At 59.8% G+C, this 57,671-nt stretch carries 43 protein-coding genes and 1 pseudogene (2 of these 44 running past the window's edge); 20 read left to right on the top strand and 24 right to left on the bottom strand.

All coding sequences use genetic code 11. The features are described 5' to 3' along the window. The 5 genes from AB1Z34_RS02035 to trmB form a co-directional block, all read right to left on the bottom strand. On the bottom strand, positions 1–1,370 hold the 5' portion of the coding sequence (locus AB1Z34_RS02035; RefSeq protein WP_016421637.1) for a peptide MFS transporter. It extends 157 nt beyond the left edge of the window; 1,370 of the gene's 1,527 nt are visible here — the first part of the coding sequence; its start codon is at positions 1,368–1,370; the stop codon falls past the left edge of the window. An 87-nt stretch (positions 1,371–1,457) separates the two neighbouring features. Further along, on the bottom strand, positions 1,458–1,829 hold the full coding sequence (locus AB1Z34_RS02030) for a DUF3054 domain-containing protein (RefSeq protein ID WP_016421636.1): 372 nt from the start codon (positions 1,827–1,829) through the stop codon (positions 1,458–1,460). A gap of 62 nt (positions 1,830–1,891) precedes the next feature. Beyond that, positions 1,892–2,872, bottom strand: coding sequence for a YbhN family protein (locus AB1Z34_RS02025; RefSeq protein ID WP_239272132.1), 981 nt, complete (start codon positions 2,870–2,872; stop codon positions 1,892–1,894). 122 nt (positions 2,873–2,994) lie between these two features. Continuing rightward, a complete protein-coding gene (locus tag AB1Z34_RS02020; RefSeq protein ID WP_005510460.1) occupies positions 2,995–3,678 on the bottom strand; it encodes an NYN domain-containing protein in 684 nt (227 codons plus the stop codon). 4 nt (positions 3,679–3,682) lie between these two features. Then, positions 3,683–4,531: a tRNA (guanosine(46)-N7)-methyltransferase TrmB gene (gene trmB / locus AB1Z34_RS02015; protein ID WP_224784268.1), complete on the bottom strand. Its 849-nt coding sequence runs from the start codon at positions 4,529–4,531 to the stop codon at positions 3,683–3,685. Positions 4,532–4,855: 324 nt separating this feature from the next. On the opposite strand from trmB, the gene AB1Z34_RS02010 reads away from it, so the two are divergent. The 6 genes from AB1Z34_RS02010 to AB1Z34_RS01985 all read left to right on the top strand — a co-directional run bounded on the left by AB1Z34_RS02010 (position 4,856) and on the right by AB1Z34_RS01985 (position 10,987). Continuing rightward, positions 4,856–5,398: a hypothetical protein gene (locus tag AB1Z34_RS02010; protein ID WP_049171808.1), complete on the top strand. Its 543-nt coding sequence runs from the start codon at positions 4,856–4,858 to the stop codon at positions 5,396–5,398. Further along, a complete protein-coding gene (locus AB1Z34_RS02005; protein ID WP_187400685.1) occupies positions 5,380–6,408 on the top strand; it encodes a hypothetical protein in 1,029 nt (342 codons plus the stop codon). Before AB1Z34_RS02010 ends, AB1Z34_RS02005 begins: the two co-directional genes overlap by 19 nt. Before the next feature lie 34 nt (positions 6,409–6,442). After that, the gene (locus AB1Z34_RS02000) at positions 6,443–6,868 is read left to right on the top strand and encodes a DUF6802 family protein (protein WP_187400686.1); all 426 of its coding nucleotides are present in this window, start codon (positions 6,443–6,445) and stop codon (positions 6,866–6,868) included. 299 nt (positions 6,869–7,167) lie between these two features. Then, positions 7,168–9,003 carry a phosphoenolpyruvate carboxykinase (GTP) gene (locus AB1Z34_RS01995; protein WP_049171801.1) on the top strand — a complete coding sequence of 612 codons (1,836 nt, stop codon included), beginning with the start codon at positions 7,168–7,170 and terminating at the stop codon, positions 9,001–9,003. Between the two features lie 112 nt (positions 9,004–9,115). Next, positions 9,116–9,589 carry an Rrf2 family transcriptional regulator gene (locus tag AB1Z34_RS01990; RefSeq protein ID WP_101688138.1) on the top strand — a complete coding sequence of 158 codons (474 nt, stop codon included), beginning with the start codon at positions 9,116–9,118 and terminating at the stop codon, positions 9,587–9,589. 201 nt (positions 9,590–9,790) lie between these two features. Continuing rightward, complete coding sequence (locus AB1Z34_RS01985; RefSeq protein ID WP_070652722.1) at positions 9,791–10,987, top strand: globin domain-containing protein; 1,197 nt, start codon at positions 9,791–9,793, stop codon at positions 10,985–10,987. Positions 10,988–11,102: 115 nt separating this feature from the next. Here the strand turns inward: AB1Z34_RS01985 and AB1Z34_RS01980 are convergent, their stop codons facing one another. Both AB1Z34_RS01980 and betA read right to left on the bottom strand, forming a co-directional pair. Continuing rightward, positions 11,103–12,209, bottom strand: coding sequence for an NAD(P)H-dependent flavin oxidoreductase (locus AB1Z34_RS01980; RefSeq protein ID WP_367157817.1), 1,107 nt, complete (start codon positions 12,207–12,209; stop codon positions 11,103–11,105). A gap of 110 nt (positions 12,210–12,319) precedes the next feature. Next, a complete protein-coding gene (gene betA, locus AB1Z34_RS01975; RefSeq protein ID WP_069359373.1) occupies positions 12,320–14,059 on the bottom strand; it encodes a choline dehydrogenase in 1,740 nt (579 codons plus the stop codon). Positions 14,060–14,406: 347 nt separating this feature from the next. On the opposite strand from betA, the gene betT reads away from it, so the two are divergent. The 3 genes from betT (at position 14,407) to AB1Z34_RS01960 (ending at position 19,117) form a co-directional block, all read left to right on the top strand. Beyond that, on the top strand, positions 14,407–16,587 hold the full coding sequence (gene betT / locus AB1Z34_RS01970; protein ID WP_049190998.1) for a choline BCCT transporter BetT: 2,181 nt from the start codon (positions 14,407–14,409) through the stop codon (positions 16,585–16,587). Beyond that, positions 16,588–18,156, top strand: a complete 1,569-nt coding sequence (locus tag AB1Z34_RS01965; RefSeq protein ID WP_284797394.1) for an aldehyde dehydrogenase family protein — start codon at positions 16,588–16,590, stop codon at positions 18,154–18,156. Positions 18,157–18,298: 142 nt separating this feature from the next. Further along, the gene (locus AB1Z34_RS01960) at positions 18,299–19,117 is read left to right on the top strand and encodes a phosphatidylcholine/phosphatidylserine synthase (RefSeq protein ID WP_367157816.1); all 819 of its coding nucleotides are present in this window, start codon (positions 18,299–18,301) and stop codon (positions 19,115–19,117) included. Here the strand turns inward: AB1Z34_RS01960 and AB1Z34_RS01955 are convergent. Next, positions 19,114–20,133 (bottom strand): hypothetical protein, encoded by a 1,020-nt coding sequence (locus tag AB1Z34_RS01955; RefSeq protein ID WP_070549958.1) that lies wholly within the window; start codon positions 20,131–20,133, stop codon positions 19,114–19,116. The two genes, AB1Z34_RS01960 and AB1Z34_RS01955, sit on opposite strands and share 4 nt — an antisense overlap. 204 nt (positions 20,134–20,337) lie before the next feature. On the opposite strand from AB1Z34_RS01955, the gene AB1Z34_RS01950 reads away from it, so the two are divergent. From AB1Z34_RS01950 to AB1Z34_RS01915, 8 genes are all read left to right on the top strand, one after another. Continuing rightward, positions 20,338–21,822, top strand: coding sequence for a YeeE/YedE thiosulfate transporter family protein (locus tag AB1Z34_RS01950; protein ID WP_367157815.1), 1,485 nt, complete (start codon positions 20,338–20,340; stop codon positions 21,820–21,822). A gap of 76 nt (positions 21,823–21,898) precedes the next feature. After that, positions 21,899–22,570 carry a YdhK family protein gene (locus AB1Z34_RS01945; RefSeq protein ID WP_210384691.1) on the top strand — a complete coding sequence of 224 codons (672 nt, stop codon included), beginning with the start codon at positions 21,899–21,901 and terminating at the stop codon, positions 22,568–22,570. A gap of 660 nt (positions 22,571–23,230) precedes the next feature. Next, entirely contained in the window at positions 23,231–23,323 is a 93-nt protein-coding gene (locus AB1Z34_RS01940) for a potassium-transporting ATPase subunit F (RefSeq protein WP_016421618.1), read from the top strand. Between the two features lie 11 nt (positions 23,324–23,334). Further along, positions 23,335–24,972, top strand: coding sequence for a potassium-transporting ATPase subunit KdpA (kdpA, locus tag AB1Z34_RS01935; protein ID WP_367157833.1), 1,638 nt, complete (start codon positions 23,335–23,337; stop codon positions 24,970–24,972). Further along, positions 24,969–27,077 carry a potassium-transporting ATPase subunit KdpB gene (kdpB, locus tag AB1Z34_RS01930; RefSeq protein WP_049181801.1) on the top strand — a complete coding sequence of 703 codons (2,109 nt, stop codon included), beginning with the start codon at positions 24,969–24,971 and terminating at the stop codon, positions 27,075–27,077. The genes kdpA and kdpB overlap by 4 nt, the downstream gene beginning before the upstream one ends. 81 nt (positions 27,078–27,158) lie before the next feature. Then, positions 27,159–27,749: a K(+)-transporting ATPase subunit C gene (gene kdpC, locus AB1Z34_RS01925; protein ID WP_048734312.1), complete on the top strand. Its 591-nt coding sequence runs from the start codon at positions 27,159–27,161 to the stop codon at positions 27,747–27,749. Positions 27,750–27,795: 46 nt separating this feature from the next. Then, positions 27,796–30,399: an ATP-binding protein gene (locus AB1Z34_RS01920; protein ID WP_038626891.1), complete on the top strand. Its 2,604-nt coding sequence runs from the start codon at positions 27,796–27,798 to the stop codon at positions 30,397–30,399. A 6-nt stretch (positions 30,400–30,405) separates the two neighbouring features. Beyond that, positions 30,406–31,149 carry a response regulator transcription factor gene (locus AB1Z34_RS01915; protein ID WP_049181799.1) on the top strand — a complete coding sequence of 248 codons (744 nt, stop codon included), beginning with the start codon at positions 30,406–30,408 and terminating at the stop codon, positions 31,147–31,149. Positions 31,150–31,363: 214 nt separating this feature from the next. On the opposite strand, the gene AB1Z34_RS01910 is transcribed toward AB1Z34_RS01915, so the two are convergent. The 7 genes from AB1Z34_RS01910 to AB1Z34_RS01880 form a co-directional block, all read right to left on the bottom strand. Then, positions 31,364–33,046 (bottom strand): dipeptide ABC transporter ATP-binding protein, encoded by a 1,683-nt coding sequence (locus AB1Z34_RS01910; RefSeq protein ID WP_367157814.1) that lies wholly within the window; start codon positions 33,044–33,046, stop codon positions 31,364–31,366. Then, a complete protein-coding gene (locus tag AB1Z34_RS01905; protein ID WP_256886890.1) occupies positions 33,043–34,041 on the bottom strand; it encodes an ABC transporter permease in 999 nt (332 codons plus the stop codon). Before AB1Z34_RS01905 ends, AB1Z34_RS01910 begins: the two co-directional genes overlap by 4 nt. After that, positions 34,034–34,960, bottom strand: coding sequence for an ABC transporter permease (locus AB1Z34_RS01900; protein ID WP_367157813.1), 927 nt, complete (start codon positions 34,958–34,960; stop codon positions 34,034–34,036). The genes AB1Z34_RS01905 and AB1Z34_RS01900 overlap by 8 nt, the downstream gene beginning before the upstream one ends. A gap of 4 nt (positions 34,961–34,964) precedes the next feature. After that, entirely contained in the window at positions 34,965–36,710 is a 1,746-nt protein-coding gene (locus AB1Z34_RS01895; protein WP_367157812.1) for an ABC transporter substrate-binding protein, read from the bottom strand. Positions 36,711–37,165: 455 nt separating this feature from the next. After that, positions 37,166–38,794, bottom strand: coding sequence for a protein adenylyltransferase SelO family protein (locus AB1Z34_RS01890; protein WP_367157811.1), 1,629 nt, complete (start codon positions 38,792–38,794; stop codon positions 37,166–37,168). A 141-nt stretch (positions 38,795–38,935) separates the two neighbouring features. After that, positions 38,936–41,167 (bottom strand): 3-hydroxyacyl-CoA dehydrogenase NAD-binding domain-containing protein, encoded by a 2,232-nt coding sequence (locus tag AB1Z34_RS01885; protein ID WP_367157810.1) that lies wholly within the window; start codon positions 41,165–41,167, stop codon positions 38,936–38,938. 74 nt (positions 41,168–41,241) lie between these two features. Next, on the bottom strand, positions 41,242–42,477 hold the full coding sequence (locus AB1Z34_RS01880; protein ID WP_048760224.1) for an acetyl-CoA C-acetyltransferase: 1,236 nt from the start codon (positions 42,475–42,477) through the stop codon (positions 41,242–41,244). A 205-nt stretch (positions 42,478–42,682) separates the two neighbouring features. Here AB1Z34_RS01880 and AB1Z34_RS01875 point away from each other — a divergent pair, with 205 nt between their 5' ends. Continuing rightward, positions 42,683–43,036: a VOC family protein gene (locus AB1Z34_RS01875; RefSeq protein ID WP_070595687.1), complete on the top strand. Its 354-nt coding sequence runs from the start codon at positions 42,683–42,685 to the stop codon at positions 43,034–43,036. Positions 43,037–43,078: 42 nt separating this feature from the next. On the opposite strand, the gene AB1Z34_RS01870 is transcribed toward AB1Z34_RS01875, so the two are convergent. The 6 genes and pseudogenes from AB1Z34_RS01870 to AB1Z34_RS01845 all read right to left on the bottom strand — a co-directional run bounded on the left by AB1Z34_RS01870 (position 43,079) and on the right by AB1Z34_RS01845 (position 49,152). Beyond that, positions 43,079–44,077: a siderophore-interacting protein gene (locus AB1Z34_RS01870; RefSeq protein ID WP_367157809.1), complete on the bottom strand. Its 999-nt coding sequence runs from the start codon at positions 44,075–44,077 to the stop codon at positions 43,079–43,081. A gap of 40 nt (positions 44,078–44,117) precedes the next feature. Further along, the gene (locus AB1Z34_RS01865) at positions 44,118–44,924 is read right to left on the bottom strand and encodes an ABC transporter ATP-binding protein (RefSeq protein ID WP_147766164.1); all 807 of its coding nucleotides are present in this window, start codon (positions 44,922–44,924) and stop codon (positions 44,118–44,120) included. A 36-nt stretch (positions 44,925–44,960) separates the two neighbouring features. Next, positions 44,961–46,016 carry an iron chelate uptake ABC transporter family permease subunit gene (locus AB1Z34_RS01860; RefSeq protein WP_049171768.1) on the bottom strand — a complete coding sequence of 352 codons (1,056 nt, stop codon included), beginning with the start codon at positions 46,014–46,016 and terminating at the stop codon, positions 44,961–44,963. Next, positions 46,013–46,933, bottom strand: a complete 921-nt coding sequence (locus AB1Z34_RS01855) for a FecCD family ABC transporter permease (RefSeq protein WP_367157832.1) — start codon at positions 46,931–46,933, stop codon at positions 46,013–46,015. Before AB1Z34_RS01855 ends, AB1Z34_RS01860 begins: the two co-directional genes overlap by 4 nt. A 122-nt stretch (positions 46,934–47,055) precedes the next feature. After that, a pseudogene (locus AB1Z34_RS01850) lies at positions 47,056–48,125 on the bottom strand (iron-siderophore ABC transporter substrate-binding protein). A 172-nt stretch (positions 48,126–48,297) separates the two neighbouring features. Further along, a complete protein-coding gene (locus tag AB1Z34_RS01845; protein WP_367157808.1) occupies positions 48,298–49,152 on the bottom strand; it encodes a class I SAM-dependent methyltransferase in 855 nt (284 codons plus the stop codon). A 93-nt stretch (positions 49,153–49,245) separates the two neighbouring features. Between AB1Z34_RS01845 and AB1Z34_RS01840 the strand changes: the two genes are divergently transcribed. Next, positions 49,246–50,424, top strand: coding sequence for a glycosyltransferase family 4 protein (locus AB1Z34_RS01840; protein WP_367157807.1), 1,179 nt, complete (start codon positions 49,246–49,248; stop codon positions 50,422–50,424). Here the strand turns inward: AB1Z34_RS01840 and AB1Z34_RS01835 are convergent. Continuing rightward, a complete protein-coding gene (locus AB1Z34_RS01835) occupies positions 50,404–52,236 on the bottom strand; it encodes a hypothetical protein (protein WP_367157806.1) in 1,833 nt (610 codons plus the stop codon). The genes AB1Z34_RS01840 and AB1Z34_RS01835 overlap by 21 nt on opposite strands. Before the next feature lie 81 nt (positions 52,237–52,317). After that, the gene (locus AB1Z34_RS01830; RefSeq protein ID WP_048734381.1) at positions 52,318–53,478 is read right to left on the bottom strand and encodes a DUF3068 domain-containing protein; all 1,161 of its coding nucleotides are present in this window, start codon (positions 53,476–53,478) and stop codon (positions 52,318–52,320) included. A 196-nt stretch (positions 53,479–53,674) separates the two neighbouring features. Here AB1Z34_RS01830 and AB1Z34_RS01825 point away from each other — a divergent pair, with 196 nt between their 5' ends. Next, positions 53,675–54,955, top strand: coding sequence for an acyltransferase (locus tag AB1Z34_RS01825; RefSeq protein WP_048734384.1), 1,281 nt, complete (start codon positions 53,675–53,677; stop codon positions 54,953–54,955). 6 nt (positions 54,956–54,961) lie between these two features. Here AB1Z34_RS01825 and AB1Z34_RS01820 read toward each other — a convergent pair whose 3' ends face one another. Continuing rightward, on the bottom strand, positions 54,962–57,671 hold the 3' portion of the coding sequence (locus tag AB1Z34_RS01820; RefSeq protein ID WP_367157805.1) for an alpha-(1->3)-arabinofuranosyltransferase family protein. Its footprint extends 902 nt past the window's final position; the window shows 2,710 of its 3,612 coding nt (coding positions 903–3,612); its start codon lies off the right edge, out of view; it ends in the stop codon at positions 54,962–54,964.

The raw sequence follows: 57,671 nt of genomic DNA, 5'->3' as shown, positions 1-57,671 counted from the left end.
GTACCCATAGCGACTGCCATCAGCCAGACGGCCATCATGCGCGACGGGAATGCTGCCGGAGCGACCTTGGTAGCAAGGGCGTTGCCGACCGGGCTCAGCATGAGCTCACCCATGGTGAACAGGAAGAGAATCCAGATAATCGCATACAGCGGAGTGGAGTTCTCACCGCCACCGGAGAATGGGATGAAGAAGAACAGCGAGATACCGATGATGATGTTGGCGACACCGAACTTCACTGGGGTGGACCACTGGCGGTCACCAAGCTTGGACCAGGCGGCTGCAAAGACCATCGAGAAGGCGATGATGAAGATCGGGTTGATCGAGTTAATCCAGGCCGGGGACATTTCCCAACCGAAGATCTCGCGGTCGAGGCGGATGTCCGAGTAGATGGCCAGCACCGTGAACTGCTGCTGGAAGATACCGAAGAACAGCACGCCTGAGACGAACATCGGGATGAAGCCGACCAGGCGAGTCTTCTCCGATTTCGTCGTAAGTGGCGAGGAGTACATCTGCCACCACAGCACCACAGCGGCGATCAGTGCAATCACTGTGACCACAGTGGAAAGAGTCGTGACCGGAACAATTCCGGTGGAAACCAGCGTAACCGAGACAACAGTGATGACCACTGCGATGCCAATCCATACCGGGTACTGCTTCTTCGGCAGCGGGTTCGGAATCTCATGGCCAGCCTCGGCGATGGTGGACTTGCGCATCAGGATGTACTGAATCAGACCGGCAGCCATACCGATAGCGGCCAGGCCGAAGCCCCAGTGGAAGCCCTTCATTCCCCAGATCCAGCCGGTGAGCAGTGGGCCGAACAGGGCACCGATATTGACGCCCATGTAGAAGATGGAGAAGCCGGCGTCACGACGCGGGTCGTCCTTTGCGTAGAGCTGACCCAGCACGACCTGTGCGTTGGTCTTCACGCCGCCGGAGCCGATTGCGATGGAGACAAGGCCAATAGCCAGGCCAATCACGCCGGGGATGAATGCCAAGGAGATGTGGCCAAACATGACCAGGATGGCGGAGTAGAACAGTGTCCGCTCCGAGCCAAGGATACGGTCAGCAACCAGAGAGGCAACGAGTGCGGCCATGTAGACAAGACCGCCGTAAGCACCGACGATAGAGGTAGCAGCACCCTTGTCCAGGCCGAGACCGCCCTGAGTGGTCTCGTAGTACATGTAGAAAGCCAGGATGGCCTGCATGCCGTAGAAGCTGAAGCGCTCCCACATTTCGATGCCGAAGAGATTGGCGAGACCCCACGGTTGGCCCATGAAGGTGCGGTCTTCGCTGGACCCTGCGGGGTTATGAGTTCGTTGGGTCTCAGCAGTTGGTTGATTGCCGAGAGCCTCGTCTGAAGATTTGTCCATTCTTCAATTATCGAGGCGGAGTGCAAAAATTAAAAACCAGATTTAGTCAGTGAACTAAATCGAAGGGTTAGGAACGGGGCCAAAGGCTTAGTCCAGAGACTTACGAGCAACCGCATTCGACGCTGCTCGCCAACCCAGCAGCAGCAAGGCGCTCATGACTGAGGCAACCAGAATGAAGGACCAGTGCGGGACTGCCGAATTGCGGGTGGCCCACACAGCTAGGCCGACGACGACAGTGCCGAGCCACACAATTGCGCCTGAACTCACTGCACGCGGGTTCGGCTCGTTCTTAATCAGCGCGGTGCCCAGGAGGACACCGAATGCGAACGGCCACCAGGTATCGAGGATATTGATGAAGGTAAAAGGATCCTCGGGAGTGTTGTGAGCCAGACGTGCCAACACGGCGAAAATAAAGATGGCGAGGATGTCAATCAAGAACGTCGATACGCGTGTGTTCATGCTTCTTAGTCTAGCGACCCCTCAGATTGGTGGGTGACCAGCGACCAGCGGCGAGGAAGCCATTAGCGGTCAGCGACTGGCTGATGCTCGGGCTGATCCTTGTGGTCGAAGCCGAGGGCGTAGATAATCCAGCCCACAATTGCCACCAGGACGAAGGAAACGATGCGGTAGACCAGCACCGCTGCAAAGGCCTCGGCGCCGGTGGTGCCGCCTGCGATGAGAGCCGCGGTCAAAGCGGCCTCGACAGTGCCGATGCCGCCCGGTGTGGCCTGGATGAAACCTGCGAGCTTGCCGGTTACGAAAGCCAGCAGCACCTTCGTAGCGGAGATGTCATCGACACCAACGGCACGGATGGCGGCGTAGAGACAGACAATTTCCGCGACCCAGTTGATAAAGGACCAGGTGAAGGAAAGAGCCAAAGTTTGCACGGGCAACTTCACGCTGGTCAGCTGTTTGACGGACTCTTCAAGTCGGTCGACATCGGTGTCCGCGGGCTTCTTTCGAATCTTGTTAAAGACACGCAGACACCACGCGCCTGTCTTGTTGAGAAAAGCCGGGTTCTGCGAAATCCGCCACAGCAAAATGGTGGCTAGTAAAACCGCAATTGCCATAGCGATGAGCACCGCGGTCGTGCCACCCTGTCCGACGAAGAAGAGGCTGCCAAGCCCCAGAAATGCCAGACCTAAAAACGACAACGCGCCCGAAAAAAGCACGAACCAGCTGACAAGGACCGCGGATGCGCCCCACTGCATCATGCGCTTAATCTGTAGCGCCGTGGAGAATGCAGCACCACCGGGAACGGTGACCGCCCACGCGTTGGATGCGAGGGTTAGCGCATTGGTGCTACGGCGAGTGGCTGCTTTTACGCCTCCAGCTCGCAACAGCAGACGCATCACTTCCGCCATCGCGTAGAGCGAAAAAGCCACGGAAAAAATAGCGATGAACAGCCACTTAGCGTCGACATCCGCAAGGATTTGGAGCCCCTGGACGACGCTGTCCCAGTTTCTTACCGTCAGGACGACACCGGCAATCACGAGGGCCACGAGGATTATCGATCGTAGCCAGCTCGAATTGCCGGTTTTGAGGACTTTTTTAAGTCGTGACATAAATAAGAAGCCTGTTCGTCTTCCTGTTCGTCTCCCTAGACGTCGCCGCAGTGGTCTCCCTAGTCGTCGTTCTTGCCGTCGCGCTCCTTGAGCAACGAAGTGAGCGGACGGAACGGCTGCAGCCACGCACCGCCATCAGGCAGGCGGTCGAGATCGATACGCGGTAGCGGCTCGCGGAAGACGCCCTTGATTTCCTCCAGGTCAACGAAGCGAATCGCATCGGAGGCCAGCGCCCAGGAAGCGTGCTCGTGAAAACCGATGACGGTTACCCGAATCCCCTCGGATGCGAGCTTTTCCAGCAGCTCCTGGAAATTCTGGCCATCGGCGGACGCAACGACGACACTGCGCAACACGCCCTCGTCGTAACGCCGTTGGATGTGCGCAATCATGTCCGGGTCAACGTCGGTGTCCTCTTCGATCTTCGGCTTTGCGAAGACCGCGAAACCGACATTGCGCAGAGCCTCGACCCAGGGGCGGACAATCTCCGCTGAGCCCGGGTTGACGTTGGTGAACACCGTGGCCTCGGGGAGGACATCGGAACCGATTTTGTGGGATACGCGCTCGGCTTCGTCGATAAGCCATTTGCCCACGGCGTCGAAGCGGGGGCGGTGCGCGGCGGTCGGGCGGGAGCCCAAAATGGCGCCGAGCCCCATGTCCAAGTTCGGGGCATCCCACACGAGCAGTGCGGTGGGGTGCGTCTCGGTGGTGTTGTAGCTGGCAGAGGTGTTTTGGGTAGTGCTCATGTTCCTATGCCTCTTTCTTGCGCCAGATGAACTCGTGGATGTCGTGGTCGAGGTTCAGGCCGCGGGCTTCGAACTTGGTCGTCGGTCGGTCGAGAAGCATGGGGGATTCCGGCCAGGGCCAGGCGATGGGCTCGAGCGTCGGCTCGACCTCGCGGAGCTCCTCGATCCATTCGGCGTAGTCCGCATGGTCGGTGGCGGCGTGGAAAATGCCGCCGGGCTTCAGACGCGAAGAAATCAGGCGCAACGTGCCGGACTGCACAATGCGGCGCTTGTGGTGGCGTGCCTTCGGCCACGGGTCCGGGAAGAACAGGCGTACGCCGGCCAGCGACTCCGGCTCGATCATGCGCTGCAGGACCTCGACGCCGTCGCCGCGGACCATGCGGATGTTCGACACCTCATTGCGCACGGTGGCGGAGAGCAGTTTCGCCAGGCCAGGGCGGTAGAGCTCAACGGCGATGATGTTGTGGTCCGGTTCTTGCGGAGCCATAGCCACGGTGGACGTGCCGGTGCCGCAGCCAATCTCGACGATGGTCGGTCCCTTGCGGCCGAACCATTCCTCCACGTCAATGACTTCGTCGGAGAGGACCTTGCCGTACGTGTCCCAGTTGTCTTCCCAGATCTTTTCCTGGTTGGGAGTCAAAGTGCCGCGGCGGAAGGACAGATTGCCGATGCGCGGGTAGTCAAGACCATCGTCGAATTGGGTCTTTTCCGGACGACCTGCAGGCAATTCGCCCTTCTTCGGCTGGCGTTCATGCGGTTGTTCCGCCTGCTCGTCCGCGCGAGTTGGCAATGGTTCAGATTGCTGCGAAACCGCAGGCTGTTCGATATTTTCAGAAAAATCAGAAGTAGTCACGTTCCCTATTGTCCACGACATCGGCCAACTATCCAATCATTGCCCCTAGGATTTTTGTTGTTGTCCTGGCGGTTTCACGCCGGTTGACGATGCCGCGTCGTCCTGAATAGGCGGCACGGCGGGGCAATTTGTTTTGCCGACTTGCCGAATCCGCGGTCCGCTGTAGGCTGAACGCGAAGCCGCGCTTATTCGTTGGTTGAAGCGGTGCTTGGGGTCTGCCTAGCGCAGCGTTTCAGGGCGCGGAATCTGGCCCACGGGCCGTATGGGGGTTACGCAGGTTTTAACTAAACCACGCAGGGGATTTATGGGAGGGGACTAGGCCGGATGGACCTTATTTCCGCAACTGATGTCACGGAAACAACACAGCCGTCAACGGGATCTACATCGTCGTCGTTGCGCGCTGCCGTGGTGGACTGGCTGTCATCACGGCAGGCCGCGCACTCGGACACCGCTAACACGAGCGGCGCGGAGGTGTGCGTCGCCAAGGCGCTTGAGCGCGAGAAACGGCCACCGATAATCTGCGCGCGATTGCGCAGGGGCGTGCGCGAAACCGCTGTGCGCGAGGCATTTTCGCAATGTCACGCGGAGCTGGCCGACAAGCTGTCCGCCCCTGTCGCGCTGGTCATCGAGCAACAACCGATTCGCCATTCGCTTGCCGACGAGTATTGCGACATCACCACAAACGAGACAGCTGAACACACCTTTTTGTTCAGCTCCGCGTTGCGGAAGATTGCCGAACGCCTCGGTGCGGAAGGCGGATCACGCAATGATGACGGGCTACTCGCAGTGCAGTTGACTGAGATCGCGGCAGCCTTTCCCGCGGCTAGAGACAGCCTGGAGGAGTTGCTATGGCAACACCGGACGTAGTTGAGCCACGCCCGGTCTCGGCGGAGGGGTCTGAGCAGCCACCGCTCCTTGTCACCAAAGCCGGGGACGCGGCGGACCGCGCGGACTTCTCGCAGATCGTTGACACTGCGACGCCGCCACGTCGGCTGGAGTTTGTGGATAAACGCAGCGTCGTCGTGCTCTATGTTGCAGACAGCGAGGTGCAGCCCACGCGGGAGTGCGTCAGCACGGTTGCAGCAATTAGCCAGGCCACCGGTCGCGTTGCAGTTGGCCTGATTGGCAATGGTGAGTATGTCGAGGCCTGGCGTCAGGAAATCGACAGCACAATCCCGATGGGAGCGCTGGACGAGAGGATGGCCAGAACCCTGGTTCTGCTGGCAGAAGGCCCGCCCAGAAACTCGGGGGAAACACTGAGTGCGCGCCGGGCTCGAAATGTGCGAGCTCAGCTGGCGCAGGAGCGATCGCGCGGAGCCGGGGCGGCGGCGCGATTGCAGCGGAAGATGCAGTTGGCAGCTGAGAGTGCAGTGCGGGATGCGCTCCAGGAAGTGGCTGACGGCCCCGCGGGTGACCAAGCGGAACTTCAGGGCCGTGCCGAAATTGCAGCGACGCGGCTGCAGCAGCGGTGTGGCGACGAATTGGGCCTTCATGTGGAAATCCCGGTGCCCGCTCCAGAAAGTCCGGCTCGCCCCAGTTATGCCATGGACGCGCTGGTGGCGGTGGCCTCGCTTGGCGCGGCGGTCGGCGCAGTGCGGATCGTCCACGGGGTGCTGATGTGGGTTGGGGTGCCGACGCTTGTGGCGCAGCTGGTCGCACTTGCAATAGGCCTCGGCGTTGCGGTGGTGGCGGTGGGCGCAACGATTCGTCGTAACGCACGCCAACGCACCGCGCAGTGGCGGGCAAATTACCTCGCCCATCTGCGGCGAAAATGGACACAGTCCGTGGAGACGGCGGTCCGCGAGGCCCTTGGTGCGCGGGGTCCGGGATGGCGGATAGAGCAGCTGGCGGAGTACACCGGAACGCCTGCACGATAGCTGTGACAGCGAAGAGAAATAGGGGGATATCACGATGGATGAGTTTTCTTTACTGCAGTACTTTTCCGATCAACCCGCGTCCGATGGCGGGGCGGAGGCGCGTTCGTCCGCTACGCCGTGTGGTTTGGAGGCGGCGACGCCGATTGATGGGCAGTCGGCGGACGTTGGTGGCGCCGGGCTGGTTGTGGAGGTCGATGGGCAGCTCTACGACCTCGGCGACGACGAGGGGTCAATTACGCTTGCCGACGACTCCGGGTTGTCAATCTATTCGGATCTGGACGGTGACGGCACGGTGGATCACGTTACGACGGTCCGTTTTGACGGCACTTGGGAGTCTTGGAGCAGTGATGATGTGAGGGCTGCTGACGCGATGGGCGGAGCGGCAGCGGAAACGGTATCAGCAGCGGGGAAGTGGGATGCGTACTCATGGGAGCAGTCTGCGCGGGGCAGCTGGGACTGACGACTTTGGGAACCGCTGCGCGCGGGGGTACCCGTGTCTCGGTTGCTTACAAATGGGGGTAACTGCAGCCAAAGGGTTAATGGTTGTAAATTTATGTGGTGAGGCTGGCCTTATTCGCTGGTTATGGCCATAAATGAACAGGTCGCAAGAATGGGGCGAGGAAAATTATTTGTTGTAAAGCCGTGATGTAACGGCTTGCAAATGAGGGAACGAGCCGATTGTCGATGTGGGGCCCGGCAACTTTCGGTATCCCCCGGTAGCCTTAAATTAAGACGCGAATCAATGAGTCAGGAGAACTGATGTCCGCACCTTCTATTCCTGGTCTCGAGGGCCAGGCCCCGACCGAGAACGCCGAACTGCTGCGCTGGATTGCTGAGGTCGTAGAACTGACCCAGCCAGACAAGGTTGTCTTTGCTGATGGCTCGGAAGAAGAGTGGAACCGCCTTACCCAGGACCTGGTTGATAAGGGAACTCTTATCAAGCTGAATGAGGAAAAGCGCCCGAACTCTTTCCTTGCCCGCTCTAACCCGAAGGACGTTGCTCGTGTGGAGTCCCGCACGTTCATCGCTTCTGAAAAGGAAGAGGACGCTGGCCCGACCAACAACTGGGCGGATCCGGTCGAGCTGAAGAAGGAAATGACCGAGCACTACCGCGGTTCCATGAAGGGCCGCACCATGTTCGTCGTTCCGTTCTGCATGGGTCCGATTACCGACCCGGAGCCGAAGCTGGGTGTTCAGCTGACCGACTCGGAGTACGTGGTTCTCTCCATGCGAATCATGACCCGCATGGGTCAGGATGCCCTGGACAAGATTGGTCCGGACGGGGACTTCGTCCACGCTCTGCACTCCGTTGGCGCTCCGCTGGAGGAAGGCCAGGAGGACGTTGCATGGCCGTGCAACGATGAGAAGTACATCACCCAGTTCCCGGAGACCAAGGAGATTTGGTCCTACGGTTCCGGCTACGGCGGAAACGCCATCCTGGCCAAGAAGTGCTACGCACTGCGTATCGCTTCGGTCATGGCCAAGGAAGAGGGCTGGATGGCTGAGCACATGCTCATCCTGAAGCTCACCAACCCAGAGGGCAAGGCCTACCACATCGCCGCTGCATTCCCGTCTGCATGTGGTAAGACCAACCTGGCTATGCTGACTCCGACCATCGAGGGCTGGAAGGCCGAGGTCGTCGGTGACGACATCGCATGGCTGAAGTTCGGTGAGGACGGCCGCCTGTACGCTGTCAACCCGGAGAACGGCTTCTTCGGTGTTGCACCGGGTACCAACTACTCCTCCAACCCGAACGCCATGAAGACTATGGAGGCCGGTAACACCCTGTTCACCAACGTCGCACTGACCGACGATGGCGACGTCTGGTGGGAAGGCATGGAAGGCAAGCCGGAGCACCTCATTGACTGGAAGGGCAATGACTGGACTCCGGATTCCGACGAGCTGTCCTCGCACCCGAACTCCCGTTACTGCACCCCGATTTCGCAGTGCCCGGTCGCTGCACCGGAGTATGACGACCCGCAGGGTGTCCCGATTGACGCCATCCTGTTCGGTGGCCGTCGCCCGGACACTGTGCCGCTGGTGACCCAGGCTCTGTCCTGGAACCACGCAACCTTCATCGGTGCAACCCTGGCTTCCGGTCAGACCGCTGCTTCCGCTGAGGCTAAGGTTGGCTCCCTGCGTCACGACCCGATGGCAATGCTGCCGTTCATTGGCTACAACGTCGGTGACTACCTGCAGCACTGGATTGACATGGGTGTCAAGGGCGGCGACAAGATGCCAGAGGTCTTCCTGGTCAACTGGTTCCGCCGCGGCGAAGACGGTCGCTTCCTGTGGCCGGGCTTCGGCGACAACTCCCGTGTTCTCAAGTGGATCATCGACCGCATTGAGGGCCGTGTTGGCGCCAAGGAGACCGTTGTTGGTCACACCGCTAAGGCAGAGGACCTGGACCTGACTGGCCTGGACATCGACTTCGCCGATGTCAAGGAAGCCCTGAAGGCGCCGGCTGCTAAGTGGCAGGGTGACCTCCCGGACAACGAGGAGTGGCTGAAGTTCCTCGGCGACCGCGTTCCGCAGGAGGTCTGGGACGAGTTCGAGGCTCTGAAGGCTCGTATCGAGAAGAGTCTGCAGGACTAAGATCTTGCTAGCTAGCCTTGCTAAAAGCTAGAACCTAGAACCACCCCCTTGTTGCCCGAAGTGGCTGGCAAGGGGGTGGTTTGTGCAGTACAACGATGAAGGGTGACACGCAATGCAACTAACGCTTTTCTCTGATTTGAGCCTGCGTGTCATCACTTTGATGGCGATGGGGGAGCTGGGGCGCAAATACACCGCTGCCGAGGTAGCGGAGTCTCTCAATGCGTCTCGCGCGCATGTTTCCAAGGTTGTCTCGCGGCTTGTGGAGCTCGGCTTCTTGGAAGCGGTCAAGGGGCGCAATGGTGGCATTTATCTGCGGGATTCGGCTACGGAAAAATCCGTCGGCAAGCTGCTGCGCACTCTGGAAAACAACGAGGTCGTCGATTGTGTCGGCACTGACTGTCCATTGCTGCCGACGTGCCTGTTACGCGGCAAGTTAGCGGCCGCACAGGAGGCGTTCTTCGCCGCGCTGGATCCGGTGTTGATTGCTGATCTCATTCCCGCCAAGTCGGTTGATGGTGCGGATGGTGATACTCCCGAGGGAGGTAGCTTGCCTGAGGGGTCGAGGCTCAATATTCGTCCGGTTTAGGTGGTTTAGGCGTAGAGCTGAAGGCCTAATCTCGATTTGAAAAGAGCTGAGAGTGGTGCTGTCGAAGCTTGTCTGTCAAGACTTTTGGCGGCGCCGTTTCTGCAGCTAAAAGCGGTTGATTCGCAACTGCAAAGACTAGTTTTGGCGTCAACAAACCATATTGCGCAAACAAAATGCGCAATATAGTGATAGTGTGAAGTCATGCCAAACCTGAATGTCAACAAGAACGGCCTGACTCCAGAGCAGGCCGAAGTCGTCACCCAAACCCTGCCCGTCGTCGGTGCCAACATCGAGAAAATCACGCCGAACTTCTACAACCGGATGTTCGCTGCTCACCCCGAACTCATTGCCGATACCTTCAACCGCGGCAACCAGAAGCAGGGGGCTCAGCAGAAGGCGCTGGCGGCATCCGTCGCTACCTTCGCAGCTACCCTGGTCGACCCAGACGCTCCTGCCCCGGAGGAACTGCTTTCCCGCATCGGCCACAAGCACATTTCCGTTGGTATCAAGCCGGAGCAGTACCCAATCGTGCACAAGCACCTCTTCGATGCCATCGAGGAGATTCTTACCTCAGAGGTCTTTCAGGGAGCTGTCCGCGACGCATGGGATGCCGTCTACCTGGAGATGCAGCGTGTTCTCATCGACTTCGAGAAGGGGCTCTATGACGACCTCGGTGTCGAAGCAGGTGATGTTTTCCGCGCCGCTCACGTCGTCTCTCGTGAAGACCGCGGTGATGATGTCGCAGTATTCTCCGTCAAGCTTGACGACGAAACCCCCGTTTCCTACCTCCCGGGACAGTACATCTCCGTGCGTCAGACCATGCCGGACGGCGCCGGCCAGCTACGTCAATACTCTCTGGTCGGTGGCAAGGAAGGTGTGCTGACCTTCGCGGTTCGTCGTGTCGATGCCTCCGAGGACCTGCCGGCTGGCGAAGTTTCCACACAGCTGTGGGAAAAGGTGCAGCCGGGCGATGCCATCGAGATCTCTCTGCCTGCAGGCGACCTGGTGTTGGACACCAAGTCCGATGACCCGGTGGTGCTCATTTCCGCAGGTATTGGCGCAACTCCGATGATCGGCATGCTGGATGCCCTGGTGGCTGCCGATTCCAAGCGTGATGTCGTCGTTCTCCACGCGGACCGCGCAGAAACCGCAGATGCCCTGCGCGCAGAGCGTGACAATGCTGTCGCCGCATTGGCCAATGCTCGCCAGCAGGTGTGGTACGAGCCGGATTTGATGAATCTGGCGGATGCGGAGCTGCCGGAGGGCGCTCAGTACTACCTCTGTGGTGGCAATGGCTTCCTGCAGGCCATTCGCCAGCAGCTCGGCGATCGCGGTGTTGCTCGCGATAACGTTCACTTCGAGCTGTTCAGCCCGAACGATTGGCTGCTAGACGCTTAGCGCCACAACCGCGCCGTCGCCATAAAAGCCGTCGTCACAAATAAAACCGAATGACCAGCCGCGAAATATGTCCGGGGCTGGTCATTGTGCTGTTTGTGGCTTCGGTGACTTCGTATTACTCGGCTGAGCCGGAAAGCTCCGCAACAACATCCGCCGCATATTGATTCTCGCACTGCGCAAACCCAATACCGGCCCATAAGTTGAGATATTCAGGATCACCGGCCTTATTCGCCGCGCCGCGAATCGGTGTGGTCAAGTAGTGCAGTTGCGGGTAAAGCTCCGGCGCGACCCTAGAAAACTCCCGAGTAAACGTGTTCTCGATGGCACGCGCAGGCTTACCGGAAAAGGCGTGAGTCAAAACGGTGGCACGCTCCACCAAATCACGCAGTGCCTGTCGGTGCGTCTCCTTCGTACCCGCCTCCGCGGTGGTGAGGAACCGTGTGCCAACTTGCACAGCCACCGCGCCGGCTTCCATAAGCTTGACGACGTCCTCTCGGTTACCCACCCCACCAGCGGCGATGATAGGTACATCGGTCACTGCGCATGCTTCGGTGACTGCTTGGGCAAGCTCTTCTACAGAGGCGCCAATGCTGTCGGACGAATCCTTCCCCTCCACAAATGCGCGGTGCCCACCCGCAGCTAGTCCTTGCAGGACAATGCGATCAGCGCCAGCCTCCGTCGCCGCCCGTACACCCTCAATTGAGGTCGCATTCAAAATCACTTTGCGGCCTGATTCCTTTACCCGAGCAATGACCTCGTTGTCTGGGTGGCCAAAGGTGAAGGAGACGAACTTCAGGGCATCGGGATTGGGCAGAAAGTCATCAGCGAGAATTGCCTCGACTTTCGCCGAGAAGTAGTCATCTGACCAGGTCGGAGTGTCAGGCAAATCGATGTCGAAGTGGGCAGCGGCCGGCGCCAGACGATTACGAAAAGCGGTCCACTGAGCAAGTTCCTCCTCTGAGGTTCCGACACCGGCGTCAGCTGTGTTGGGGCAGAAGAGGTTGATGCCGAAACCTTTGCCGTCGTCAAGCAGTGTGCACGTCTGCTGTGCCTGTTCAGTGAGCTTTTCGACAGTGAGATATCCGGCGGCAAGGGTGCCAAGCCCGCCAGCATTGGAAACGGCAGCGACGAGTTCGGGCGTGGATGGGCCACCGGCCATCGGTGCGAGAATGATTGATGAGCGTCGGAGGTTTTCGGGTGATTGCGAGGTTGTGCTGCTCATAGGGCGAGAGTAACACTAAGGCCGGATTCCCCCGCGTGGGAGAACCCGGCCGGTGCCGACGAACGGCGTTGTGCAATAGAGGCCGCGCTACCGCCTCAAGAACTCAAGGACTACTTGGTGCTCTCCGGCGGATCCAGCGGCATACCCTGGCCAGCGCGGTAGAACGGAATGTCCTGCGGTGCCAGCGGGGTCTTGCCGGCGATGAGGTCAGCGGCCTTTTCGGCAATCATCATGGTCGGTGCGTAGATATTGCCGTTGGTGATGCCCGGCATGACCGAAGCGTCAACCACGTAGAGGCCCTCGGTGCCGTGAACCTGCATGGTTTCCGGATCGACCACGGCCATCTCGTCGGAGGCCGGCCCCATCTTGCAGGTGCAGGATGGGTGCAGTGCGGTCTCGGCGTCCTTGCGGACCCACTCGAGAATCTCCTCGTCGGTCTGCACATCTGCACCCGGGGAAATCTCGCCGTCGGTGTACTCCTTCATTGCCGGAGTGTCCAGCAGCTTACGGGAGACCTTCACAGCCTCGACCCATTCACGGCGGTCCTGATCAGTGGACAGGTAGTTGAACAGAATCGACGGCTTGACCTTGATGTCCGAGGAGGTGATGTGGACATGGCCACGGGCATCCGAGTACATCGGACCAACGTGGAACTGGAAACCGTGCGGGCTATCGATCTTCGTGCCGTCGTAACGCATGGCCAGCGGCAGGAAGTGGAACATCAGGTTCGGGTAGGGCTCGTTGTCGTTGGAGCGCGCGAAACCGCCACCCTCGAAGTGCGACGTTGCCACCGGGCCCTTGTGGGTGAGCAGCCACCACAGGCCAATGAACGGCCAACGCCACTTCTCCAGGTACGGCTGTGAAGACACCGGCTGGGTGGCGTTGTACTGAATGTAGACCTCCAGGTGGTCCTGCAGGTTTTCGCCGACACCAGGCAGGTGCTTGACGACGTTCACTCCGGCGGCATTCAGAATCTTCTCATCGCCAACGCCGGAGACCTCGAGCAGCTGCGGAGAGTTGAAAGCGCCACCGCAGAGGATGACCTTGTCTGCTCGCACCTGGTGTGTACGACCCTTCCAGGTGTACTCGATGCCGACGGCCTTGGTGCCCTCGAAGAGGATGCGGGTGGCTTCTGCGCGGGTGCGGAGCTCCAGATTTGGACGCTGCAGGGCTGGGTGCAGGTATGCGCGGGCAGCAGAGAGGCGACGGCCCTTGTCGATGTTCGCGTCGAAGGGACCGAAGCCCTCCTGGCGGTAGCCGTTGACGTCCGGGGTGTAGTTGTAGCCGGCCTGCTGGACAGACTTGAAGAAGGCCTTGAACAGCGGAGAATCGGCCGGACCGCGCTTCATGCGCAGTGGGCCGTCGTGGCCACGGCGCGGGTCGTCCTTGTCGGAGCCGAGTGCATTTTCCATGCGCTTGAAGTAAGGCAGAACGTGGTTCCAGCCCCAGTTCTCTAGCCCCTTGGTGTCGCCCCACTTGTCGTAGTCCATGGGGTTACCGCGCTGGTAGATCTGGCCGTTGATGGAGGAGGAGCCGCCGACGACCTTGCCGCGGGCGTGGTAGATGCGGCGACCGTTCATCTCCGGTTCCGGCTCGGATTCGTACTTCCAGTCGTAGTACTTGTTACCGATTGGGAAGGAGAACGCCGAAGGCATGTGAATGTAGAGATCCCAGAGGGAGTCCATGCGGCCGGCCTCGAGCACGAGCACCTGCTGAGTGTGGTCTGCGGACAGCCGGTTAGCCAGCACAGAGCCGGCAGAGCCCGCGCCAACGATGACGACGTCGCGGTGTTCGACTGTAGTGTTGCCATTCTTTTTACCGAAGTTGAAGACAGCCGGGAAAGCTCCCATGTTCTGGTGTACCTCCGTAGGTTGTTTGCCGATGTATATCGGAATAGTTTTCAAGGACTGTGATAAGCCCCGATAAGCCCCAAGTAATATTTAAAGGCGAGCCCTATATATTGATATTGGAATAAGTGGCCGGAGGCGTATCTCAAATCCCCTTCACCTATACAGAATGCCACACAATTGGTATTCAATTCCAGTTGGAATGATTTTAAACGCCTTGAAAACTGGGTAAATATGCAGGTGAAGATGTTGATGTTGGGGTGGCGAATTCTTCTGAATCGATTCTTAAACTTGAGGGATTATTCAAACTAGGTATGCTGAATTAGTTCCCGAATCTGAAGGATTTTCCTATGTCTGATACTCCGCCAACTGAGAAGGTAACGGAGGAAAAATCTGGATCGTCGCAAGGAATGCAGCGATCGCAGTCGGCCCCTCCACAACAAGCGCAAGCGAGTGTGACCTCCGAGCCTGAGGTCAACTGGCCTGTATTTATTATTTCAGGTGTTGGCATTCTTGCCATTGCCCTGTGGGCTATTTTTGCCCCGGACAATGCAGCGGACACCCTAGCTGGCATTGTCGCCTGGGTATCGAAGAACTTCGGCTGGTTCTATATTGTGACCGCGACGGTGGCAGTGCTCTTCATGCTCTACGTCGCTATCTCGCGAACGGGACAGATTAAGCTCGGCCCCGATCACGCCAAGCCTCAGTTTGGTCTGTTCTCCTGGGCCTCTATGCTCTTTGCGGCGGGTATCGGCATTGACCTGCTCTTCTTCTCGGTAGCGGAGCCGGTGGCACAGTTTTATGGCCCGCCGACCGGAGACGCGGAGACCATCGAAGCTGCACGTCAGGCAGTGGTGTTCACGCTCTTCCACTATGGCGTGACCGGTTGGGCACTCTACGCCCTGATGGGTATGGCATTCGGCTACTTCGCGTATCGCCTGAACATGCCGCTGACCATTCGTTCGGCGCTCTATCCGATTATCGGCAAGCGCATCCACGGCCCCGCTGGTGAAGCGGTCGAAATCGCGGCGATGCTGGGTACCGTTTTCGGTGTCGCAACCTCGCTGGGTATCGGCGTCGTCCAGCTGAATTACGGCCTGCGTGTACTGTTCGGGGTGGATGAGAGTACGTCCTGGCAGATCGCTCTAATCGTCGTGGCCGTATCGGTGGCTATCGCCTCCGCAGTTTCCGGTGTCGACAAGGGAATTCGTCGTCTCTCGGAGCTCAACGTTGGCCTGGCCATCTGCTTGATGCTCTACATCCTGGTTACCGGCCGCACCGCGTTCCTGTTTGACGCACTGGTGATGAACGTCGGTGAGTACGTCTCGAAGTTCCCGTCCATGACTATGGATACCTACGCGTTCTCCGGAGCGCAGGAATGGTTGAACTCCTGGACCCTGTTCTTCTGGGCTTGGTGGGTGGCCTGGGCACCGTTCGTCGGTTTGTTCCTGGCTCGCATTTCCCGTGGCCGTAGTCTGCGTCAGTTTGTCGTCGGCACGCTGACCATTCCATTCCTCTTCGTTCTGATGTGGGTATCGGTGTTCGGTAACTCGGCTCTGGACCTGGTTATCGGTGGCGATTCGGAGTTTGGGCAGACTGCATTGGATTACCCGGAGCGCGCCTTCTACCTTCTGCTAGAGCAGTACCCGGCACCGATGTTGGTGGCGGCAGTCGCCTCCCTGATCGGTCTGCTGCTCTACATCACCTCGGCTGACTCGGCAGCACTGGTGATGAGTAACTTCACTTCGAAGATCACCGACACACAGCAGGACGGTAAGAAGTGGACCCGTATTTTCTGGGCTGTCGTGGTCGGTGTGCTGACCATCGCGATGCTCTACGTCGGTGGTATTCCGACACTGCAGTCCGCGACGATTGTGATGGGCCTGCCGTTCGCCTTTGTCATCTATCTGGTGATGTATGGCCTCTTTAAGTCGCTGCGACTGGAGCTGCTGCAACAGGATTCGACACGTCGGGCCCTCCATGGTGCGATGTCGGGCCGCGCCGTAGATGGCGAACAGGGCGACTGGCGTAAGCGACTTGCCCGCTCCATGTCCTTCCCGGGCAAGAAGCCAGTCATGCGCTACCTCGACCGAGTGGTACAGCCCGCGCTTGAACAGGTGGCAGAAGCTATCAGGGACCGTGGCGGCGAAGTGACGCTGCACCGTGAACCAGCAGAAGAAGTTGGCATCGACCAGATTGACCTGCAGGTCGGATTCGGCGAGGAGATGAGCTTCCGCTACCAGGTCTATCCGGTTGAACACTTGACGCCGTCTTTCGCTGGCCTGGTACACCTGGACAGTGATGCTGATATTTACTACTACCGCCTCGAGGTCTTCACGCTTACCGGCTCGCTCGGCTACGACGTCTATGGATACACCCAAGAGCAGCTGATTTCCGACGTCCTCGACCTCTACGAACGGCACTTGGAGTTCCTGCATATGCAGTCTGATCTCCCGGGCACCTCAGATTTGTCCGATAATGCCGAACCTGTCCGCGAATGGTCTGATGACTACGCCAAGGAGGATTCCTAAATGACCTTTAAGCCTTCCACTACTGATAAGGCTCTCGCACCCGAGACCGCCAAATCTCACGAAGGGGCCGCCACGCTGTTTATCAACGGCACCTGGTCCGCTGCAGCCGCTGGCAACACTCGCACCATCGAGTGCCCGGCCGATGGCTCTTTCATCGCCGAGGTCGCGGAAGCAGACGCCACCGACACCGAGCGCGCCATCGCCGCCGCCGACGCTGCTTTCCGACGTACCGGAGAAGGTTCCTGGGCATCCTGGAGCACAGCTGAGCGCAGCAAGTTGGTACTCGATATCGGTACTGCCATCAGGCAGCGCAAGGACGAATTTGCCTGGGCAGAGGCTATGGATACCGGCAAGCGCCTGCCTGAGGCGGCAGCCGATATGGATGACATCATCGCCTGCTTTGAGTACTTCGGGAAGCTCGCGGGCAATGATGCCGGTCGTCTCGTGGATGCGGATGACCCGTCCGTCGTCGCGCGTATTGTGCGTGAGCCCGTCGGTGTCTGTGGTCTGATTACGCCGTGGAACTACCCACTGCTGCAGACCGCATGGAAGGTCGCACCGGCGCTGGCCACGGGCAATACCTTTGTGCTCAAGCCGGCGGAGCTGACTCCGCACACAGCAATTCTGCTCATGCACGTCATCGATGATCTGGGTGTTCCGGCAGGCGTTGCCAACCTCATTACCGGAGCCGGTGCCGAAGCGGGCGCACCGCTGTCCTCGCATCCGAAGGTGGACATGGTCTCCTTCACTGGCGGTCTTGTCACTGGCAAGATTATTGCTGGTGAAGCGGCTAAGTCTGTGAAGAAGGTCGCGCTTGAGCTCGGCGGCAAGAACCCGAACATCATCTTCGCCGACGCCGATTACGAAGCCGCTTTGGACAATGCCCTCAATGCTGCGTTCCTGCACTCCGGTCAGGTGTGCTCGGCGGGCGCTCGCTTGATTGTGGAGGAGTCCATCGCCGAGAAGTTTGTCGACGATCTGGTCGAGCGCGCCGGACACATCCAGCTCGGCGGTCCGCTCGACGAGAAGGCCGAGACCGGTGCGCTGATTTCGAAGCAGCACCTGGATAAGGTCGCGGCATACGTCGATCGAGCTCGTGAGCAGGGCGCACGCGTGCGCGTAGGCGGCGAGATTGCCACGGGCACCACCGCCGATGGTTCCGCCTCGCTTGCCGACGGCTACTTCTACCTCCCAACCGTGATTGACCAGGTCACCCGCGAAATGGACTGCGTTCACGACGAAGCCTTTGGACCGGTGGTGACGGTGGAGACCTTCACCACGGTTGACGAGGCCATCGAGATCGGCAACGACACCGAATACGGCCTGGCCGGTGCGGTGTGGTCATCCAACCGCGAGGTGTCTGAGCGCGTTTCCCGCGAGCTGCGTCACGGTACCGTCTGGATCAACGACTTTGGCCCCTACCTGCCACAGGCCGAGTGGGGTGGCTTTGGTCAGTCCGGTATTGGCCGTGAGCTGGGCCCGACCGGCCTGGAGGAGTACACCGAAGCCAAGCTGGTCTACGAGAACACAGCACCGGCGGTTACCGGTTGGTTCGAGGATCGTCGTTAAATAACTCGGCACAAGCCCGAGCAATAATACGGGAAAACGACCCATCGGCCGTTATACTCACCGATTGAAAAAATCGACTCTGCGCACAACTGCGATAAAGGTTTGCAGTTGTGCGCGTTGTGTTTTCTAAAGGACATCTGCCGTGAACGCTACTACCCGCTCCGACAATGCCAGTTCTAGTACCGCCAGTGGGCCAGATACTGCCTGCGCCGATACTGCCAGCACCGCCGCGACCTTTACCCGCTTCACCCGGCGCCAGCATGTCATCGCCTGGGCTGTGCATGCCTTCACGCTGACCGGTTTGGTGTGGGCAACGCTGGCTGCGGTCGCACTGCTGGAGGGCCGCCCACATTGGATGTGGCTCTGGCTGGGCATTGCCCTCGTCGTCGATGGTGTCGACGGCAATATGGCGCGTAAGCATCACATCAAGGAAGTCGTCCCGTGGTTTAACGGCGCAGTGGTGGACAACATCGTCGACTATCTCACCTGGACCGCCATACCCGCGGCTTTCATGGTTATGTATCTGCCGCTGGGGCCACGGCCGTTGGCGATTGCCCTGATCATTTTGGTTCTGGTGTCGTCGATGTTCTGCTATGCCAACGAAGCCGCCAAGTCTGGCGACTACTACTTCGTTGGTTTCCCCGCCGCGTGGAATATCGTGGCGGTCTTGCTGTGGGTATGGAACGCGCCCATGGCGGTGTGTATCTCTGCCATTTTTATCTTCAGCGCAATGACGTTGGTGCCGCTGCACTACACGCATCCATTCCGCGTGGAACGCGGCCGGATTGCCAACATTGCCGCAACGTTCATCTGGATTGTCTCGACCGGCATGCTTATCGCAGGTGAGACGGCGGTAGCGTCGTTAAGCAAGGCGTCTATCCACGGGCTTGTGGCTGTCAACGTTGCCGCCGGTGCCTGGCTGATTATTGGCGGCGTGCGGCGCTCGCTTAGCGGTCGCTAGCGGCAGTTGGTGGGTGGTTGGCGCAGGATTGCGGAGATGGCGCGGTCGCGCAGCCAGCGGACGTATTCGACGGCGCAGGCTGCAACAATTAACGCAATGACAAAGATGGTGACCCACACCGGATAATCGCGTCCGTTGGCCCAGAAATAGACATAGGGCGAGACGAAAGTCACTACGGTGATCAGGAGCCCCAGCATTCTTCGGCCGAATGAGCGGCCGGTGATCATCTCGACAATTCCCCAGGTGTAGGGGATAGCGGTAATGATGTCGATGCTCCACAGCACCCAGACATTGCCGTGGAATCCGGGGACGAAAACCACAGGTAGCGCGCGGAGCGAAGAGTAGACCATCACCACCAGGTAGGCCAACACTTTCGGGTTGTAGAGCAGGCGCCACACGGGGTTGCGCTCGATGAGTTTGGTCCCGACTTTGCGTAGTGCATGCAGATCCTTTTGCTGCATGACCAGCGTATTTGTTCCCTCCAGCAGGTAAGCGAGCAGTTTTTGCTGCACGCGACTGCCGTGTGCCCAGGCCTGTACCAGCTCGCTTGGCGAGATAGCGATGGGCACCAGTGGTTCTCCGCGCTGCTTCAGTGCAGTTGGAAGCTCGAGGGTACTGTCATCGAGCTTATCGACGGCCAGTTCCGGGCCCACCACATGAACGATGTCGCCGCCGAGGATGTTTTGTACCTTGTCCACATCACTTTCGGGCAGCGAGCTGAACCAGAGTAGCTGCCGGGAGGAAATTGCCATCCGCAAGGCGGTGCCCAGAGCTTCTGCCGCGTCATCGATGGCGTAAAAGTCCTGCGTGTTGGTGTGGGCGAGTGAACGCAAGCTGTCGATTGTCACGACATTTTTGGCATTGAGCTCGCTGAGGCGGGCCACGCCGGAAATATCGATGACCGCCTGAGGGTCAAGGGCGAAAGCATGGGTAAAAGGAAGGTCGAGTATCGAGCGCATCGCAAGGAGCCGCTGGTGTCGCTGGTGTCCAACCAGGGCTGAATTCTGTGCGCTCATAGTGTTTTAGCTTGCCACAACTTGCGCTTCTCACCAGCAACTATACGGTTCGGTCTGTCTATTGGCAGGTGTTCTACCCTGTGAAAACTTCATTAAGTTGGACTTTTTTCGCTGTGTAGAGTAGCTTCTAATCCACTAATAGACAGGTCTGTTCATTATGGCTTTGATGGCGGACTGGCTCATAAATTTAGGAGAAACACTCTCATGCTCATCTCAGGACTAGCGCTGGGCGCCGTGCTCGGCTTTGTTATGCAGCGAGGACGCTTCTGCGTCACCGGCTTCTTGCGCGACATCTTCACTCAGCGCAGCTGGCGCGGCTTCGTCGCCCTGCTGATTGTTATTTCCGTCCACGCCATCGGCCTGGCCGCACTGACCAGCGCCGGCGTGATTACTCCCGAATACAACGAGCTGGCACCACTGGCCGTTATCGTCGGTGGCGTTATCTTCGGACTTGGTATCGTCCTGGCCGGTGGCTGCGCCTCGGGTACCTGGTACCGCTCCGGTGAGGGCCTGATCGGCTCCTGGATCGCACTGGTCTTTTACGCCCTATCCGCTGCTGCCATGAAGACTGGCTTCCTCAATGGCCTGCAGGATTCCCTGAAGGACCGCACCGTCGGCCTGACCAGCATCCACGCCTCTCTGGGCATTAGCATCTGGCCACTGGTGATCGCGCTGAGCGCCGTCACGGCATACTTCGCTGTCCGCTTCCTGCGCGAAGAATTCTCCGGTCCGCGCCCGGCCACTCTGGCGCCACGTAAGTCCGGTCTGGCGCACATTCTGACTGAAAAGGCCTGGCACGTGTACGCCACCGCCGCCATCGTCGGTGTACTTGGCGTTATCGCATGGCCGCTGTCCGCCGCCACCGGCCGCAACGACGGCCTCGGCATCACGACTCCGTCCTCCAACCTCGCCAACTACGTTGTCACTGGTGACACCGAGCGTTTCGACTGGGGCGTCCTCCTCGTCCTCGGCATCCTCGTCGGCTCCTTCATCGCGGCCAAGGCCTCCGGTGAATTCCGCCTCCGCGTCCCGGATGCCACCCAGGGCGCACGCTCGGTCGTCGGCGGCATCTTCATGGGTGTCGGCGCTGCGTGGGCCGGCGGCTGCACCGTCGGTAACGGCATGGTCCAGACCTCGCTGTTCAGCTACCAGGGTTGGCTCGCACTGGCGTCCATCGCCGCAGGTGTCGCTATCGCCGCAAAGCTCTGGCTGAAGCCGTCCGCACCTTCGCTTAACGACGTCCCGAGCACCCCTTCCACCACCAACGACACAGCGGTATCGGCAACTGCTCCGGTCACTTCGACTGCTACTTCGCCTGTGTCCCTGCCGGGTAGCGAAGGTGCCGGTGCCGCTGGCACCGAGGCCTCCCCGCTGGCGGGTGCCTTTACTGTCGCGCCGGTAGCGTTGCTCGACCGGAGCGTCGTCAAGCAGGAAGACGGCAAGCTCACGCCACTGGGCGATGGGCGTTACGAGCTCGACACCGTCGGCGCGGTGTGCCCATTCCCGCTGATCGAGGCCAAGGACGCGATCAACAAGATTGAGGTCGGCGAGGAGCTGGTGATCCCATTCGACTGCACCCAGGCCACGGATGCGATTCCGCGCTGGGCTGCGAAGGATGGCCACAAGGTCACCAACTTTGAGCAGACCGGTGAAGCTGGCTGGACGATTTCCGTCCGCCGCGGGAAGTAAGGCATGGTGACGGCGGGAGAGCGCTGTTAGGGTGAGGGCATAGATTGATTGACATCAACAACAAAGGAGCTCAACCATGGCAAAGAATATTCGACCACTAGATGCTCTCGTAGCCGCGGGTGCCGCCAGCGTCCTTGTGCTGGCCGGTTGCTCCTCCGATGATTCGGCTAGTACTGAGGCAAGCAGCACTGTTAGCGAAACCAGCTCTTCCGTGTCGGCCACCAGCTCTGAGGGGCATGACGACATGGATGATATGGACGATGCCGATGAGCATGGCGGTCATGGTGACCATGGTGATGACGCGATGGCCGGCCATGACCATCCGGCCGATGGTGGTCCGGCTCCAGAGGGAATGATTGCGGCGGACAACGCGAAGTTCCCGGTCGGCAGTGAAGTGCAGGTTCTCGCCGATCATATGCCGGGCATGAAGGGTGCAGAAGGCAAGGTTGTTGGTGTTTTCACCACCACAACCTACTCCGTTTCCTACACCCCGACCGATGGCAGTGAGCCGGTGAAGGACCACCGCTGGGTCGTTCATGAGGAGCTGGAGAACCCAGGCGAAGCACCGCTTGCCGACGGCTCCGAGATCACCATCAACGCCGAGCATATGGCGGGCATGAAGGGGGCCAAGGGCACTGTTGACTACTCCACCCAGGAGCCGGTGTACATGGTCGATATTGACGATGATGGCATGACCATGAAGAACCACAAGTGGGTTACTGAAAGCGAGCTTGCTCCGGAGGACTAACTAGTTAGGCTTAGTCCGCCACTTCTAGGTTGGTTGCTTCGGGCCGGTTGCTTCGGCCTAACTCAATCCATTAAAACCGGGTATCACGCAGGAAGTGTGGTGCCCGGTTTTTTTATGCTTCGCGCCTATGCTCCGTGTCCAAAAACCTTCGGGTAGCGCGTGGTCCGGCTGGGTGCGGAGACGGCGGGGACGGGGCCGGCGAGGGCAGGGGCGGTCGGCCACTTGTCGATGAGCTATTCACCTGTCGATGCGCTATAGCGTGGCCATCAGTGAATAACGCATCGACAAGTGCTCAGGTAGACCCCACAACGTGCGCATAAGTGGCGGAAAACCATCGATAAGACAACGGAAGTCATCGACAGGTCACGGAAAACCATCGATAAGTCGGCAACACCAGTGCGCCTGCTCAGTCCACTCAGCCCCGAAACTGGTATTAATTCGCCGCGTACCTGCATTGGCACTTTCTTAATCAGAAGTGCATTCGCGCATCTCTAAGCGCATAACCCCAGTTCAGTCGGGTGTTAAAAAAGCGTTAATAGGTGCCCGCCGCAGTAGGTATGGGTGTTTTATAACTGTCATGTTTGTAGACATTTTGCTTCTTCTACTCACCATTGCGGCCTTCCTGCTACTGCAGGGCTGCGCAAAGGCGGTGAAGAAACTATGACGTGGGAATTGATCGTCGGCGCCATTTTAGGTTTGGCGGCATTGGGCTATGTCCTGGTCGCCCTGATTGATCCGGAGCGATTCTCGTGAGCAACGTCATTATGGGATTTGTCCCGGTAATCATCGTGATGGCCGCACTGGCCATCCTTTACATCCCGCTCGGCAATTACATGGGGCGGGTATTCACCACTGATAAGCACTTGGGTGTTGAGCGCGGTTTCTACCGCGCCATCGGTGTGCGCCCAGAGGCCAACCAGCACTGGACAAAGTACACCGCCAGTGTGTTGAGCTTCTCCGCTGTCAGCGTCATCTTCGTCTACCTGCTGCAGCGAGTGCAGCAGTGGCTACCGCTCAACCACGGCAAGGGCTCAGTCTCTCCGGACCAGGCGTGGAACACCGCGGTGTCGTTTACCACCAACACCAACTGGCAGTCCTACTCCGGTGAAGAAGCCATGACGGTGCTGACTCAGATGGCTGGCCTGGCAGTTCAGAACTTCGTCTCCGCCGCAGTCGGTATTGCAGTGGCGGTGGCGCTGGTTCGAGGCCTGGCCAACCGTCACGGTGACGGCAACATCGGCAACTTCTGGGTAGATCTGACTCGTACCGTCCTGCGAGTGCTGCTGCCCATCGCCGCTATTGGTGCAATTCTGCTGATTTCGCAGGGTGCCATCCAGAATTTCTCGGCCCCACAGACTATCCAGACTGTCACCGGCGGCAGCCAGACTATCCCGGGCGGTGCCGTGGCATCGCAGGAGGTCATCAAGGAATTGGGCACCAACGGCGGTGGCTACTTCAACGCCAACTCCGCGCATCCATTTGAAAACCCGAATGCGTGGACCAACATGCTGGAAATCTTCCTTATCCTGTTGATTCCGGTCTCGTTGACCAGGGCATTCGGTGTCATCATCGGTGACAAGCGCCAGGGCTGGGCAATTCTGTCCACCATGGCGGTGCTCTACTTCATCTCTCTGGCTGTCGTTATGTCCAGCGAGACTGCGCTGCAGACCTTCCAAGGTGGCGGCATGGAGGGCAAGGAAATGCGCTTTGGCGTGCTGCCGAGTTCCTTCTTTGCGGTGACCACCACCATGACGTCGACAGGCGCGGTGGACAGCTTCCATTCCAGCTACTCACCACTGGCAGGCGGCATGCTCATGCTGAACATGCTGCTGGGCGAGATCAGCCCTGGCGGTGTGGGCTCCGGTCTCTACGGCATGCTCATCATCGCCATCCTGACCGTATTCATCGCCGGCCTGATGGTCGGCCGTACCCCGGAATACCTGGGCAAGCGCATTGGTGTTTCGGAAATCACCAAGGTTTGCCTCTATATCCTGGTCATGCCAGTGCTGGTGCTGGCAGGTGTCGGTATCTCCACCATACTGCCGTCGACGCTGGACTCCGTGTCCGCTGATGGACCGCACGGTTTCTCCGACCTGATTTACGCCTTCACCAGTGCGTCCAACAACAATGGTTCGGCATTCGCGGGCTTCGGTGCCGATACCCCGTGGTTCAACATGAGCCTCGGTTTCGCCATGCTGTTTGGTCGCTTTCTTCCAATTGTCATGGTGCTGGGTCTGGCTGGTGACTTCGCCAAGCAGCGACCAGCCGCCGAGACCGCTGGCACCCTGCCAACTCACCGACCGCAGTTTGTCGGCCTGACCGTTGCCATCGCAATCATCGTCAGCGCCCTGACCTTCCTACCAACCCTCGTCCTTGGCCCGCTGACGGAGGCCCTGTCATGAGCAAGAATTCCAACGCATCTTCCGCATTTTCTCCCAGCGCACTGAAAGCGGCTCTGCCGCTGGCGCTGAGCAAGATGAACCCGCGCCAGCTCATCGCCACCCCTGTGATGTTCCTGGTCGAAGTCGGTGCCGCATTTACGCTGGTCCTGGCCATTGCGCACCCGTCGCTGTTCAGTATTTCCATCACAGTGTGGCTGTGGTTGACGGTACTTTTTGCAACGCTGGCGGAAGCCGTCGCTGAGGGCCGCGGCAAGGCACAGGCGGAATCGCTGCGCGCTTCGCGCACCACCTCTGATGCCTTCAAGCTCAACAACGGCGCCAACGCCGCTGCAGCACTGGAGAACCCAGCCGCGCAGACCACCAAGGTCGCGGCCACGGACCTGGTTCCGGGTGACATCGTCATCGTCTCCGCCGGCGAGCCGATTCCCGCCGATGGCGACGTGATCGTCGGCGCTGCCAGTGTCGATGAGTCCGCCATTACCGGTGAGTCCGCGCCGGTCATCCGCGAGGCCGGCGGTGATCGGTGCGCGGTCACCGGTGGTACACGCGTGCTTTCCGACGCCATCGCCATCGAGGTCACCACCATGCCCGGTGAGAGCTTCATGGATCGCATGATTGGTCTGGTCGAAGGCGCACAGCGCAAGAAGACTCCGAACGAGCTGGCACTTGGTTCCCTGCTGCACGTGTTGACCCTGATCTTCCTCATGGTCGTCATCGCCTTGGCACCAATGGCTGTCTTCAACGGCGCTGAGCAGGACCCATTGGTACTGGTCGCACTGCTGATCTGCCTGATCCCGACCACTATCGGCGCGCTGCTGTCCGCTATTGGTATCGCCGGTATGGACCGCCTGGTTCAGCACAACGTGTTGGCCATGTCGGGCCGTGCGGTTGAGGCCGCTGGTGACGTCGCCACGCTGCTGCTAGACAAGACCGGCACCATCACCTTCGGTAACCGTCAGGCTGCGGAGTTCTCCGAGGTCGGCGACACCACGCACGCTGAATTGGTACACGCCTGCCAGCTTTCTTCGCTTGCCGACGAAACCCCCGAGGGCCGCTCCATTGTCGAGCTCGCGGAAACCGAATCGAATGAACGCATCGACGAATCCGTCTATGCCAATGCGACCTTCATTCCCTTTACCGCTCAGACTCGTATGAGTGGTATCGAGTTCCCCGCTACCGGCGGCGAGAAGAAACGCAAGGTAGTCAAGGGTGCCGCAATGGAGATTGTGAAGCTGATGAAGTGCATCGGTGCCACCGTGCCGCCCGAGGTCGATGGCATTGTCCAGCGCATTTCGGAAGCGGGCGGTACCGCGCTGGTGGTCGCCGAGGTATTTGGCGGCGACGAAGTAACCAGCGGTGAGTCCGGACGAGTGCTGGGTGTTATTTATCTCAAGGACGTCGTTAAGCCTGGCATGCGTGAGCGTTTCGATCAGCTGCGTGAAATGGGCATTCGTACCGTCATGATCACGGGCGACAATGCGGTGACGGCGCATGCGATTGCGAAGGAGGCCGGCGTCGACGATGTGCTCGCTGAGGCCACCCCGGAGCAGAAGCTAGAGTTGATCCGCAAGGAGCAGTCGAAGGGACGCCTGGTCGCCATGACCGGTGACGGCACCAACGATGCACCGGCATTGGCGCAGGCAGATGTGGGCGTGGCAATGAACACTGGTACGTCGGCGGCGAAGGAAGCGGCCAACATGGTGGACCTGGATTCGGATCCGACCAAGCTCATTGACGTGGTGGGAATCGGCAAGCAGTTGCTGATTACCCGCGGTGCGCTGACCACCTTCTCCATTGCCAATGACGTGGCGAAGTACTTCGCCATCATTCCAGCCATGTTCGTCACGGCGCTGCCTGGCCTGGACAAGCTCAACATCATGAACCTGCATTCGCCGGAAAGCGCCATCCTGTCTGCAGTGATCTTCAACGCGCTGGTGATTGTCGCCTTGATTCCGCTGGCTCTCAAGGGCGTGAAGTACCGCGCCGGGTCGGCTGCCTCACTGCTGAGCCGCAACCTGCTCATCTTCGGTGTCGGTGGCATCATCGCACCGTTTGTCGGCATCAAAATTATTGACCTCCTGCTCTCCGGAGTGTTCGGGATGTAAGTGCCTTGGCCTCGCGCCAAACGGCGCAGCCAGCGCACAGCACTTGGCATCTCGCAACATGTGAAAAGAATCGAGAAGGACATGAACAAGAACTTTCGGTTGGTATCCACCACAATCAAGGCATATTTGCTGCTCACCGTGGTTATCGGCCTGCTGTACCCAGCCGCAATCTGGGTAGTGGGGCGAATCTGGTCCGATAACGCTGATGGCTCGATGATGTATGACTCCGCAGGCAAGGCCCAGGGCTCGGAGCTCATTGCCCAAGAAGTGACAAAGCCGGGATTTTTCTACCCGCGCCCGTCTGCTGCGGGGGATAATGGCTACGACGCGATGTCGTCTTCGGCATCGAACGTGTCGCCGTATAGCAAGGAGTTCCAGGCTGAAATCGAACAGCGCCGCACCGATGTCGCTGCCCGCGAGGGCATCGACCCGGCCCAGGTACCGGTGGAGGCAGTCACCGCCTCCGGTTCCGGTCTGGATCCGCATATCTCCGAGAAGTACGCACAGCTGCAAGCACCGCGCGTGGCCAAGGAGCGCAACCTGCCACAGGCAGAGGTTGAGCGGTTGATCTCGGAAAATAGTGAAAACGCAATTACGGAACAGGGCTCGCAGGATGGTGGGCGACTGGTCAACGTCGTAAAGCTGAACGCCGCTCTGACAGACGGACAGTAAGCATCCTGCGATTGGGCAAGGTATGGCAAGTAAAGGTCTGTAAGAAATGGCCAAGCGAGGAAAACTGAAGGTCTACCTGGGGTTCGCCCCGGGCGTGGGTAAGACGTGCGCCATGTTGAGCGAGGGGCACGATCTGTACTCCCGTGGGCACGAGGTAGTCATTGGTCTGGTGGAACACCACGGTCGCGAGCGGACGAAGAAGCTCATCGAAGGCCTGCCAGTGTTGGATTGTCGAAAGGTGTCCTACCGCGGCAACACCTATCGTGAGCTGGATGTTGATGCGATTATCGAGATGCGTCCCGAGGTCGCCCTCGTCGATGAGCTCGCGCACACCGTCGTTACCGATGAGCCGGACAACGAGTTCGTTCAGCAACGCAAGCGCTGGCACGATGTCTACCAGCTTCTCGACGCAGGCATCGACGTCATCTCGACGATGAACATCCAGCACTTGGAATCGCTTAACGACGTCGTTGCGGCCGTCACCGGCGTGCGCCAGATGGAGACGGTACCCGACCGTGTCCTCCGCGATGCGGACGAGATTGAGCTCATCGACTTGAGCCCGGACGCCCTGCGCATCCGCCTGTCTCGCGGCGAAATCTACCGCAAGGAGCAAGCGGAACTAGCGCTGCGCAAGTACTTCCGCCCGGGCAACCTCAGCGCCCTGCGTGAGCTGGCACTTTTGTGGCTGGCTGACAAGGTCGAGGAGGTGCTCGATGCCTACCGCGAAGACGAGGAGATCGACGACCACTGGACCACGCGTGAGCGCGTCGTGGTGGCCGTGCGCGATGATGAGAACGCGGAGTCCATGATTCGCCGCGGTGCTCGTATGACCGGTCGCGTGGCCGGCCGCGAGATGATTGTCGTGCACATTACCGGCGAGGACGACGGCCTTGACCGCGGGTATCTGCGTCGGCTGCGCAAGCTGCAGGATCTCACCGAGTCGCTGGGTGGGCAGTGGCGCACCATCGTGGGCGATGATGTGCCGGGAATTCTGCTGGAGTTCTCCCGCACGGTCAATGCATCGCAGCTGGTCATTGGCTCGGAGCGAGGACTGCGGCGCTATGTGGGCTTAAGTACCTCGCAGCGCATCATCGACCAGGCTGGGCCCATCGATGTGCACATCATCTCCTCAAGCTCAGAGAAGAAAGCCAAGCGGCGCAAGAAACTGCGCTCTCGCTTTTCCAAGGAGCGACGCATCACCGGTTGGCTCCTGGCACTGGTGGGGCCAGTGCTACTGACGTTGCTGCTCTACCAGCTGGACACCGGCCCGGAGTTCCTGGGCGTGCTGCTGCTGACCTATCTAATGCCGATAGTCTTCGCCGCTATGGCGGCAGGGTTGGTGCCAGCGCTGGCGGCAGTGGTGGTCTCCTCAATTCTGGCAAACTGGTACTTCACCGCTCCGGTGAATACCCTGACTATCACCGAGCCGGCCAGCTTGGCTCAAATCCTGCTCTTCGGTGTGATTGCGGCGGCTGTGGCGACGGTGGTGGAGCGTTCCGAGCGCCGCCGCGAGATGGCGGACAGGAGTTTGCATCAGGCAGTCGTAATGTCCGAGTTGGCACACGGTGTCGTCCACGATGGCGACAACATGTCCAACCTGGTCCACAGCTTGGCGGATACGTTCTCGATGGAGCGCGTGGACGTGCAGCGTTACTCCTCAGAGCGCAAGAAGTGGTTGACCATTGTCACCACCGCCGAACACGGCTTGTCCGAACCGTGGCCGACAGAGCTGCCGATGACTAAGGTCAGCTCCGGCGATGACCTGCGCTTTGTGCTCAGTGGCCGTGAACTCACCGCCGCTGAGACTGCCATGATTGCGGCTCACGGTTCCCGCATCCGGGCGCTCATGGACATGGAGGAAATCGCCGCGATGCGCCGCGCCACCGCTGCCCTCGAGGCGGGCAACCGCGTGGGCAGCGCGGTGCTGACCGCCGTTTCACATGACCTGCGCACACCGCTGGCCAGCATCAAGGCTGCGATCTCCAGCATGAACATGGAGGACGTTGAGCTTGACGACGAAACGCGTCTCATCCTCATGGAGACAATCGAGAGTTCCGCTGACCGCCTAGAGGTGGTCATTGGCAACCTACTCGATGCCAGCCGCATCGACTCCAGCACCAAGCGGGTGGAAAGTGTGCCGGTTAGCGTCTCCGATGTTGTGGACGCGGTATGTGCGGAGCTGCCGGAAGCCGCAGGTCACATTGACCGCGATATTGACCATGACGCCTGCATGGTGGAAGGCGATCCTGGGCTGATCCAGCGCATTGTTTCCAACATCGTCATCAACGGCCGTCAGTACGCACCGGAGTCGAGCCTGACCATTCGTACGCGGCCCAGCGAGCGCGGTGTGCGCGGTCCCGCCGACATGCCGGTTATGGGCTCGCTGGGTGCTATCGCTGCGAGCGCATGCATAGACATTTTGATCATTGACCACGGTAAGGGCATCCCGGAGGATAAGTTGGAGGAGATTTTTCAACCGTTCCAACGCCTTGGCGACTACTCGGCACAATCTCAGGGCCTTGGTCTGGGACTTGCCGCCGCCTCGCGTTTTGCCGACGCCATGGGAGGCGCCATCCGCGCCGAACAGACACCCGGCGGCGGTGCTACCTTCGTGCTGACGTTGCCGCGTGCAATGGGCGAGAGAAAGTAGGATTCCATGAATCTCAGTTCAGGACAACCCGCTGGTCAGGCTGGCAACAAACCCGGGCGAAAGATACTCATCGTCGAGGATGATGTCGCCATGGCCCGCACTGTGCTTGTCAGTTTAAAAGCCCGCGGTTACGAGCCACGTGTCGCGCAAACGGCCACGCGGGCGTTAGCCGCGGTCAGCGAGTGGAAGCCCGACGCCGTTCTCCTGGATCTGGGCTTGCCCGATGTCAGTGGCCTGGAAGTTCTGCGTTCTTTGCGCAGGTGGAGCGATATTCCAGTGCTGATTGTCTCCGCACGTCACGACGAGGCGGGGAAAATCAACGCCCTCAATGAAGGGGCCGATGACTACGTCACCAAGCCTTTCTCGATGGGGGAGTTGTTGGCTCGGCTGCGTTCAACCATGCGGCGTGCTAGCAAAGTAGTGGTCGAAGAGGTGCCGAAGGTGACCTCCGCAGATGGTCATCTAATGGTTGACCTGGCCAAACGGCAAGTTCTCGTGGCGGACGAGCTCGTGCATCTGACCCCGCGCGAGTGGGACATCCTGGTCTACCTGGTGCAGCATCGTGGCGAACTGGTGACCAAACTGGAGCTTCTCAAGGCCGTCTGGGGTGACCAGTACGAAAAAGAGACCAACTACCTGCGCGTTTACATCTCCCAGCTGCGCCACAAGATTGAGCCTCAGCAGGCTCACAACAAGTACTTGCGCACTGAGGTGGGGGTCGGTTATCGCATGGTGCTGGACGAGGAGTAGCAGCCGGCTGCTTGCCCGTTCTTGCTTGCCCGCCTGCACGTTCCCGCCTTCCCGCTCGCCTGCCTGCCTCTCCTCGCGACTTCACGACACCTATGTCACCTCATGCCACCTCCACAGCTGGCACGAGGTGACATAGGTGTCGTGAAGTGCGATCTGCCCCAGCCCAGAGGGTGGAGTGAAGTGCTGTGTGTGGGGGGGGGGCGGCACCGCCCAGCTACAGATCCAAATCCAGCGAAGCGCCCGGAATAGCGTCCAGCAGCCGCTGGGTGTATTCCTTCTCCGGGTGGTCGAAGAGATCGTCGGTAGGACGGTGTTCAACCATCTTGCCGTGCTCCATCACGATGACCTCATCAGCCACCTGCCGCACCACAGCGAGGTCATGCGTAATAAAGAGGTAGGCCAAATCCATCTCTTCCTGCAGCTCAGCAAGCAGTTCGAGCACCTGAGCCTGAACCACCACGTCGAGGGCTGACACCGCCTCGTCACAGACCACAACCTCAGGGTTCAGGGCCAGTGCACGCGCAATCGCAACACGTTGACGCTGGCCACCCGACAGCTCACCGGGGAAGCGGCGACCCATCTCCGCGGGCAGCGCGACGCGGTCGAGAAGCTCGAATACGCGCTGCTCACGCTCCTGCTTGGTGCCAATCTTGTGAATTTGCAGCGGCTCCTCGATGGAGGAATGCACCGTGCGCATCGGGTCCAGCGTCGCATACGGGTTCTGGAAAATCGGCTGAATGCGACGCCGCAGCTCCAGCTCCTCTTTACGATTCCGGCCCTGGACGCGTTTGCCGTCGAAAAGCACTTCGCCTTCGGTCGGATCGAGCAGACCCAGCGCCATGTTGGCGACAGTGGACTTGCCCGAACCGGATTCGCCCACGATTCCGATGGTGCGACCGCGACGCAGCGTAAAGCTGATGTCATCGACGGCGCGGAAGGAATCCTTGCGCCACGGACGGTCGCCGCGGATGGCGAAGTCGCGCACCAAGTTCTTCGCGACCAGAATCTCCTTCTGGTCCGCATCCGATGTCGTCGGCGCCGCCACCACGCGATCACCGCGCCGGGCAGCCAGCGACGGAGCCGCCGCGATTAGCTGCTTGGTGTATGGATGCTGCGGGCGGGTGAGAACTTGCAGGGCAGGGCCGGTCTCCACGACACGTCCTGCTTGCATAACGACGAGTCGGTCAGCGCGCTCGGCAGCCAAGCCGAGGTCATGGGTAATAAGCACCACGGACGTGCCGAGTTCGCTAGTGAGCTTGTCGAGGTGGTCGAGGATCTTCTTCGCCACGGTCACGTCGAGAGCGGAAGTGGGCTCATCGGCAATCAGCAGCTTTGGGTGCGCGGCCAAGCCCATCGCGATAAGCGCGCGCTGGCGCATACCACCGGAGAACTCGTGCGGGTACTGGTCGATACGCTTTTTAGCGTTCGGCAGGCCAGCCTGTTCCAGCAGCTCAATCGCCTTTTTGTGGGCCTCGGAGCCAGTGGCGATGTTGTTGGCGCGCAGCGCCTCCTTAATCTGGGAACCGACGGTCCACACTGGATTGAGATTGGTCATCGGATCCTGGGGGACCAGGCCGATGCCGTTGCCGCGGATGCTAACAAACTCGCGGTCGGTCAGGTGTGTGATGTCACGGCCATCGAAGGTGATGGTGCCACCGGTGACTTCACCATCACCGGGCAACAGCCCCAGCGCGGCGTGGACAGTGGTGGACTTACCCGAGCCGGACTCGCCGACAATGGCGACCGTCTCACCGGGGAAAACCTCCAGGTCGACGTCATGCACCACATCGGTCAACGATTTACTGCGGCGGCCGGACGCTGTGGTCGTCGGAAAGCCAATGCAGACATCCTTCAAGGTGAGAATGGGCGCTGCGGAAGTATTGGTGTCGGTGCTCATCGACGACGCTCCTTCGGGTCGAGAGAATCCTTCAAAGCGTCACCCATGAGGATGAAGCCGAGAACGGTAATCGCCAGGGCGAGTGCTGGCCAGAACAGGTTGGACGGGGCCTGGCGGAGCACCTGCTGTGCGACAGAGATGTCGTTGCCCCAGGAAACGGTGGTCGTCGGCAGGCCAATGCCCAGGTAGGACAGCGTGGCCTCGGCGACGATGTAAATACCCAGTGAGGTCGTGGCCATGACGATGACAGGGGCGAGGCAGTTCGGCAGCACATGGCGGAAGAGAATGCCGGTGCTGGACAGACCGAGCGCCTTGGAGGCGGTGACGTATTCCTCGTTCTTCACCGAGATCACCGAGGAACGCACCACGCGCGCCATCTGCGGCCAGCCGAAAGCAGCGAGCACGAAGACCACGGACCAGATGGTGCGTTCGGTAAACAGCTGCATCAGCACGATGCCGGCGAGAATCAGGGGGATGGCAAAGAACATGTCCGTGATGCGGGAGAGCACCGCGTCGACCCAACCGCCGAGATAGCCAGCGATGGCACCGAGGATGATGCCCACCACGGTCACGGCCAGGGTGACGCCGATGCCGACGATGACCGAGGCGCGGGCACCGTAGATGACACGGGCGTAGACGTCGTAGCCCTGCTGAGTGAAGCCCATCGGGTGGCCGTCGCGGGCTGGGGCCAGCGAGTCACGCAGGTTTGCCGCCGTCGGGTCCACAGAGGTGAACAGCGACGGGAATGCGGCCACTGCGATGGAGAGCAAAATAATGAATGCGGAAACCCAGAACAGTGGGCGGTAACGCAGGTTCTGCCAGGCCGAACCCCAGAGCCCCAGCGGCGGGGTATCCGGTAACTGCTTGTGGTCGGGGTTCGTCGCCTGGGCGGCGGGGGCCTGCGCGGTGCCGGACTGTGCGGTGCCGGTATGCGCGGCGTTGGCCTGCTTTTCTGGCTGAGTCGAATCTAACTGCGTCGAATCTGGCTTAGGCATAACGAATCCTCGGATCCAGGACTGAGTAGAGCAAGTCGATGAGCAAGTTGGCGAACATGTAAATAACCACCAGGATGGTCACGATGCTGACCACGGTGGGAGCTTCACCAATCTGGACGGCGTGGAAGATCAGGCCACCGATACCGGGCACGTTGAAGATGCCCTCGGTGACAATTGCGCCGCCCATCAGAGCCGCGAGATCAGCGCCGATGAAGGTCACAACGGGAATCAGCGAGTTACGCAAGATGTGGCGGCGGGTGACTTCAGAGGTTGGCAAGCCCTTGGCGCGGGCAGTGCGCACGAAGTCGGCATGGCGTGCCGACGAGACCTCGGAGCGCGTCAGTCGCAGAACATAAGCAACCGAGACGAGACCCAGCACGAATGCCGGCAGCAGCAGGGAGGTAAAGGAGGCATCGCTACCAACGGTGGGGGAGACAATCTCCCAGCGCACACCGAAGAGGTAGCGGGCCACGAAGCCGAGCACGAAGGTCGGAGTTGCGATAACCAGCAGGGACATCACCAGAACGGTGGAGTCGAAGAAGCCACCCTTGCGCATACCGGCAATAACGCCGAGGCCGATACCGAAAATGGCCTCAATGGCAACGGCCATCAGCGCCAGGCGAATCGTAATAGGGAAGGCCAGCGCGATTTCCTCGCCGACCGAGCGACCGGAGAAGGTCTCGCCCATATCCAGGGTGAACAGGCCCTTGAGGTACTCCCAGTACTGGACGAGGAAAGGCTCATCCAGGTGGTAGTGGGCGCGCAGTGCTGCGACCTGCTCCGGTGGCAGCTGCTTATCGCCAGCCAGTGCGGCAATGGGGTCGCCTGGCATGGCGAAGACCATTGCATAAATCAGCAGTGTGGCACCGAAGAAAACCGGCACCATCTGTAGGAGTCTCTTTCCGATATACCAACCCATGGTGCTAGTCCTTCTCAATCATTGGGTAGTCCAAGATGCCGTCCCACATCACTACGGCATTGCGCAGCTTCGGGTTCCACGCCACCGAAGCATTGGGGTACCACAGCGGAATCGCTGGCAGGTCCTCCATCAGCACAGACTGAGCCTTGACATAAATCGGCTTGGCATCTTCTGCGCTCTTTGCCGAGGCCGCCTCCTGAATCAGCTTGTCGAACTCCGGGTTCGAGTAGTGGTAGTCATTCGAGGAACCGCCAGTGACGAACTGCGGGATCATGTAGTTGGCCACTGACGGGTAGTCCGCTGACCAGCCAGTGCGGTAGCCGCTGGTGATGGTCTCGTTGGAGATTTCATCGCGCAACTGCTTGAAGGTCGGGTAGGCCTTGCCGTGGGAATCGATGCCGAGGGTTTCGCCAATCATGTTGGTCACCGCTTCGACCCACTGCTGGTGTCCGCCGTCGGCGTTGTAGGCGATGTCGAACGAGCCGGTAAACGGTGCAATTTTGTTGGCTTCGGCCCACAGTTGGCGGGCCTTCTTCGGGTTGTATTCCAGCACCTCTTGGCCAGGTACGTTCGGGTCAAGGTCGCCGAGCGTCAACGAGCTGAACTCGCGCGCCGGGGTGCGGGTGTCGAAGAAAATCTTCTCAGTGATCAGTTTCCGGTCAATCGCCATGGAAATCGCTTGACGACGAAGCTTGCCCTCTTCACCCGAAAAACCTGGCAGATTTCGCGGAATTGCGAAGTACTGCGAAGACGAGGTCGGGACGTTTGCGCTGGAGTCGGGGAAGTCCGTTTCGAAGCTGGCCAGGGCTGTTGGTGGAATTGTGCGTGGCAGCGTGTCCAGGCGGCCTGCCTGGAGGTCTGCATATGCGGTGTCCACGTCCGAGTAGAAGCGGTAGACCAGGCCGTTGTTGCGAGCCTTGTGCTCACCGGCGAAGTCATCATTGCGAACCACAGTTAGCTGGTTGTTGTGCAGCCAAGCGCGGCCTTCGGCCATCTTGTACGGGCCATTGCCGATTGGGTGTTCACCGAAAGCCTTCTTGTCTTCGAACGCGGCCTTCGGCAGCGGCATAAACGCGACATAGCCGAGGCTGAGCGGGAAGGAGGAATCTGGGTTGGTCAGATCCACGGTGAACCTCAGGTCATCGACCTTTTTCAGGCCGGAGAGGGTTTTCTCCGTGGCCTTTTCTCCCGAGACTGCATCAAAACCCTGCACGTTGGCGAAGAAGGACTGCTGCTTCTGCAGGTTCGGTCCGTAGGCAGCGTAATTCCAGGCATCGATGTAGCTCTGCGCGGTGACTGGTTCGCCGTTGTGGAAGGTCCAGCCCGGTTTCAGCGTGATGTCGAAATGAGTCGAGTCCTCGTTGGGCTTAATTTCTGCCGCATGATCCAGGATCATCGAGCCGTCGGTGTCGTAGCGCACCAGACCCGAGTAGAGCATGCGGAGGATATCGCCACCACCGGTTTCATTGGTGTCAGTGGTGTACAGCGGCGACTGTGGTTCGGAGTTCTGGACCACAATGAACCCCGCGCCGACCTGTTGCTGGTCAGTGCTGCAGGCAGCGAGCGCGGCTCCTGGCAAGGCGATTATCAGCAAAGCCGCCAGGATCTGGCGGACATGCAGCGTGAACTTTCCTTTTCCGCTGAGCGTTGTTGCGTGCAGTTTTGTGGCACGGGACTTCTCTCGCTGTCGGAGCTTCCGCCGGAGTTTCTGCCGGGTGTGGAAGGGGCCGGAGGCAACGGGTCTATGCATCGCGAGCCTTTCTAGATTCTGCCAGATAGGCGATATGAATTTGGCAATCGGCTCACTCCAAATGACTTAGATACCCACCTCCCACCTGCATAAGCAATGGTGGTGGTGACAACTTGGGTGTGGTGGACTCTAAGGTTTGGATACGACCGTTCAATACAGTCTCTAACCATACAAGTCCAAAAAACGTATGAGTATTAATCAGGCGAACCATCCCATATTTGACGGTGTCTTTCACCCTCGATTGGGGAGTTAATCCTGTGCAGTAGTGAAACGTTGTAACATCCTGGCACCCCCGCAGGGGTTGAGGCTGCTGAATTTCTGGCTGTCCCACTGCTGGGCTCCCGTCCGGACCCCATCCGCGACTTCACGACAGCTATGTCACCTCATGCCACCTCCACAGCTGGCACGAGGTGACACCCGTGTCGTGAAGTGGGCATTGGAGGAAGGACAGCGCATTAAGTCCCGCAGTACGAGCGGAAAGCACCCAACTCCCGCGGTGCAGGCTCCGTGAACCCCGCTGGGACGTCTTGCGTCTCAAAAGGGTTGGTTACCGCCTCCAGCAGGTGCCGATAGTCGGTCAGATCCCCCGCCCCTGCCGCCGCTAACGCTTCCGTGACCAGGTGGTTTCGCGGAATATACAGCGGATTCGTTTCCTCCATAAGTGCCAGGGCCGTCGTCCGGTCGATTCCCAGCTCCTCCCGCGTCTGCTTCCACAACTGCCCCCACTCAGCCGCGGCGGCGGGGAACGCAGGATCAGCGGTCAGCCTGGTCAGCGCAGCCAACGCAGCAACTGTATCCCCATCATCATCGGCCAGAACCTCAATCAGCGCCCGATGAGCATTCGTATGGTCGAGCCCAAACTTCGCCAGCAACGCCTGCCACTGCTGCACCAAGGGGATGGCCAGCGGGTCGTCGTAAAGCGAGGGGAGAATACCCAACTTAGGCAGCCACCTGCGGCTGAGCGCATCGGTGAACTCGTCGGCGAATTCGCTCAGGATGTCGCGGGCGCGTGCGAGGGCTTCCTCCGGGGTGCCTGCGAAATGCGGTAGCAATGTCTCCGCGAGCTTCGACATGTTCCACCCGGCAATCGTCGGCTGCGCGCCGAACGCGTATCGACCGCCTCGATCAATGCTGCTAAACACCGCCCGCGGATCGTGCGCATCCAGAAACGCACACGGCCCAAAGTCGATGGTCTCGCCCGCGATGCTGGCATTGTCGGTGTTCATCACGCCGTGGACAAATCCACAGGCCAGCCACGCCGCAACGAGATTAGCTTGCCGCTTGACGACGTCCCGGAGAACCGACTCCGCCGAACCTTCGTAGCCATGCCGCTGCGCGGCGAACTCGATGAGCCGATCCATGACTCCGGTGTCCGAACCGGAGCGTGCGACCAGCTCGAACGTGCCAACTCGCAGGTGGCTGGATGCTACGCGCACGACGATGCCGCCCGGTTGAAGTTCGGTAGTGGGGTCGGTGTTGTCGAATGGGGTTTGCGAGCCGCGGTAAATCTCTTCGCCAGTTTTGATGACCGCCAGCGCGCGGGTGGTGGGGATGCCGAGTGCATACATGGCTTCGCTGATGAGGTACTCCCGCAGGGCGGAGGTCAGCGTGGCTTTGCCGTCACCGCCACGGGAGAAGGGCGTGGGGCCGGTGCCTTTCGCCTGAATCTCGTAGGCCTGGGTGTTGTCGCTGTGGGTTGTCTCTTTGGGGCAGTCGGGCTGGTTAGGCGGACAGTGCAGCCCAGTCAGCCCCGGTTCAGCCTCAACTGTGGCAAGCAAGAGCGCGCGACCATCACCGAGTAGGCCTGCGAAATTGCCGAACTGGTGGCCGGCATAGGCCGTGGCCATCGGGGTGGTGTATGCGCCGGGTGGGGTATCGGTTTCCTTGCCGACTCCGTGATCGGCGCCGCGGCCAGTGAGGAACTTCAGGCCAGCGTCTGACCGGAGCCACTGTGGGGAGAGACCGAGTTGGGTCGCGAGCTCGTCGTTAAGCATGACCAGCTGCGGTGATGGGGCGGCGAATCCCTCCTGGGAGATAGCGAGTTCAGGCAGTGCGGTGGGAAGATCAGCGACATTTCGAGCCATGTGCGCAGTTTAACGGGTAGGCCGAATTGGGGTTGGCGCGCTGGTGCGTTCAGCGGTGCTACGCGCGTAGAGGTGATCTCGAAGGCGAAAAACCCCGGTTACTGGAACAATTCCAGCAACCGGGGTGCGCTCGGGGTAGCCTTACTTCTTCAGGGACTCCGGAGCGTTGAAGCGCTCACCGTGCTTAGCGGCCAGCTCTTCGGCGCGCTCGACGAAGCCCGCGACGCCGCGGCGCTCCGGGTGAGCTGCGGCCGGGTCGACAACAGTGGCGCCGTCGTAGTTCTTAATGAACTGGCGAGTACCACCGGTCCAGGCCGGGTAGCCGATACCGAAGATGGAGCCGATGTTGCCGTCGGCGTCGTGAAGCAGAACGCCCTCGTCGACGCACTTCTGAGTCTCGATGGCCTCGATGAAGAGCATGCGGTCGACCAGCTCCTGCAGGTCGGTGTCCTCCGGAGCGATCGGGGTGATGTTCAGCTCCTCGCGGAGCTCGTTGAACAGGCCCGGCCAGAGACCGGAGCGCTTGCCGTCGACGTACTCGTAGAAGCCCTTGCCCTCGAGCTTGCCCGGGCGCTCGAACTTGTGCAGCATGGCCTCGACCAGAGCCGGCACGCCGCCCTCGTCCAGGGTCTGGCCTGCAGCCTCGGCGGCAGCGCGGGTCTCGCCAGCGATCTTCTCCATGAGCTTGAGGTTCAGCTCGTCGGCAAGCTGGAGCTGCGGTGCCGGGTAACCGGCCTGGCGACCAGCGGCCTCGATGATGGCCGGGTCGTAGCCCTCAGCGACCATGCGCAGGGCCTCGTTGATGACGGTGCCGATGACGCGGGAGGTGTAGAAACCGCGGGAGTCGGTGACAACAATCGGGATCTTGCGGATTGCAACAGCGAAGTCCAGCGAAGCGGCGAGGATTGCCGGGTCGGTGTTGTCGCCGGAGATGATCTCAATCAGCTGCATCTTGTCCACCGGGGAGAAGAAGTGCAGGCCGATGAAGTCCTTCTCACGCTTGACGTGGGAAGCCAGCTCGGTGATCGGAAGGGTGGAGGTGTTGGAGCCCAGGATGCAGGTCTCCGGAACTGCGGCCTCGATCTCGGCGTGAACCTTGTGCTTGAGGTCGGTGTTCTCGAAGACGGCCTCGATGACCAGATCGACGTCGGAGAGGTCGTCGTAGGACTCAGTCGGCTTGATGCGGTTCAGCAGCGCTGCGGACTTCTCCTCAGTGGTGCGACCGCGCTTGAGAGCCTTGGCCTCCAGACCTTCAGAGTAGGACTTACCGCGCTCGGCGTTTTCCAGGGAAATGTCCTTCAGGACAACTTCCATGCCAGCCTTTGCACACACGTAGGCGATACCTGCGCCCATCATGCCGGCGCCGACAACGGCAACCTTCTTGAACTCGCGCTTCGGGTACGGGGTGCCATCAGCCTGCAGCGGACGGGAGCCGCCGCCCTGAGCGTGGTTGAGGTCGAAGAAGAACGCCTGCATCATGTTCTTCGACTGAGTGCCGGTGACCAGCTCGGTGAAGTAGCGGGACTCGATACGCAGTGCGGTGTCGATGTCGACCTGAGAGCCCTCGATGGCAGCCTGCATAGCAAGGCGGGGAGCCTTCATCGGGGAGCCCTTGAGCTGCTTGGTCAGGTTTGCCGGGAAGGACGGCAGGTTCATTGCGAACTTAGGAGTCTTCGGGTCGCCACCCGGGATCTTGAACCCCTTCTCGTCCCACGGCTGGGTTGCCTTAGCATTCTCGCTGGTCAGCCATGCGCGAGCGGTGTCGATGAGCTGCTCCGGAGCAACAACCTCGTCAACGAGGCCAGCTGCGAGGGCCTTGCCCGGGTTCATCTGAGCGCCGGTCAGAATGACCTTCATCAGCGCGTCCTGAATGCCCAGCATGCGCACGACGCGGGAAACGCCGCCGCCACCCGGCAGCAGGCCGAGGGTGACCTCTGGCAGGCCAATCTTGGAACCGCGGACATCGGCAGCAACGCGGTGGTTAGCAGCCAGCGCGACCTCGAGGCCGCCGCCCAGTGCTGCGCCATTGATGGCAGCAACAATCGGCACCGGGAGCTTCTCCAGGCGACGCAGGGAGGCCTTCATGTCCTCGACCATGCCGAACATGTCAGCTGCATCGTCTTCAGTGGCCTTGGACATCTGCTTGATGTCGCCGCCTGCGAAGAAGGTCTTCTTCGCAGAGGTGATGATGATGCCCTTGATGGAGGTCTCAGAGCCGTCGCCAATTTCGTTTTCCAGGCGCTCCACGGTGGCGCAGATGTCGTCCTGGAAGGTCTTGTTCATGGTGTTGACCGGCGCATTCGGGTCATCCATGGTGAGGGTGACGATTCCGGCGTCGTCCTGATCCCACCGGAACATGTTATCTGTGCTCATAAATCAGTCAGTCCTTTGTGGTTATCGCGGTGTGACCGCGGTAATTGTCGCTGTGAGTTTCGTTCCGGTTTGCTTTAGACGCGCTCGATGATGGTTGCAACACCCATGCCGCCAGCCACGCAGAGCGAGATGAGAGCGTAGCGGCCACCGGTGCGGTGCAGCTCGTCGATTGCGGCGCCGGTGATCATGGCACCGGTTGCACCCAGCGGGTGACCCATGGCCATTGCGCCACCGTTGATGTTGAGCTTGTCGTAGTCGATGCCCAGGTTCTGCTGAGCGTGCTTGACGACGGCGGCAAACGCCTCGTTGATTTCCCAGACGTCGATATCGTCGACGGTCAGGTTGGCCTTGGCCAGTGCCTCGCGGACAGCTGGCTCGATACCGGTCAGCATGATGGTCGGCTCGACACCATTGACGGCGGTGGCGACAACGCGTGCGCGTGGGGTCAGACCCATGTCTGCGCCGGCCTTCTCAGAGCCAACCAGAGTCAGTGCAGCGCCATCGACGATGCCGGAGGAGTTACCTGCATGGTGGACGTGGTTAATGCGCTCAAGCTGCGGGTACTTCTTCAGTGCAACTGCGTCGAAGCCGCCCTGCTCACCCATCATGGTGAAGGCTGCGCGCAGACCGGAGAGGGACTCTGCGGAGACGCCTTCGCGGATGGTCTCATCACGATCGAGGATGGTCAGGCCGTTAGCGTCCTTGACTGGGACGACGGAGCGGTCAAAGCGGCCCTCAGACCAAGCCTTTGCGGCACGAGCGTGGGAGAGTGCTGCCATCTCGTCGAGGGACTCACGGTCAAAGCCGTCGAGCGATGCAATCAGGTCAGCGGAAATACCCTGCGGGACGAAGTCGGTCGCAAACGAGACCTGTGCGTCCATCGCCATTGCACCGCCGTCGGACATCATTGGCACGCGGGACATGGACTCGACGCCACCGGCGAGGACGAGCTCGTCCATGCCGGAGCGGACTTTCTGAGCAGCCAAGTTGATGGCGGAGAGGCCGGAAGCGCAGAAGCGGTTGATCTGGACACCGCCGGTGCGGTACGGCAGACCTGCGGTGAGTGCTGCGGTCCGGGCAATGTCCGCACCCTGGTCGCCGACCGGGCTGACGCAGCCAACGATGAGGTCGCTGATGCGTTCTTCATCCAGGTCCGGGAAGCGGTTGCGAATTTCGTCGATGAGGCCGACGAGAAGTGATACCGGGCGTACCTCGTGGAGGGAGCCGTCCTTCTTGCCCTTGCCGCGCGGGGTGCGAATTGCCTCGTAGATGAAGGCTTCGCCGCCCGGCTGAATGGTGGCGGAAGTCATGTGTTTTTACCTCACAGATTCGTCGTAAAGTGTCGTGCGTCACTCTATAACGAATGGCGGATTGCCGGGGGTGATTTGAGGGGTGCTGGGGAGAAAGTTGACTCCCTGTAGTCTCCCACCTGCGGTTATGTGAGAAACCGGGGGTAATTACATAAGTATTTTTAGGTGGCGATTGTGGCTCCTCCAATTCTCCTAGACTTGGCTCATGAGCGACTCCCGCATCGACTACATCGAGTTCCCCGCCTCTTCCGTTGAAGAACTGAACACAGTCCGCGACTTCTTCTCATCCGTTTTCGGCTGGACCTACGCCATGTACGGCGACGACTACGCCGACACTGGAGATTCCGGCACCGCCAGTGGCGTTAACGCCGAGGATCCAACGCGCGCAATCATGCCACTCATCCGGGTGTCGGATCTGGATGCCACATACGAGCAGGTCAAGGCGTCGGGTGGCACAATTACGAAGGAACCGTACGACTTCCCAGGCGGTCGTCGCTTCTACTTCACGACGCCCGCAGGTCACGAGCTCGGCGCGTGGACTCCAGTCGAGCCTGCGTAGTGACGATCCGGCCTGCAGCGATTGCTAGCACTGCATTTCTTGCTATCCCTTCGCTGCCTGACCCCGCTTCCAATATCCCATGAACGACACCTGCTTCCTCGGAACGTGGCATTCCTTCACCAGCAGCCTCCGCATCCGAATCACCGCTGAAGACTCACCTGCAATCCAAAAGTAAGTCCCGGTTAGTGTCGGATTCGGAGATCCGGCGTTGGCCGTGTCTTCGCCGCTGGAATTGGAAATATCTTCACCTGACTGGGAATAGCTTGGAGTCTCCCACATCAGAAAGTTGGGGTCATCCTCGCCTGTCGACGCAGTGGTTGCCGCATTCCCCTCGAGAACGTTTGACAGTGATTCTCGCGCGACCGGGCTTAGCGCATTGCTGACAAGCTTCACCAGATTGGAGTACAGCAGCTCGCCCGAAGTGTCGTGCTCATCTTCCGCTCGAGCCAGCCACTTCACCGAAACTCCAGATGGCACCTCTAGCTTCTGGACATCGCTGGTAGATGGAATCTCAATAAACACCTCTCCCTGCACTCCCGCTGGCCATTCCTCCAGGGTTTTCGCAATTGCAGGTAAGGCAGTTTCATCTCCAAGCATCACGATGCGACTACTAGCTCCAGGGGCGAATTCGATGCCGCTGCCGGATTCATCATCTCGTGTCGGTGCGATGATGATCAGCTCATCGCCGACCTGTGCCTTTGCAGCCCACGCAGAGGCTGGTCCAGTGGCATCGGGGTGTAGCACGAAATCGATGTCGAGTTCATCGGGAGCGTCGTCTGGCAAGTTGCGTCGAAAAGCGCGGATGGAATACGTGCGGACATAGCCGCGAGTCTCGGGGTCAAGGGTTTGCCAGGTAGCGAACCAATTCTCCTCCGGCAGCTCTGGAAGCTGACCAGCTGCTGGGATAATGACTTTGATACGGACGTCCCGAATCGTGTCCTTCGGACCGACATTCTCCACGCCGTGAAGTGTTATGCGCTGAAAGTGCGGGGAAATCTGTCGCGTGTGGGCAACGCGGACGCGGTGTGGCTGGTATCCCATAGGAATCCTTAATTCTGATGAGTTGCTTACATCTACTGAGCTAGTGCTGGGCTAGTTTTGAGTGGTGGCGGCCCACAGGCATAACAGTGGGTAGCCCTGAGACCGGATCGGTAATAATCAGCGATTCGAGGTCGAACGCCTCCCGGGTCAGCTCTTGTGTGAGCACGTCGACAGGCGCTCCTGCGGAATGCAGTCGTCCGTCGCGCATGGCGACGAGAACATCCGAATACCGAGCAGCCAGGTTGAGGTCGTGCAGCACCATGATGATGGTGGTGCCTCGGCGTTGATTGAGATCAGTTAGTAGATCCAGGACTTCTAGTTGATGTTTTAGATCTAGGTAGGTTGTAGGTTCGTCGAGAAGCAGCACATCGGTTTGTTGTGCGAGTGCCATTGCAATCCACACACGTTGACGCTGGCCGCCGGAGAGCTCTTCGACGCACCGCCCTGCGAGGTCTGCGACTCGGGTAGCTTCCATAGCTTCGGTGACGATGTCGTAGTCGGCTGAACTCCAGCGACCCAGAATTCCCTGGTAGGGGGTTCGACCACGGCCGACTAAGTCTGCGACAGTGATGCCGTCAGGAGCGATAGGGGTCTGCGGAAGCAGTCCGAGCCGCTTTGCCAATTCGCGGGAAGAATAGGAACCTAGCTCCTTGCCGTCCAGCTCGACGGATCCAGCTGATGGCCGAATCAAACGAGCTAGCGTACGTAGAAACGTTGATTTGCCACAACCATTTGGTCCGACAATCGAAGTAATCTTGCCTGCTTCGAATGACAAAGTCAGGTCTTTCACAATGGGTTTTTCCCCATATCCAGAAGTAAGGGACTGAGCATTCAGTTGTGCGGACACGGTGAGTGACTCCTTGGTTTGATGAACAAAGCGCAGCTATCGAGATGTTCTGACGAGCAGATAGATCAAAAAGGGTGCTCCGAGCGCGCCGGTAATAACTCCGACGGGATAACGCGTGCCGAAGAGGTATTGGCCGGCTAAATCTGCGACAAGCACCAAGAATGCTCCAACCAATCCAGATGGCACTATGAGGTTCGCGCCGGGCCTAAAGATTCGCATCGCGATCGGGCCTGCCATGAATGCGACAAATGAGATTGGTCCGGTTGCGGATGTCGCCACTGCGATGAGCATGACGGCGCCGACAATAAGAGCTCCGCGAAGCAGGTTCACGCGCAGTCCGAGTGAGGTGGCGATGTCGTCGCCAAGCTCCAAGATTGATAGCCTGTGCGCACCAATCAAGAGCAGCGGTGTTACGACAAGAACGGTAATAACCAGCGGTAATCCGCGCTCCCACGAGATGTTATTCAGCGATCCAGTCAACCAACGTGTGGCCGTCGGCAGATCCCACGCGGAAGCCTTCGACAGCACGTAGGTGGTCCATGCCTGCAGCATCGCCGCAATGCCGATTCCCGTCAGGATCAGGCGAGTGCCGGCAAATCCCGATTTCAACGCCAGCAGGTAGGTCAGAGCGGCCACGCTTAACGACGCCATCAGCGCCACCGTTGACACGGCAGTCTGAGAGGCCTGAAACAGCACAATCATGGTCGAACCAGCAGCGGCCGCACCAGCGGAAATACCGATAATGTCCGGTGAGGCTAACTGGTTTCGCAGCATCGTTTGGAAGATTGTTCCTGATACGCCAAACGCGAAGCCGGCGACAATTGCAATCGTGGCGCGTGGTAGGCGTAGCTCTCCCACTGTGAAAGATGCCCCGGGGACGGTGTCACCGCGAATGACGCCGATGACATCGGCAAGGGAATAGAAGGAATCTCCAAGCATGAGACTCAGCAGCCACAGTACGGCCGTAATCGCTGCTAGAACCAATAATGTGAGCGTAAAACGAATTCGGGCGTGACCGCGTTGTTCTTGGATAGCGGTCGCTAATTCGCTGGCCCTATTCTGCGGGCGCGTTTCGGGGGCGAGGTTTGTCATAGTTCCCGCATCCTTGTCTGTCGCACGATCCAAATAAACAGTGGAGCTCCGAGGAAGGGCATGATGATGCCGACAGCAATCTCGGATTGGTCACCGACGAGGCGCCCGACGGTGTCAGCAAGCGTGAGCAATACTGCTCCTGCCAGAGCGCTTGCTGGGATGAGAACGCGGTGGTCGGTTCCAAGGATCATCCGGAGTACGTGGGGGACGATGAGACCGACGAAGGCAATCGGACCGGTGACGGCAGTGGTGGTCCCGCAGAGCAGCACCGCGCCGAGTGTTGCCAGGACTCGCGTGCGGGTTAAGTTGATGCCGAGGCTGGTGGCGACATCATCGCCAAGGGAGAGTGCGTTGAGGCCGCTGCTGGTTAAAAAGACGATGACGAACCCGAGCCCAAGTAACGGGAAAGCGACCGTCAGTGATTCCCACTGCACACCGCTGACGGAGCCGATTTGCCAGTTGCGGAATTCGTCCATGACATCGGCGCGCGGCAACAAGATGGCGCTGGTCAAGCTAGATAGGGCGGCGGCCGTGGCAGCTCCAGCAAGAGCTAGCTTGAGTGGAGTGGCTCCGCCGTGGCCGATTGATCCCACGCAGTAGACAAACACTGCAGCTGCGAAGGCGCCCATTGACGCAACTAGCATTGTCGGCAGTGTGCGACTGATGTTGAAAAAGGTGATACCGATAACAACTGTTAGAGAAGCGCCAGCAAGAACGCCGAATATTCCGGGGTCCGCAAGCGGGTTTCGAGTAACAGCTTGAAAGGCTACGCCCGAGGTGGCGAGCGCTGCACCCGCGCACAGTGCCAGCACGGTACGCGGAATGCGTGTCCACGCTGCAGCTTCTCCCGCGGTGTCGGTAGCTCCACCTAAGGCGGAAAGCGCCTCGGTGAACGTAATACTGCGTATGCCGAACATAACCGACAGGACCACCGATACCAGTCCAAGTATCAGCAAGAGAACAAATACAGCTGACTTGGTGGTCGTCGAAGGAGGGGGAGTGGACTTTGTTGAAGCAGCATGGACTGAGGTTGGCACTATTACTTCTTCAATCCTTCGTTAAGCGCTGCGAAGTAACGGTCGATGCCCCAAGGGATGGAGAGCGGTGAGGGGTTCGAGGCGGCTCCTAGCGGGCCATCTTCAAGGAAGGCAATGTTGCCGTTCTTCACCGCCGGAATCTTGGAAAGCAGTGGATCCGCCTGCATATCCTTGACGTTTTTTCATCCTCGGCTTTATCGCCCGAGGAGTAGGAGATGATGACATCGACGTCATCGAATTGCTCCGGGTTCTCAGTGGAGACTTCAACCCAGAACTTGTCAGCAGTCTTGGACTGTTCCTCGACGATCTTCGGTGCTGCAAGACCGTGGTTTACAAGGAATCCCATGCGTGGATCTTCGGTGGAGTAGAAACCAAGCTTTGATGGGTCGGAGCTGCCACCGAAGGAGGTAAAGAGTGCTTTCTTGCCCTTGAGGTTCGGGTACTTCTCAAGAGCGTCGGCAATAGTGGTGTCCAAGTTCTCGGACAGCTTCTTGCCCTCATCGGCCTTGCCGATCGCCTTGGAGCTAATCAGAATCATGTCTTCCAATGATGTGCCCCATGCCATGTCGGGGTAGGCAATGACAGGCGCAATCTTGGAGAGCGTGTCGTAGTCCTCCTGAGAAATTCCGGAGTAAGTAGCAAGAATAATGTCAGGCTTTGTGTCTGCGACCTTTTCAAACGGGATGCCGTCGGTTTCATCGAAGAGCACCGGCTTCTTGTCGCCGGAATCTGCGCCGAGTTCCTTCAGCTTGTCTTCAACCCACGGGAGGATGCCATCGCCGTCATCGTCACCGTAGGTGGCCTTGCTCATGCCAACGGGCACTTGTCCCAGAGCAAGCGATACTTCATGGTTCGCTCAGCCGACAGTCGCGATTCGCTGCGGTGCCTCTTTGATAGTGGTCTCGCCGAACGCGTGCTTGATGGTCACAGGGAGCTGTGTGTTGGCGTCCGAGGCGCTGACACTACTGGCGTTGTTTTCACTGCTCGTGTCGCTGCTTCCGCAGGCTGCCATGGTGAATGCGATGGCTCCGCTGGCCACCGCGATTGTCAGGGTCCTGAAGGTTTTGTTCATGTAGGTCCTTTGTTTGTGCGAAGAGTCTCGTTGAGTACTCCCGAGCCCAGCATTCTACCGAATGTCGGAAACAGTAACAAAGGGCAGGCTATCCTAAAAGCAGGGGTGGTATTGGGGGGGCTAGGGTGACGGTTTGCGTTCAGGGGCTCTAAAGGCTTCCTCTATGAACCCCCTACCGCTTCCGCAGCACCAGCACCAGGTTCGACACCGTGAACTCGCGGAGCCCCGGCACGTGCACCATCCACCAGGCCCACCATGGGTGGTAGCGCGGGAAAGCGGCCAGCAGCTCGCAGTCGCCGGCCTCCGCGGCAGCGCGCGCCCACTTCAACCCTTCGCCGCAACCGACCTTGAACAGGGACTCGCCAAAGTAGTTCTTCGGCCGCTTGCCATGCTTTTTCTCATACATGCGCCGCGCGCGGTCACCGCCCAGGTAGTGCGTCATCCCCATCTCGTGGCCGCCGAACGGGCCGTACCAAATGGTGTACGAGTAAACGACCAAACCACCCGGCTTGGTTACACGCAGCATTTCCTCGCCCATCGTCCATGGCTCGGGCACGTGCTCGGCGACATTCGACGAGTACGTCAGGTCAAACGCGTCATCGCGAAACGGCAGTTCCAGCCCCGATCCGCGTACCGACGACTCCAGCTTGATACCCGCCGCCGCCATCTCGCCCACATCGGGTTCGCAGGTGTAGTATTCCACGCCACGCTGGGCAAATGCTCGGCCAAAGTACCCAGGGCCGCCGCCGACATCAAGGATGCGCTTGCCACGCAGTGCGGTATTCGTCGTAACGCTTGACGACGTGCCCCCGGCGTCCGCCGACCCCGCCGCACCATCCGCCCCAGCTGCGATGCCTTCCAACAGGCCGATGGTGTCCTCTGCAAGGTGCCCGTAGAAGATGTCGGGATCGGTTTGCTCGTATTTGAAGTCGTTGAGCAGCCCGAATGAGCGCGACAGCGTAGCAAAGCTGCGCAGCTCTTTCAGGGCGGGCGGGACGATAAAAGTGGGAAAGCGAAAGCTGGTCACGTCAAACAATCTAATGGACTGGTTGGGTTTGGGAGTATGGATTTGAGTTAAAGCGGCAACGAAAGCCGCGCCGAGCGTTAGGCTCATATTGTTATGAAAATCTTACTGTTGTGTTGGCGCGACACCGGCCATCCCGAAGGCGGAGGTAGTGAGCGCTATTTGGAGCGCGTCGCAGGTTACCTTGCCGACCAAGGTCACACTGTGGTGTTCCGCACGGCCAACTACCCAGGCGCACCAGCCCTTTCGCGTCGTGATGGCGTGACTTTCTCCCGCGCTGGTGGAAACTTCTCCGTCTATGTGCGCTCCTGGACCGCGATGCTGGGTGCGCGATTTGGCATGGGCCCAATTGCCAAGGTGCTCGGCGGCAAGCCGGATGTCGTGGTCGATACCCAAAACGGTGTCCCCTTTTTCGCGCGGATTTTCTCCGGCGCACCGACGGTGCTGCTGACACATCACTGCCACCGCGAACAGTGGCCAGTGGCAGGGCCGATTATTAGCAAGCTGGGGTGGTTCATCGAGTCGCGTCTGTCGCCGATGATTCACCGCCGCTGCCGCTACATCACAGTTTCCGAGCCAAGTGCCGCTGAACTGGTAGAACTCGGAGTGTCGCCGGGACGCATCGCGGTGATCCGCAATGGTGTGGACCCGATTCCGGAGGAGTTGCAGTCGACTGAAATCATGGCTGACCTGTCCGAGTGCGACGGTCCAGCACCGCATCTGGTGACGCTGTCACGATTGGTTCCGCATAAGCAGATTGAGCACGCCATCGATGTGCTCGCAGATCTTGTACAAGATCGTCCAGGTGCGATTCTCGATGTTATTGGCTCGGGTTGGTGGCACGACAACCTCGTGGAATATGCCCGTGACAAGGGCGTTTCGGATCATGTGGTATTCCACGGCCAGGTCACCGAGGCGGATAAACACCGCATCCTCTCCAAGGCGTGTCTGCACCTGATGCCTTCGCGCAAGGAGGGTTGGGGGCTCGCCGTCATCGAATCAGCGCAGCACGGCGTGCCGACGGTCGGTTACCGCTCCTCGGCGGGCTTGCGCGATTCGGTCAACGACGGTGAAACTGGCCTGCTGGCCAGCGATGAAGCTGACCTGATTGCCAAGACACGACAGATTCTCGATAACGGCGAACTGCATCGCGCAATGTCCAAGGCCTGCGTCGCCCGTGCCGCGGAATTTGGCTGGGACAAGACCGGTGAGGCAGTTCTGAATGTCTTGGAAAACCCAACACTGGATAAGTTGCTACCTGCGGCGGGGCAGTAGCGCTTCCATTACTCCAGTCAGTAGCCCCGCCAGCAGCCCAGCGAGTAGGCAAAGAGTCCAGATTCCAAAGGCTGTCCACGCAGCTGCATAGGCCCCCTGGCTTGGTTGTGTGGCCGGCTCGATAACGCCGGGGACATGGTATAGCTGCAGGTCAGGTGTTTCATAGACGGGGTCTAACGCTGCCACAATGTCAGCGGAGTCGCCGAAGTTGCCGGGCGAATTCTCCACTAGGACCCAGCCAACGCCTTGGTCTCGAAGACTCTGGAGCGCAGACTCAAGCTCCTCGTGTCTCTTCGCACCACCGAGCAGCGTGCGCTCAACGGTTGTGGCTCCCTCGCCAGACACCGACTGCCCAGAGACAATCAGTTCGCCAGAGCTCACCACCGGAGCGGGCAAAATCTTCGTAGCCGGGTCGAGGACAGGACGCCCATTAATAATGCGGTAAGAACCGGCAGGTAGAACCGCAACGCGATCGTCGTCAAGCGCGACCACGCCGGAAACCGCCGACCAGCCCTCCCATGACGGAATGGGGCGAAGTGGAGCGACATCGGCGGGCAGCGTGGGGACAGCGGCGATGATGATGAGCGCGCTGACGCCAGTAGCCAACCACTGGCCGATATTGGCGGTGGCCCCGCGAGCGCGGCGTGCCAGGTATTCCGCACCGCTTGCGGCGAGGATGACATAGGCGGGGACGGCGAGCGCGATCCACTTTTGCGTATCACGAAGCAGGCCCGCGCCCGGGATGTGCTCCAGCGCCCAACCCATCATCAAAATGCCCGGCGTTGTTGCGGCGAGAGCGACGAGCATGATGGCTGTGGCGCCAGTGATAATCAGCCCCCGCCAGCGCTCTTGCGAATGCCAGGCACGACGGAATCCCAGACCCATAAGCACCAGGAGTGCCAGCACCATAATCGCCGAAAAACCAACCTCGCGCGTCAGTGGCACAGCCTGCTTATTCCAGATGCCACCCAATCCCAACAGGCTGCCGAGCGTGCCGACGTGTGCCTCTGCTCTGGCCGCAAATGCGGCAGCGCCAGCCGCATCGGAGGACCCAGCTGCACTCGGGTTCAGCAAAGATGCCACTAGCCACGGTGAACTGACCGCTACTGTTGTGGCCACAATCCAAGCGCGGTCGCGGCTATTGCGAGCGGTAACAATGCCGGTGATACCAGCCAAAAGGGCACCGGTCGGCGTGAGACCCGCAGCGGCAATTGCGCTGGTGCGCCACAAGGCACTACCCATCTGCGTTGCCAGAACAACTGCCGGAAGCAGCAATACGGCGATGACCAGTGACCACTGTCCCTGGAGCAAACGCTCGACCACAAACGGGTTCCAGAGCAGCATCGTCGGTGCAATCAGCTGGCTGGCTAAGCTCGGAGTCATGGGTACAAGGCCCGCACCGGATGCGCTACTGGTGCCCGAGCCGTGGCGAGTGAACCTGCGGGCGAGCTCAGCAGCTGCAAGACCACCAATCAAACAGGCGCCCACCATGCCGAAGCGCACCCAATGGCTGGCATCCACAAAGTAGCCCAGTGCCCACAGTGCGGTGTCCTGCGGAACAGCTCGTGCCGCAGCGGGGCCGAGTCCCAGGGCCGCGTCGGTAAGCGGTGGGTGATTGGGGATGACCATGTCGCGCAGCAGAAACATCGGTGCCCCAAAGCGACCATCGGCCGGGGCCTTGTGGGGCACAAAGAGCGGCCAGCACACGGCAGCGGTCAGCAGGAGAATCCACGACAACACAAAAACCCAGGCGACTCGCTCCGAATGAGAGCGAGCCGACTGGGTCAGAGTAGTGCGGAAACGTTGTGTCACGTGCCCTATATTAAATTATTTTTCGCTTTCCTCAGTGAAACTTAGGGTAAGCGAGAGCCTGTGGCACCGTAGTTTGGCGTCTTAGGCGGACTTGCTGCGAACACGGAAGCCAATCACGATGAGAACCAGGCCGAGGATACCGAGGATCCACGGTGCGACAGTGCCGCCGATAGTCAGCGACTTACGTGCTTCCTTAGCGCGGTCCATCTGGCGGCCCTTGGAGCCTTCGTCCCACTGAGCGGTGTACTTCATCGCGGTACGGTTCTGCTCCTTGGCCTCCTTTTCACGGCCAGCCTTGGAAGCAATTTCTTCAGCTTCCTTGTCGTCCTTGGCGTAGAACATGAACATCTCTTCAGTACCGTTGACGATCACGCCAGAAGTCGGCTCGACGCGGACAGTACGGACGTTGGTGTAGTAACGATCCAGCTCGACGTCGTCGTCACCCTCCAGGCCCCACTTGTGAGCCGGGAAGCTCAGGCGCATGGAAGCCAGCGAGGACTTGTCAGCCTCGGTGAGCTTGCGGCCGTCGCGAGTGAAGTGCTCGGTCAGGGACTCGTAGAGGTTCTGCGGCGGAATGGTCATGGAGTACTTGTAGACCTTGACGCCATCCTGAGTTTCCTCACCGACAAAGTCAATCTCGAAGTTACGCATCGCCTGGACGTCGTAGTACGGGTAGGACTTCTTCTCAGCACCAAACGGGAACTGGTACTGGATGCCCGGACGGGTGAACGTCGGCGGCTTGGTGTCCGAACCACCCTGCGGTGCGTTAATAGCAACGCTGGAGATCGGGTCATCTACCGGGTACGCAGTGCTGCGGTCAACAGTGATGCGGTCGAGGGTCGCATTGATGAGGTTCTTCGGCTCTTCGCGGTCATCGCGCAGCAGAGTGGTACCGACCTGGAGAGTTGCAATCTTGTCGTCAGCCGGCTCCTCAATCTCAACGTGGCGCTTCGACTGCATCGGAGTCTTGTCGTTGATGAAGCAGTGGACCGGGAGATCGCGCTTCTCTTCGTCCGTCTCTGCCTTGCAGCGCGGGTCATTCTTGCGGTTTGGCGTTGGCTCATTCTTGCCCAGCTGGCTGGAGTCCAACAGAGTGCCGTCGCGCACCTCCGTGATGGTATCGCTCACAGTGTCAAGTGGGATGACCCGGAGGCGAGGCACCAGGAAGGTTGGCAGAAGGACGGCAATGACAATCAATGCAGCACCGATAATAATCAGTGCATGTCCGAGAGTTCTCTTCATCAGCGGATAGTCCTTTAACTGTACGTAACTTTCTGCTGCAAAACCTAGCAGGAAGTTAGGAGTTATGTGGTGTGTTTTTTAAAAATAACTTGTCGGGAAAACAAAAGAGTTTTGGAAAAACCGGCCTGAACAGGACTTATTTCATAATAAAATACAAGTGATTTTACTCATCCCGGTATCCGTGTAAGAAAGTACTATGACGTCCAAGGCATTTGCGGCAGCGCCGAACGCTGGGCAAGACACAGTGTCGAGCTCTGTGCCGAACTCTACGCCGAACACTGCATCCAGCTCGGGATCCAGCACTGCATCGAGCTCTGCCACCATATTCCGCCCAGGCTTCCTGCCTTCGCTGGAGGGCCTGCGAGCTGTGGCTTCGATGGGCATCATCGGCACGCACGTCGCATTCCAGACCGGGCATGATGTGGGAGCCCTGTGGGAGCGCATCCTCGGCCGCTTCGACTTCTTCGTGGCCGTATTCTTCGTGCTGTCCGGATTCCTGTTGTGGCGTTCTCACCGCTCGGGTTACGGCGGAATTCCCCGTCGTAAAGCATTGTCCGATGCCGACGGCGGACGGAAGAAGAGCTGGGCGAAGTACTACAAGAAGCGCGTCGCGCGCATTATGCCCGCGTACTGGGTGCTAGTGCTTATTGTGCTCATCGCACTGCCGGTGGGGCGCGGCGCGGATCTCAAGATTTGGCTAACAAATCTGACGCTGACACAGGTGTATTTCTCCGGCTCGCTGCACGGTGGGTTGACGCACCTGTGGTCGTTGTCGGTGGAGGTCGCGTTCTACATCTCGCTGCCGCTGTTTGCCATTGGGCTTAGCCGGTTGGACCCGCATCGCCAGCAGGGGCGCCGCATAGTGGCAATTTCCCTGCTTGCGATCTTGAGCTTCGGCTGGCCCTACCTGCCACTGCCGTACCCAGAAGGCGTTAACCCGCATATTCAGCCGATTGCCTACTTTTCCTGGTTCGCAGCTGGCATGATTCTCGCCGAGCTGGAATCGCTCCAGGGCGTCGATACCGATGCCGCCCGCGCGAAGGTGGAGACCATGCAGCGCTGGGCACGCCGCCGTTCGCTGTGGCTGGCGATCGCCGTTGGTGCGCTGGTTCTGGCTTCCTACCTGGGTCCCGAAGGGCTAGTCGAGCTCACCAACTGGGAATTCACCCGCCGCCTGCTGTGCGGTCTGGTCTTCGGTGCCGCCATCATCGGCCCCTGGACGATAGCGCCGGAGTCTCGCTTCCTTGAACACCCCATCATGCAGGCGCTAGGGCGCTGGTCGTACGGTATCTTCCTCTGGCATGTGGCGATGCTCTCCATTGCATTCCCGCTGCTTGGCGTGAAGCTGTTCACCGGACATCTGCTCAGTGTCACCATTGTCACGGTCGCACTGTCGATTCCGGTGGCCGCCGCCTCCTACGCGCTCGTCGAGGAACCTGCCCGCCGCTTCTTCGCACGCGTCTGGGTCAACCGCTAACGGCTTTTAATCAGCGGTGTTGTCGGTGTCGCTAGCATCTCTGTCGGTGTCGTCATCAGCACCGCTACCGGAAAGCATCGAGCAGCACGCCACGATTGTCAGCGCCGCCGTCAGCAGTAACTGAAGCGGCCAGCCGGCACCGGCGTAGTCATCCTTTGGCCATGGGTTCGCCGCCAGCACCAAGCCCGCAATCGACATCGTCGCAGCAAGCGCCACAATTAGTGCGTTTCGCACGTTCAGCCATGGCTTGACGACGTCCCCACGCTTCCGTGCCCAGAAAACCGCACCAAGGGTAGCGGCAACCACGACGAGGGCAACGACCACACCAGGCCAGCTGGATACCAGGGTCACTGTCGCGGCAGCCGCAATGCCAATAGCCGCCCGCGGCAAGTCATTGCCCAGCGAAGATACGGAAATCGGGGCGGTGAGAGCGAATCGTCGCCAAGCGAAAGCCAGCCCCACAGCGACCAGTGCGTACACAGCTGCGAGTGCGCCGCCTGCGAGGATTCCAGTACGCCAGGTCTGCTGCGGTGGATAGGTCAGCTCGACTGCACCACCAATTCCAGCCGGAATTGTCCAACCCTGCTGCCAACCAGAGACCGTTACCGGCTTCATGGCGGCACCTCCGACACGAAGCTCGTGGCCGGCATTGACAGAGATTGGCAGCCACACGATGCGATCGTGGTCGGCAGGGTCAATAGGACTGTTCAGGTCGATTGGCGTGGCTTTCTGCTGCTCGGCTGACGGCGCGAAGTAGCCAGTCGAGGTGAGCGATACCCAATCGGACTTGGCATCGATGCGCCATGGCCCCGGCGAGAGCTCAATCTCTTCACCACAGGTCAGCTCGCGGTGATCAGAACCGTCACCTCGTTGGAGGCTGGCCCACGGGTCTCCGATGCTGCTGCGGCAGGTATCAGCATCGACCTTCACCTTTACCGGCTTCGGAACGGTGAACAGGCGCACCAGCGTGCCCTCGTGAATCTCCTGGCCAAAGACCCAACGCTGAGCCAGCGACGAGGAATTCGGTACCACCGGGACACGAACCGGCGTGAGGTCCTCTGCTATATCCTCGGCGGAAAGTCCCGCCTCTTCATCGGAATCGGGGCTGCTGGATTCGAATGCGTCGAAGCCAGTGTCTCGCTTTGGAATCACCAGGCCTAGCTCGGAGATAGCAAAGCCTACAGGAGCAATCTTTGCTGTGATGCGCACCGATGTGGTCTTGCCGCCGGGCAGCGGAATACGAGTCGTCTCACCCGGGACCAACTGTACGGAGCTCGAAGCCGTATCAGTCTGGATGCGCAGTTGCACTGGAACGCGAGCACCGGTCAGGCTGAGCACTGCGTTATCGGTCGGTTCCTTCCACGACAGTTTGACCCACTCAGCCTGGCTCTTGCCCGCCAAGGGTTCCCACCAGGTGGAGGTGTCGCCGTCGAGCATTGCGTTGACCGAGTGGTCAGCCGATGCACCACCGACGTTGTATGGCTCAGAGGCCGACGACGAAACCTCAATTGTGGCGCGACCCGTTGCTGTCTGCGTCAGTGGCAGTCCCACGACGGGGTAGTCCGGAACGAGGTTGCGGACATATGAGTCCTCGTCTTCGGCCAGGATTGCTGACTCCGCACCGACGACTTCACCATAGTTGCGGCCGCGGCGGGCGGGGGTGTCGGTGACAGTGCCGGCATCCTTGCCAGACAGGATGCGCACCGGAGCATCGGAATCGACTTCGTCAAGCCGCGGGAGCACTTCGGGGCCGCCGGCGACTAGCGGTACCTGGGTAGTGTCCACCAACCGCGGTGAAAGTGCGTGATTGCGCAGCTCCTTCGGGCCCGCACCCCAAATCTGGATAGCGGTATGGCCGTCCTCGTCCGCGAACTCCGCCACCTTTTCCATGGTCGGAGAGTCCTGCAGCGTGGAAGTGATGGCGCGCAGCGAATCGCCCCTCGAGGTAACTCTCAAGTCGTGGCGGACCAGCACGTAGCCGATACCGTTGTTGCGCAGGGTGGCATCCAGTGCCGGTACCTCACGGCCCCGAGTCAGTGAATTGCGCAGACCATCGAGGCCGCGAATCGCCTCTGGAGGCACTAGCGGCACCGTATCGCGGACGGCCCAGGGCACGTCGGCAAGCGGCTGGAGCGGTTCGTCGCGAGTATTGCCCCATGTCTGATCAGCAAACGGCGATGACGGCACCACCAGCGTGCGGGTGTCCTCGCCCTGCTCATTCAGCCAGTCGGCCGCTTCGTGCCAGTAGCCCGGAACCTCGGAAAAACCACCTGCCGGAGCGAGACGGGCGCTCCACGCAGGGGCGGTGGCACTGGCGATAACCACCAGAACCAGCATTGATGCGATAGCGCGCGGGTGCTTCTCCGGGTGTAGCCACTGCTGCCAGCCAGTGGTCGCTGAATCGCTCGCCGTCTCGTTCGTGTGCTCGTTCGCCGGCTCTCGCCACGGCCATGGCAGCTGGGCTGTCGCATGAGCGAAGCCGATAACAAGTGGCAGACGCACAATAGTGTCAAATTTGTGCAGGTTGCGCACTGCTGCGAGCGTGGAATCGAGCACCTCTCGAGCCGATTCCCACGCCAGCCCGAACGGCTCCGTCCAGGCCGCCATAATGACAAGCCCGATGAGCAGCATCATCAGCCACATTCGACGCAGCGGCAGCGAGCGCATGGCCAAGCCAAGTAGACCAATCGCCGCTACAGCCAGGGTGGCATAAATG

This window comes from Corynebacterium sp. 045007, from assembly GCF_040743205.1.
Taxonomy (GTDB): Bacteria; Actinomycetota; Actinomycetes; order Mycobacteriales; family Mycobacteriaceae; genus Corynebacterium; species Corynebacterium jeikeium_D.
This window is presented reverse-complemented; position numbering and strand designations above follow the sequence as displayed.

Excerpts from the sequence above, each read along its gene's own strand:
- AB1Z34_RS02030 (WP_016421636.1), bottom strand. The coding sequence starts at position 1,829 with ATGAACACACGCGTATCGACGTTCTTGATTGACATCCTCGCCATCTTT.
- AB1Z34_RS02020 (WP_005510460.1), bottom strand. The coding sequence starts at position 3,678 with ATGAGCACTACCCAAAACACCTCTGCCAGCTACAACACCACCGAGACG.
- AB1Z34_RS02010 (WP_049171808.1), top strand. The coding sequence starts at position 4,856 with ATGGACCTTATTTCCGCAACTGATGTCACGGAAACAACACAGCCGTCA.
- AB1Z34_RS02005 (WP_187400685.1), top strand. The coding sequence starts at position 5,380 with ATGGCAACACCGGACGTAGTTGAGCCACGCCCGGTCTCGGCGGAGGGG.
- AB1Z34_RS02000 (WP_187400686.1), top strand. The coding sequence starts at position 6,443 with ATGGATGAGTTTTCTTTACTGCAGTACTTTTCCGATCAACCCGCGTCC.
- AB1Z34_RS01995 (WP_049171801.1), top strand. The coding sequence starts at position 7,168 with ATGTCCGCACCTTCTATTCCTGGTCTCGAGGGCCAGGCCCCGACCGAG.
- AB1Z34_RS01990 (WP_101688138.1), top strand. The coding sequence starts at position 9,116 with ATGCAACTAACGCTTTTCTCTGATTTGAGCCTGCGTGTCATCACTTTG.
- AB1Z34_RS01985 (WP_070652722.1), top strand. The coding sequence starts at position 9,791 with ATGCCAAACCTGAATGTCAACAAGAACGGCCTGACTCCAGAGCAGGCC.
- AB1Z34_RS01980 (WP_367157817.1), bottom strand. The coding sequence starts at position 12,209 with ATGAGCAGCACAACCTCGCAATCACCCGAAAACCTCCGACGCTCATCA.
- betA (WP_069359373.1), bottom strand. The coding sequence starts at position 14,059 with ATGGGAGCTTTCCCGGCTGTCTTCAACTTCGGTAAAAAGAATGGCAAC.
- betT (WP_049190998.1), top strand. The coding sequence starts at position 14,407 with ATGTCTGATACTCCGCCAACTGAGAAGGTAACGGAGGAAAAATCTGGA.
- AB1Z34_RS01965 (WP_284797394.1), top strand. The coding sequence starts at position 16,588 with ATGACCTTTAAGCCTTCCACTACTGATAAGGCTCTCGCACCCGAGACC.
- AB1Z34_RS01955 (WP_070549958.1), bottom strand. The coding sequence starts at position 20,133 with ATGAGCGCACAGAATTCAGCCCTGGTTGGACACCAGCGACACCAGCGG.
- AB1Z34_RS01950 (WP_367157815.1), top strand. The coding sequence starts at position 20,338 with ATGCTCATCTCAGGACTAGCGCTGGGCGCCGTGCTCGGCTTTGTTATG.
- AB1Z34_RS01945 (WP_210384691.1), top strand. The coding sequence starts at position 21,899 with ATGGCAAAGAATATTCGACCACTAGATGCTCTCGTAGCCGCGGGTGCC.
- AB1Z34_RS01940 (WP_016421618.1), top strand. The coding sequence starts at position 23,231 with ATGACGTGGGAATTGATCGTCGGCGCCATTTTAGGTTTGGCGGCATTG.
- kdpA (WP_367157833.1), top strand. The coding sequence starts at position 23,335 with ATGGGATTTGTCCCGGTAATCATCGTGATGGCCGCACTGGCCATCCTT.
- kdpB (WP_049181801.1), top strand. The coding sequence starts at position 24,969 with ATGAGCAAGAATTCCAACGCATCTTCCGCATTTTCTCCCAGCGCACTG.
- kdpC (WP_048734312.1), top strand. The coding sequence starts at position 27,159 with ATGAACAAGAACTTTCGGTTGGTATCCACCACAATCAAGGCATATTTG.
- AB1Z34_RS01920 (WP_038626891.1), top strand. The coding sequence starts at position 27,796 with ATGGCCAAGCGAGGAAAACTGAAGGTCTACCTGGGGTTCGCCCCGGGC.
- AB1Z34_RS01915 (WP_049181799.1), top strand. The coding sequence starts at position 30,406 with ATGAATCTCAGTTCAGGACAACCCGCTGGTCAGGCTGGCAACAAACCC.
- AB1Z34_RS01910 (WP_367157814.1), bottom strand. The coding sequence starts at position 33,046 with ATGAGCACCGACACCAATACTTCCGCAGCGCCCATTCTCACCTTGAAG.
- AB1Z34_RS01905 (WP_256886890.1), bottom strand. The coding sequence starts at position 34,041 with ATGCCTAAGCCAGATTCGACGCAGTTAGATTCGACTCAGCCAGAAAAG.
- AB1Z34_RS01900 (WP_367157813.1), bottom strand. The coding sequence starts at position 34,960 with ATGGGTTGGTATATCGGAAAGAGACTCCTACAGATGGTGCCGGTTTTC.
- AB1Z34_RS01895 (WP_367157812.1), bottom strand. The coding sequence starts at position 36,710 with ATGCATAGACCCGTTGCCTCCGGCCCCTTCCACACCCGGCAGAAACTC.
- AB1Z34_RS01890 (WP_367157811.1), bottom strand. The coding sequence starts at position 38,794 with ATGGCTCGAAATGTCGCTGATCTTCCCACCGCACTGCCTGAACTCGCT.
- AB1Z34_RS01885 (WP_367157810.1), bottom strand. The coding sequence starts at position 41,167 with ATGAGCACAGATAACATGTTCCGGTGGGATCAGGACGACGCCGGAATC.
- AB1Z34_RS01880 (WP_048760224.1), bottom strand. The coding sequence starts at position 42,477 with ATGACTTCCGCCACCATTCAGCCGGGCGGCGAAGCCTTCATCTACGAG.
- AB1Z34_RS01875 (WP_070595687.1), top strand. The coding sequence starts at position 42,683 with ATGAGCGACTCCCGCATCGACTACATCGAGTTCCCCGCCTCTTCCGTT.
- AB1Z34_RS01870 (WP_367157809.1), bottom strand. The coding sequence starts at position 44,077 with ATGGGATACCAGCCACACCGCGTCCGCGTTGCCCACACGCGACAGATT.
- AB1Z34_RS01860 (WP_049171768.1), bottom strand. The coding sequence starts at position 46,016 with ATGACAAACCTCGCCCCCGAAACGCGCCCGCAGAATAGGGCCAGCGAA.
- AB1Z34_RS01855 (WP_367157832.1), bottom strand. The coding sequence starts at position 46,933 with ATGTTCGGCATACGCAGTATTACGTTCACCGAGGCGCTTTCCGCCTTA.
- AB1Z34_RS01840 (WP_367157807.1), top strand. The coding sequence starts at position 49,246 with ATGAAAATCTTACTGTTGTGTTGGCGCGACACCGGCCATCCCGAAGGC.
- AB1Z34_RS01830 (WP_048734381.1), bottom strand. The coding sequence starts at position 53,478 with ATGAAGAGAACTCTCGGACATGCACTGATTATTATCGGTGCTGCATTG.
- AB1Z34_RS01825 (WP_048734384.1), top strand. The coding sequence starts at position 53,675 with ATGACGTCCAAGGCATTTGCGGCAGCGCCGAACGCTGGGCAAGACACA.